This is a genomic window from Desulfovibrio sp. Fe33 (genome assembly GCF_028532725.1).
Lineage (GTDB): Bacteria > Desulfobacterota > Desulfovibrionia > Desulfovibrionales > Desulfovibrionaceae > Pseudodesulfovibrio.
Genome location: NZ_JAQKGU010000013.1, coordinates 1 through 55,911, shown reverse-complemented (window position 1 = coordinate 55,911; position 55,911 = coordinate 1). Strand labels below are relative to the sequence as shown.

Annotated in this window: 54 protein-coding genes (1 of these 54 only partly in view); 35 read left to right on the top strand and 19 right to left on the bottom strand. The window is 63.9% G+C overall.

The features are described 5' to 3' along the window. Positions 1-67, bottom strand: the 5' end (the start) of a protein-coding gene (locus PSN43_RS14865; RefSeq protein WP_272701521.1) for a hypothetical protein. The gene continues 386 nt to the left of window position 1, outside the view; 67 of the gene's 453 nt are visible here — the first part of the coding sequence; it begins with the start codon at positions 65-67; the stop codon falls past the left edge of the window. Positions 68-333: 266 nt separating this feature from the next. Between PSN43_RS14865 and PSN43_RS14860 the strand changes: the two genes are divergently transcribed. From PSN43_RS14860 to PSN43_RS14840, 5 genes are all read left to right on the top strand, one after another. After that, complete coding sequence (locus tag PSN43_RS14860; protein ID WP_272701520.1) at positions 334-1,536, top strand: ammonium transporter; 1,203 nt, start codon at positions 334-336, stop codon at positions 1,534-1,536. Between the two features lie 16 nt (positions 1,537-1,552). After that, entirely contained in the window at positions 1,553-1,891 is a 339-nt protein-coding gene (locus PSN43_RS14855) for a P-II family nitrogen regulator (protein ID WP_272701519.1), read from the top strand. Between the two features lie 189 nt (positions 1,892-2,080). Then, entirely contained in the window at positions 2,081-4,681 is a 2,601-nt protein-coding gene (gene glnD, locus PSN43_RS14850; protein ID WP_272701518.1) for a [protein-PII] uridylyltransferase, read from the top strand. A gap of 115 nt (positions 4,682-4,796) precedes the next feature. Continuing rightward, complete coding sequence (locus PSN43_RS14845; protein ID WP_272701568.1) at positions 4,797-5,351, top strand: DsbA family oxidoreductase; 555 nt, start codon at positions 4,797-4,799, stop codon at positions 5,349-5,351. A 40-nt stretch (positions 5,352-5,391) separates the two neighbouring features. After that, positions 5,392-6,387, top strand: coding sequence for an asparaginase (locus tag PSN43_RS14840; RefSeq protein WP_272701517.1), 996 nt, complete (start codon positions 5,392-5,394; stop codon positions 6,385-6,387). Positions 6,388-6,393: 6 nt separating this feature from the next. On the opposite strand, the gene PSN43_RS14835 is transcribed toward PSN43_RS14840, so the two are convergent. Further along, entirely contained in the window at positions 6,394-7,647 is a 1,254-nt protein-coding gene (locus PSN43_RS14835; protein ID WP_272701516.1) for an HD domain-containing phosphohydrolase, read from the bottom strand. A gap of 308 nt (positions 7,648-7,955) precedes the next feature. Here PSN43_RS14835 and PSN43_RS14830 point away from each other — a divergent pair, with 308 nt between their 5' ends. Then, positions 7,956-8,537, top strand: coding sequence for a hypothetical protein (locus PSN43_RS14830; RefSeq protein ID WP_272701515.1), 582 nt, complete (start codon positions 7,956-7,958; stop codon positions 8,535-8,537). Positions 8,538-8,587: 50 nt separating this feature from the next. On the opposite strand, the gene PSN43_RS14825 is transcribed toward PSN43_RS14830, so the two are convergent. The 3 genes from PSN43_RS14825 to PSN43_RS14815 all read right to left on the bottom strand — a co-directional run bounded on the left by PSN43_RS14825 (position 8,588) and on the right by PSN43_RS14815 (position 12,063). Then, positions 8,588-9,862, bottom strand: a complete 1,275-nt coding sequence (locus PSN43_RS14825; RefSeq protein ID WP_272701514.1) for a transcription antitermination factor NusB — start codon at positions 9,860-9,862, stop codon at positions 8,588-8,590. Between the two features lie 102 nt (positions 9,863-9,964). Beyond that, positions 9,965-10,144 (bottom strand): transport-associated protein, encoded by a 180-nt coding sequence (locus PSN43_RS14820; protein ID WP_272701513.1) that lies wholly within the window; start codon positions 10,142-10,144, stop codon positions 9,965-9,967. 17 nt (positions 10,145-10,161) lie between these two features. Continuing rightward, on the bottom strand, positions 10,162-12,063 hold the full coding sequence (locus PSN43_RS14815; protein WP_272701512.1) for a molybdopterin-dependent oxidoreductase: 1,902 nt from the start codon (positions 12,061-12,063) through the stop codon (positions 10,162-10,164). A 182-nt stretch (positions 12,064-12,245) separates the two neighbouring features. Here PSN43_RS14815 and hisS point away from each other — a divergent pair, with 182 nt between their 5' ends. The 5 genes from hisS (at position 12,246) to PSN43_RS14790 (ending at position 18,126) form a co-directional block, all read left to right on the top strand. After that, complete coding sequence (gene hisS, locus PSN43_RS14810; protein WP_272701511.1) at positions 12,246-13,487, top strand: histidine--tRNA ligase; 1,242 nt, start codon at positions 12,246-12,248, stop codon at positions 13,485-13,487. A gap of 171 nt (positions 13,488-13,658) precedes the next feature. Next, entirely contained in the window at positions 13,659-15,479 is a 1,821-nt protein-coding gene (gene aspS / locus PSN43_RS14805; RefSeq protein WP_272701510.1) for an aspartate--tRNA ligase, read from the top strand. A 327-nt stretch (positions 15,480-15,806) separates the two neighbouring features. Further along, a complete protein-coding gene (gene def / locus PSN43_RS14800) occupies positions 15,807-16,304 on the top strand; it encodes a peptide deformylase (protein ID WP_272701509.1) in 498 nt (165 codons plus the stop codon). After that, positions 16,292-17,296: a methionyl-tRNA formyltransferase gene (fmt, locus tag PSN43_RS14795; RefSeq protein ID WP_272701508.1), complete on the top strand. Its 1,005-nt coding sequence runs from the start codon at positions 16,292-16,294 to the stop codon at positions 17,294-17,296. The genes def and fmt overlap by 13 nt, the downstream gene beginning before the upstream one ends. After that, positions 17,287-18,126 (top strand): DUF116 domain-containing protein, encoded by an 840-nt coding sequence (locus PSN43_RS14790; protein WP_272701507.1) that lies wholly within the window; start codon positions 17,287-17,289, stop codon positions 18,124-18,126. Before fmt ends, PSN43_RS14790 begins: the two co-directional genes overlap by 10 nt. 32 nt (positions 18,127-18,158) lie before the next feature. On the opposite strand, the gene mobB is transcribed toward PSN43_RS14790, so the two are convergent. Beyond that, a complete protein-coding gene (mobB, locus tag PSN43_RS14785) occupies positions 18,159-18,698 on the bottom strand; it encodes a molybdopterin-guanine dinucleotide biosynthesis protein B (RefSeq protein WP_272701506.1) in 540 nt (179 codons plus the stop codon). A gap of 375 nt (positions 18,699-19,073) precedes the next feature. Here mobB and PSN43_RS14780 point away from each other — a divergent pair, with 375 nt between their 5' ends. The 4 genes from PSN43_RS14780 (at position 19,074) to pstA (ending at position 23,385) form a co-directional block, all read left to right on the top strand. Continuing rightward, positions 19,074-20,285, top strand: a complete 1,212-nt coding sequence (locus PSN43_RS14780) for a molybdopterin molybdotransferase MoeA (protein WP_272701505.1) — start codon at positions 19,074-19,076, stop codon at positions 20,283-20,285. A 330-nt stretch (positions 20,286-20,615) separates the two neighbouring features. Beyond that, positions 20,616-21,425 carry a PstS family phosphate ABC transporter substrate-binding protein gene (locus PSN43_RS14775; protein WP_272701504.1) on the top strand — a complete coding sequence of 270 codons (810 nt, stop codon included), beginning with the start codon at positions 20,616-20,618 and terminating at the stop codon, positions 21,423-21,425. 94 nt (positions 21,426-21,519) lie between these two features. Beyond that, on the top strand, positions 21,520-22,443 hold the full coding sequence (gene pstC, locus PSN43_RS14770; protein ID WP_272701503.1) for a phosphate ABC transporter permease subunit PstC: 924 nt from the start codon (positions 21,520-21,522) through the stop codon (positions 22,441-22,443). A gap of 9 nt (positions 22,444-22,452) precedes the next feature. Next, entirely contained in the window at positions 22,453-23,385 is a 933-nt protein-coding gene (gene pstA, locus PSN43_RS14765; RefSeq protein WP_442874881.1) for a phosphate ABC transporter permease PstA, read from the top strand. 274 nt (positions 23,386-23,659) lie between these two features. Here the strand turns inward: pstA and PSN43_RS14760 are convergent, their stop codons facing one another. Beyond that, the gene (locus tag PSN43_RS14760; protein ID WP_272701502.1) at positions 23,660-24,742 is read right to left on the bottom strand and encodes a glycosyltransferase; all 1,083 of its coding nucleotides are present in this window, start codon (positions 24,740-24,742) and stop codon (positions 23,660-23,662) included. Between the two features lie 3 nt (positions 24,743-24,745). After that, complete coding sequence (locus PSN43_RS14755) at positions 24,746-27,451, bottom strand: bifunctional acetate--CoA ligase family protein/GNAT family N-acetyltransferase (RefSeq protein WP_272701501.1); 2,706 nt, start codon at positions 27,449-27,451, stop codon at positions 24,746-24,748. Between the two features lie 227 nt (positions 27,452-27,678). On the opposite strand from PSN43_RS14755, the gene PSN43_RS14750 reads away from it, so the two are divergent. Both PSN43_RS14750 and PSN43_RS14745 read left to right on the top strand, forming a co-directional pair. Next, a complete protein-coding gene (locus PSN43_RS14750; protein ID WP_272701500.1) occupies positions 27,679-28,134 on the top strand; it encodes a hypothetical protein in 456 nt (151 codons plus the stop codon). 199 nt (positions 28,135-28,333) lie between these two features. Then, positions 28,334-29,767 (top strand): hypothetical protein, encoded by a 1,434-nt coding sequence (locus PSN43_RS14745; RefSeq protein ID WP_272701499.1) that lies wholly within the window; start codon positions 28,334-28,336, stop codon positions 29,765-29,767. A gap of 163 nt (positions 29,768-29,930) precedes the next feature. Here the strand turns inward: PSN43_RS14745 and PSN43_RS14740 are convergent, their stop codons facing one another. Then, complete coding sequence (locus PSN43_RS14740) at positions 29,931-30,293, bottom strand: hypothetical protein (RefSeq protein WP_272701498.1); 363 nt, start codon at positions 30,291-30,293, stop codon at positions 29,931-29,933. Beyond that, positions 30,280-31,566, bottom strand: a complete 1,287-nt coding sequence (locus PSN43_RS14735) for a terminase large subunit domain-containing protein (protein ID WP_272701497.1) — start codon at positions 31,564-31,566, stop codon at positions 30,280-30,282. The genes PSN43_RS14740 and PSN43_RS14735 overlap by 14 nt, the downstream gene beginning before the upstream one ends. Positions 31,567-31,579: 13 nt before the next feature. Here PSN43_RS14735 and PSN43_RS14730 point away from each other — a divergent pair, with 13 nt between their 5' ends. Next, positions 31,580-32,536 carry a tetratricopeptide repeat protein gene (locus tag PSN43_RS14730; RefSeq protein WP_272701496.1) on the top strand — a complete coding sequence of 319 codons (957 nt, stop codon included), beginning with the start codon at positions 31,580-31,582 and terminating at the stop codon, positions 32,534-32,536. A gap of 2 nt (positions 32,537-32,538) precedes the next feature. Here the strand turns inward: PSN43_RS14730 and PSN43_RS14725 are convergent, their stop codons facing one another. Both PSN43_RS14725 and PSN43_RS14720 read right to left on the bottom strand, forming a co-directional pair. Continuing rightward, positions 32,539-32,751, bottom strand: coding sequence for a hypothetical protein (locus tag PSN43_RS14725; protein ID WP_272701495.1), 213 nt, complete (start codon positions 32,749-32,751; stop codon positions 32,539-32,541). Then, positions 32,748-33,155 (bottom strand): hypothetical protein, encoded by a 408-nt coding sequence (locus PSN43_RS14720; RefSeq protein ID WP_272701494.1) that lies wholly within the window; start codon positions 33,153-33,155, stop codon positions 32,748-32,750. Before PSN43_RS14720 ends, PSN43_RS14725 begins: the two co-directional genes overlap by 4 nt. Positions 33,156-33,445: 290 nt before the next feature. Here PSN43_RS14720 and PSN43_RS14715 point away from each other — a divergent pair, with 290 nt between their 5' ends. From PSN43_RS14715 to PSN43_RS14680, 8 genes are all read left to right on the top strand, one after another. Next, positions 33,446-34,120: a CBS and ACT domain-containing protein gene (locus PSN43_RS14715; protein ID WP_272701493.1), complete on the top strand. Its 675-nt coding sequence runs from the start codon at positions 33,446-33,448 to the stop codon at positions 34,118-34,120. 406 nt (positions 34,121-34,526) lie between these two features. Next, entirely contained in the window at positions 34,527-34,940 is a 414-nt protein-coding gene (locus tag PSN43_RS14710; RefSeq protein WP_272701492.1) for a hypothetical protein, read from the top strand. A gap of 261 nt (positions 34,941-35,201) precedes the next feature. Continuing rightward, complete coding sequence (locus PSN43_RS14705) at positions 35,202-36,017, top strand: sugar phosphate isomerase/epimerase family protein (protein ID WP_272701491.1); 816 nt, start codon at positions 35,202-35,204, stop codon at positions 36,015-36,017. Between the two features lie 5 nt (positions 36,018-36,022). Then, on the top strand, positions 36,023-36,433 hold the full coding sequence (locus PSN43_RS14700) for a PaaI family thioesterase (RefSeq protein WP_272701490.1): 411 nt from the start codon (positions 36,023-36,025) through the stop codon (positions 36,431-36,433). Between the two features lie 68 nt (positions 36,434-36,501). Beyond that, on the top strand, positions 36,502-36,936 hold the full coding sequence (locus PSN43_RS14695) for a thioredoxin family protein (protein WP_272701489.1): 435 nt from the start codon (positions 36,502-36,504) through the stop codon (positions 36,934-36,936). Positions 36,937-37,257: 321 nt separating this feature from the next. Beyond that, complete coding sequence (locus tag PSN43_RS14690) at positions 37,258-38,316, top strand: hypothetical protein (RefSeq protein ID WP_272701488.1); 1,059 nt, start codon at positions 37,258-37,260, stop codon at positions 38,314-38,316. Positions 38,317-38,381: 65 nt separating this feature from the next. Then, on the top strand, positions 38,382-38,960 hold the full coding sequence (locus PSN43_RS14685; protein ID WP_272701487.1) for a flavin reductase family protein: 579 nt from the start codon (positions 38,382-38,384) through the stop codon (positions 38,958-38,960). Positions 38,961-38,964: 4 nt separating this feature from the next. Beyond that, positions 38,965-40,305, top strand: a complete 1,341-nt coding sequence (locus PSN43_RS14680; protein ID WP_272701486.1) for an SH3 domain-containing protein — start codon at positions 38,965-38,967, stop codon at positions 40,303-40,305. Between the two features lie 57 nt (positions 40,306-40,362). On the opposite strand, the gene PSN43_RS14675 is transcribed toward PSN43_RS14680, so the two are convergent. Together PSN43_RS14675 and PSN43_RS14670 are read right to left on the bottom strand one after the other, a co-directional pair. Beyond that, positions 40,363-40,590: a helix-turn-helix domain-containing protein gene (locus tag PSN43_RS14675; protein ID WP_272701485.1), complete on the bottom strand. Its 228-nt coding sequence runs from the start codon at positions 40,588-40,590 to the stop codon at positions 40,363-40,365. 13 nt (positions 40,591-40,603) lie between these two features. Beyond that, entirely contained in the window at positions 40,604-40,999 is a 396-nt protein-coding gene (locus tag PSN43_RS14670) for a DUF5675 family protein (RefSeq protein WP_272701484.1), read from the bottom strand. 154 nt (positions 41,000-41,153) lie between these two features. Here PSN43_RS14670 and PSN43_RS14665 point away from each other — a divergent pair, with 154 nt between their 5' ends. From PSN43_RS14665 to PSN43_RS14650, 4 genes are all read left to right on the top strand, one after another. Continuing rightward, positions 41,154-41,900, top strand: coding sequence for a S24 family peptidase (locus tag PSN43_RS14665; RefSeq protein ID WP_272701483.1), 747 nt, complete (start codon positions 41,154-41,156; stop codon positions 41,898-41,900). Positions 41,901-41,925: 25 nt separating this feature from the next. After that, complete coding sequence (locus PSN43_RS14660) at positions 41,926-42,915, top strand: HEAT repeat domain-containing protein (protein WP_272701482.1); 990 nt, start codon at positions 41,926-41,928, stop codon at positions 42,913-42,915. Between the two features lie 12 nt (positions 42,916-42,927). Next, positions 42,928-43,329, top strand: coding sequence for a hypothetical protein (locus tag PSN43_RS14655; RefSeq protein WP_272701481.1), 402 nt, complete (start codon positions 42,928-42,930; stop codon positions 43,327-43,329). 330 nt (positions 43,330-43,659) lie between these two features. Beyond that, a complete protein-coding gene (locus PSN43_RS14650; protein ID WP_272701480.1) occupies positions 43,660-43,878 on the top strand; it encodes a hypothetical protein in 219 nt (72 codons plus the stop codon). Between the two features lie 47 nt (positions 43,879-43,925). Here the strand turns inward: PSN43_RS14650 and PSN43_RS14645 are convergent, their stop codons facing one another. Further along, complete coding sequence (locus PSN43_RS14645; RefSeq protein ID WP_272701479.1) at positions 43,926-44,729, bottom strand: 2-amino-3,7-dideoxy-D-threo-hept-6-ulosonate synthase; 804 nt, start codon at positions 44,727-44,729, stop codon at positions 43,926-43,928. A 224-nt stretch (positions 44,730-44,953) separates the two neighbouring features. On the opposite strand from PSN43_RS14645, the gene PSN43_RS14640 reads away from it, so the two are divergent. Both PSN43_RS14640 and PSN43_RS14635 read left to right on the top strand, forming a co-directional pair. After that, positions 44,954-46,204: an EAL and HDOD domain-containing protein gene (locus tag PSN43_RS14640; RefSeq protein ID WP_272701478.1), complete on the top strand. Its 1,251-nt coding sequence runs from the start codon at positions 44,954-44,956 to the stop codon at positions 46,202-46,204. Between the two features lie 9 nt (positions 46,205-46,213). Next, a complete protein-coding gene (locus PSN43_RS14635; RefSeq protein WP_272701477.1) occupies positions 46,214-47,404 on the top strand; it encodes an amidohydrolase family protein in 1,191 nt (396 codons plus the stop codon). A gap of 12 nt (positions 47,405-47,416) precedes the next feature. Here PSN43_RS14635 and PSN43_RS14630 read toward each other — a convergent pair whose 3' ends face one another. Continuing rightward, positions 47,417-48,286 carry a radical SAM protein gene (locus tag PSN43_RS14630; RefSeq protein ID WP_272701476.1) on the bottom strand — a complete coding sequence of 290 codons (870 nt, stop codon included), beginning with the start codon at positions 48,284-48,286 and terminating at the stop codon, positions 47,417-47,419. Between the two features lie 163 nt (positions 48,287-48,449). Here PSN43_RS14630 and PSN43_RS14625 point away from each other — a divergent pair, with 163 nt between their 5' ends. Together PSN43_RS14625 and PSN43_RS14620 are read left to right on the top strand one after the other, a co-directional pair. Beyond that, entirely contained in the window at positions 48,450-50,888 is a 2,439-nt protein-coding gene (locus PSN43_RS14625) for an ATP-binding protein (protein ID WP_272701475.1), read from the top strand. Positions 50,889-50,899: 11 nt separating this feature from the next. Then, entirely contained in the window at positions 50,900-51,268 is a 369-nt protein-coding gene (locus PSN43_RS14620) for a response regulator (protein ID WP_272701474.1), read from the top strand. Between the two features lie 322 nt (positions 51,269-51,590). Here the strand turns inward: PSN43_RS14620 and PSN43_RS14615 are convergent, their stop codons facing one another. The 3 genes from PSN43_RS14615 to PSN43_RS14605 form a co-directional block, all read right to left on the bottom strand. Further along, positions 51,591-52,268, bottom strand: a complete 678-nt coding sequence (locus tag PSN43_RS14615; protein WP_272701473.1) for a CBS domain-containing protein — start codon at positions 52,266-52,268, stop codon at positions 51,591-51,593. 79 nt (positions 52,269-52,347) lie between these two features. Next, the gene (locus tag PSN43_RS14610; RefSeq protein ID WP_272701472.1) at positions 52,348-54,507 is read right to left on the bottom strand and encodes an ATP-binding protein; all 2,160 of its coding nucleotides are present in this window, start codon (positions 54,505-54,507) and stop codon (positions 52,348-52,350) included. A 25-nt stretch (positions 54,508-54,532) separates the two neighbouring features. Beyond that, positions 54,533-55,210, bottom strand: a complete 678-nt coding sequence (locus PSN43_RS14605; RefSeq protein WP_272701471.1) for a PAS domain-containing protein — start codon at positions 55,208-55,210, stop codon at positions 54,533-54,535. A 251-nt stretch (positions 55,211-55,461) separates the two neighbouring features. On the opposite strand from PSN43_RS14605, the gene PSN43_RS14600 reads away from it, so the two are divergent. Further along, on the top strand, positions 55,462-55,911 hold a 450-nt coding region (locus PSN43_RS14600), incomplete at its 3' end, for a MotA/TolQ/ExbB proton channel family protein (RefSeq protein WP_272701360.1).

Here is a 55,911-nt window from a genome sequence, read left to right as displayed (position 1 = left end):
ACATCACGGCGAACAGCAGGAGCAGTCCGACAGTCACCACCAGCGCGCTCTTGGTCCTCATGTGCATGTCGCCGACCTCCGAGGCCGCGGGCCCGCTACAGGTCCCGGCGCATCAACCGTACGGTTTTGGCCGCTTCCGGTCAAACCGACCCGGCCGGGCGCGGCTTGGTTCATCGCGCGTCTGCCTACACTATTTTTAACAATTTTGACATTTTTTTGCCAAAATTGCCACTTTTGTAAAGGGCTAAAAATACTATTATGTAGATGTTGCCCAAATTACGGCATTTTTATTTGGCCCTTCTTTTGCATAGTCGGCGTCTGGAGGATTGAACAATGAATTTCACCGACAACGCCTTTATACTGGTCTGCGCTGCCCTGGTCATGTTCATGACCCCCGGGCTGGCGCTGTTTTACGGCGGGCTGGTCCGCTCGAAAAACGTTCTGGCAACCATAATGCAGTCTTTCATCATGCTCGGCCTCATGTCCGTGCTCTGGGCCGTCATAGGCTACACCCTGTCCTTCGGCTCCGACATAGGCGGGATCATCGGCGGGCTCGACTTCATATTCCTCAAGGGCGTGGGCATGACCAACGCCGGTTCTCCGGCCGAGAACCTGCCCCACCTGACCTTCATGATCTTCCAGTGCATGTTCGCGGTCATCACCCCCGCGCTCATCACCGGAGCCTTTGCCGAACGCATGAAGTTCGGCGGATTCATGATCTTCTCCGCCCTGTGGCTCATCCTCGTCTACGCCCCCATGTGCCACTGGGTCTGGGGCGGCGGCTGGATGGGTGCGATGGGCGCACTTGATTTCGCGGGCGGAGCGGTCGTCCACATGAGCTCCGGCGCGGCCGCCCTGTGCTGCGCCATCCTCATCGGGAAACGCAAGGGACACGGCTCCACGGCCTTCATCCCGCACAACCTGCCCATGACCATCCTGGGCGCGGCCATCCTCTGGTTCGGCTGGTTCGGCTTCAACGCCGGGTCCGCCCTGGCGGCCGACGGCGCGGCCGCCAACGCCTTCGTGACCACCCACATGGCCACGGCCGCAGCGGCCCTGTCCTGGATCATCGTTGAGTGGATGCACGGCGGAAAGGCTACCACCCTGGGCGCCGCCTCGGGCGCGGTCGCCGGACTGGTGGCCATCACCCCGGCCGCAGGCTTCGTCACCCCCATGTGGGCCATCGCGCTCGGCCTGGGCGCGGGCGTCATCTGCTACGGCGGCATCATGCTCAAGAACAAGTTCGGCTACGACGACGCGCTGGACGTGGTCGGCATCCACGGCCTGGGCGGCACCTACGGCGCGCTGGCCACCGGCCTGCTGGCCACGGTCAACGCCGAGGGGCTCATCGCGGGCAACGCGCACCAGTTGTGGGTCCAGTTCGTCTCCGTGGTTGCCACCTGGGTTTTCTGCTTCGGCATGACCTTCGTCATCTTCAAGGTGGTTGACGCCACCATCGGACTGAGGGCGAGCGACGAGGAGCAGGACAAGGGCATGGACATTGCCGAACATTCCGAGACCGGATATCAGTGGTAGTCAAGGAGACATCGACATGAAAAAGATCGAAATCATCACCCGAACCTTCAAGCTCGACGAGGTCAAGAGCGCCCTTTCCGGCATCGGCGTAAAGGGCATGACCGTCAGCGAAGTCAAGGGCTTCGGCCGCCAGGGCGGCCACAAGGAAGTGTACCGGGGAGCTGAATATCAGGTGGATTTTGTCCCCAAGATCAAGATTGAAGCCGTGGTCGAGGACGACTTCGCCCCCGAAGTCGTGGAAGCCGCCCGCAAGGCCGCCCACACCGGAGAGGTGGGCGACGGCAAGATCTTCGTCTCCACCGTGGACGAGGTGGTGCGCATCCGCACCGGCGAAACCGGAGAGGAAGCCATCTAGCCCTCGCGACCGAGATAACACCTCCGGCCCGGGTTCGCCCGGGCCGGGAGCTGCCGGGCCTGCGAGGAAAGAGAGTCCCGCTCCGCCCGAGCACACACCAGCCCGACCGGGCTGACGGCGGCCGGGAGAAGGAAAGGCTCCCGGCCGCCACCTTCCTTCCCTCATGCCACAGGCAACAGGAGCCGCCGAATGCAGCCGGACAGCCTACTTCCAGAATCCGCACGCAGGCTGAAACAGGCCAGGGCCGACCTGTGGAAACGGGCCGAAGCCGGAGCCGTAGGCGGATTCGCCTGGGAACACACCCATCTGGTGGACAGGTATTTCGAAGCCCGCGTGCGCGAGGCCGGGCCGCAACGCTTCGATTTCGCGCTGGCCGCCGTGGGCGGATACGGCCGCGGACGGCTGTGCCCCGGCTCCGACATCGACGTGCTCCTGCTCTTCAAGCGCCGCATCCCGTCCGGGGCCGACGCCTTCATCAAGACCCTGCTCTTCCCGCTATGGGACCTCGGCCTGGACCTGGGCCACGGCGTACGCACCGTGGCCGACTGCGTGTCCCTGTCGCGCAAGGATTTCCAGGTCCTTGCCTCGCTCATGGACGCCCGCCCCCTGGCCGGGGAAGCCGACGTCTTCGAGACGTTCAAAACGGCCTTCGACGCAAAAGTGCTGAAAAAAACCGGCGCGTCCTTTGCCGCCGCCCTGCGCGAGCACAACGAGACCCGCGCGGTCCAATACGGCGACGCCTCGGCCCTGCTCGAACCCGAGCTGAAAAACGGGCTCGGGGGACTGCGCGACGGCCAACAGGTGGCCTGGCTGACCAGGGCGCTCGGCGTCATGGGCCGCGACCCCATCTTTCTGCCCGAGGAGCTGGCCCGGCTGCGCGAGGATCGGGCGTTTCTCAACCGCGTGCGCACAGCCCTGCACCTGGCCGCCGGGCGCAAGACCGACCGTCTCTTCTTCGACCTTCAACCGCCCACGGCGCGGCTCATGGGTTTCGCTCCGAGAACCGCCTCCCCCGGCGACACGGGCCTGGCCGTCGAATTTTTCCTCTCCAGGCTGCACCAGGCCATGACCCGCATAAAGGCCATGCGCGAGGCCCTGTTCCGCGAGGCGTTCCCCCCGCGGGCCGCCCGACTGCCCGAGCTGTCCATCCGCAACCTGGAGGCCGAGCCGGAAGGCATCCGCTTCAAGCGGCAGTCCGAGGCCGCTCCGGACAACGTGCTCGGCGCGTTCCTGGAGTCCGCGCGCACCGGCCTGCCCCTGACCTGGGGAGCGCGGCGCATCATCCGGCGCGACCCGGAACGAATCGCGGCCGGGTTGGCTGGACGCCCCGAGACATTGTCCATCCTGGTCGAAATATTTCTGGCCCCGCACTGCCGGACCGCCTGCGAAGGGCTTATCGAAACGCGGCTCCTGCCCGCCCTGTTCCCCGCGTTCGCCGAAGTGGAGCACCTCATACAGTTCAACGACTACCACGTTCACCCGGTGGGCAGGCACACCCTGGCCACCGTGGCCCTGATTTCGGACTTCCTGGCCGGAGACGGCCAGTGGACCGGCGAACTGGCCGCCCGCGTGGCGGACCCGGCGCGCCTGGTGCTGGCCGGATTCTTCCACGATCTGGGCAAAGGCTCGGCAGACCACTCCGAGGCAGGGGCGGTCCTCGCCCGCGACGTCCTGGCCCGGTACGGCCGCTCCCGCGAGACCGTCGAGGACGTGGCTTTCCTGGTGGAGCGGCACCTGCTCCTGCCCAAGACCGCCACACGGCGCGACCTGTCCGACGAACGGGTGGTCGCGGACGTGGCCGCGCTGGTCGGGGACACGGCCCGGCTCGACATGCTGTACCTTCTGTCCGTCGCCGACTCCATGGCCACCGGGCCGCGCGCCTGGAACGCCTGGACCCGCTCCCTGCTCGGCGAGCTGTATTTCAAGGTGCGCAACCTGCTCCGCCATGGCCCCCTGGCCGAACCCGACGCGACCCGAAGGCTGGCCGAAGCCCGTCGGGAGGTCGTCGCCGCCGCTTCGGACCAGGACCCGGAATATGTGGAGGCGGCCATTCGGGCCATGCCTCCGCGCGCCTTCCTGGCCCTCTCCCCGGAGGCCATTGCCGGACACCTGCGCCTGGTCAGGCGGCTGTGGGCCCAAGTGGCGGAAGACCGAAAGCGCAAACCGTCAGCCGTCGGCGGCAAGGGCGTCAACCTGATCGAAGGCGCTCCCGGCCGGGCCGAAGGCACCTACCAGTTGACCATAGCGGCCGTTGACCAGCCCCGCCTTTTCGCGACCATCGCCGGGGCTCTCTCCCTGCACGGGCTGAACATCCTGGCCGCCGACATCTTCACCTGGAAGGACGGCACCGCCGTGGACGTGTTCACGGTGGCCGAACCGCCCGAGAATCTGTTCATCGAGGAAGTCTGGGCCAGGGTCGGCCGGTCCGTCGGGTACGCCATGACCGGCAAACTCGACCTGGCCGCGCGGCTCAGGGAACGCGGCAGCTCCCCCCTGTCCAGAGGCCGGGGCCGCCCGCGCCTCAAGCCGCTCGTGACCATCGACAACGCGGCCAGCGATTTCTACACGGTGGTGGAAGTGGCCGCCACGGACCGCACGGGATTCCTCTTCGACATGGCCCGCACCCTTGCCGCCCACTCCCTGTCCATCCACCTGGCCATGATTACCACCATCAAGGGCCGGGCGGCGGACGTCTTCCATGTGCGCACCCAGGACGGACAGCGGCTCCTGGACGAAGACCGCATCGACGCCCTGCGCCGGGACCTTCTGGACGCGGCCGGGACCGGGTAAAACCGCTTTACTTTTCACGGCCGGACCGTAGAGTGAGGGGCAAACCCGAGCCCGAGGATCAGCCATGCCCGTCCACATGACCATTTTTTCCGATTTCGTCTGACCGTTCTGTTTCATCGGCACGGGCATTGTCGACCGACTGAAGCGGGACTACGATATTCTGGATACCTGGGTTCCCCATGAAATCCACCCGGACACCCCGCCCGAAGGACGGCCCCTTGACGAGCTGTTCGACCGCTTCGACATCGACCAGGTGACCATGACCTGCAATCGCCGGGGCGAGCCCTACGGCATCCGCTTCGCCGAGATGACCCTGCTGTCCAACTCGCGCCTGGCCCTGGAGGCTGCCGAATTCGCCAGGGACGCGGGACGCTATCCCGCATTCCACGGACGCATGTTCCGGGCCTGCTTCACCGAGGCGCGGAATATCGGGGACATGGACGTAATCCTGGACGTGGGCGCACGCGCCGGACTGGATGTCCCGGCACTGACCGAAGCGCTCGCCGACCGCCGCTACGGCCCGCGGGTCGAGGACGGCTCCAGGCGGGCGAGGGAGACGGGCGTGACCGCCATCCCGACTTTCATCATTGAAGGACAGCCGCCCGTGACCGGAGCCGTAAACGAACCGATTCTTCGGGAGAAGATCGAAGCGGCCATGGAGCGGCATTGAACCGCCACGGCCTGAAACAAACCGCAACGAGCCGAACGAAATGACGCAACAAACTGAAATAGTTGTTTTCTTTACTGGTGGAACCATCGGAATGTCCCCGGTGGAAGGCAAGGAAGGCGTGGCCCCAGGGGGCAACTTCGACGGACTGCTCAATCAGCTCTCCCCCCAGGAGACGGACGTGACCCTGCGGCCCGTGCTCTGGTCGGACAAGCCGAGCCCGCACATGACCCCTGAAGACATGTTCCGGCTGGCCCGCGACGTGGAAGCCGCCCTGGAGGAGGATTCCGTGCTCGGAGCCGTGGTTCTGCACGGTACGGACACCCTGGTGGAGACCGCCTACATGTGCGACCTGGTCGTGCATTCGGACAAGCCGGTCATCCTGACCGGGTCCATGCGCTACTACTCCGAGGCGGGCTACGACGGCATCCGCAACCTGGCCAACACCGTGCGCGCCTGCCTGCTCCCCCTGCCCCCCGGCGTCGGGGCGTGCATTCTCATGACCGACCGCATCTTCGCGGCCCGCGAGGCGGTCAAGGTCAATTCGCTCAATGTGGACGCCTTCGAATCGCGCGAGGCCGGAGTCGTCGGCTACGTGGCCGGAGAATCAGTGCTCCTGGCGCGGCCGCGCTCCACCCCCAGACCGAGACGCAGGTTCGCCCTCAATTCCATCGAGACAAACGTGCCGCTCATCACCGCATATACGGGAATTGACCGGAAACCTCTCGATCATGCCATAAGCGAGGGGGCAAAGGGTGTTGTCATCGAAGGATTCGGAGCCGGAAACGTGCCTCCGGCCATGGTCGAAGGGATCGAGGCGTGTCTGGAACGGCGCATTCCAGTGGTGCTGTCCACCCGGTGCATCGAAGGCGGCGTGTGGCCTATTTACGGCTATCCCGGCGGCGGGGCCGACCTGCACGCCAAGGGTGTCATCCTGTCCGGGCGGCTGGGCGGACCCAAGGCCCGCATCCGGCTCATGTGCGCCCTGGGGCTGACATCCGACCCCGATGAAATCAGCGAAATCTTCGCCGAGGCCTGACCACGGCTATCTGTAGGCTTCGGCGAAACGCCGGAACTCCGAAAGGGCGCGGCTCTGGACGATGGTCCTGACCGCGTCGAAACGGTCGTGGTTCTCGATGATGAGGTTGACGATGTCCGGGTCGAGGAACCCGTTGTCCGCCATGGAACGAAGCACGGCCACGGCCCGCTCGCGGGTCATTCCCTTGCGGTAGGGACGGTCCTCGGTGATGGCCGTGTGCACGTCCGCCACCTGCATGATCCGCGACCCCAGTGAAAGTTGATCTCCCGTCAACCCGAGGGGATACCCTTTGCCGTTGAGCCGTTCATGGTGCTGGCAGGCCCAGTCGGCCACCTCGCCCAGCCCGGGGATGGAACGCAGGACCTCTGCGCAGACCGTGGCGTGGTCCTGAACCTTGACGTATTCGTCGCTGTCCAGGGCACCCGGCTTGTCCAGCAGGGCCGTGGGCACGGCCAGCTTGCCGATGTCGTGAAGGTTCCCGGCCAACCGCATGGCCTTCTGTTCCTGCTCGCTCATGCCGGCCAGCTTGGACAGCAGGACCGCGCTCTCGGCCACGCCCGCAGTATGGGTAGCCGTGTGGCGGCTTCGAAAATCGATGATCCGGGTGAAGAAGCTTGAGAATTCGATAAGTTCATCCGGGGAGATATGCACGTCGAGCAGATTCGGGGAAAGCATCTCCCGCACCGGCCTGTCCATATCTTCCACCAGGGGCCAGAAAAGCCCTCCATCGGCCAGCTCCCTGAACGCTTCCAGCAACTTCGGCGCATACAGGTCCGAGGTGAACCCGGCCACGGCCCGTTCCACTTCCCGGCGTTCGCGGGTGGAAGTCCCCACCCGGCGCAGGATGTCTATCCGGTCCGCCAGGTTGACGATGTTGGCCAACAGCAGCGTTTCCCTGTCCCCTTCCTGCCGGATGACCCGCAAATCCTTCCAGCTCGTATGGTGATACAGGACCATGCGCGAGGCGCGCTCCAGAAACGGATGTTCCTTGAGCAGCCTGTACCCGACGACGGCGTGCTCCTTCAGGTCGGAATCGAACGTCAGTCCGTCCAGGGCCAAATCCATGGAGAAAGCCCCGATGTCGTGCATCAATCCGGCCAGCAGGAGGTCCACCAGGGAAGACTCGGGGATGCCCGCCTGGCTGGCCAGGGCGACCGCCCCCAGGCCCACCCGCCGGTGATGTCCGGTAACGGCCGGGGAAATATAATCAAGGGCGGAGGAGATGCCGCCCGCCAGATCGATGAGAGATACGTCTTTCATAATGCGCAACGACGATTTTGCGGTTTTATCGGGAAAACTCCGAGGAAACATCGGCGACAACCCCGTTTTCCCGACATTACCGACGCCGTCTCCTCGTAAAAGGGCAAAACACATCCCGTAAAGCGTGTCAACAGCGGACAGGGGAGGCAACGCGGAGCCGACAGTTTCCGTTTCCTGTCAAGATGATTTTCCTTGCCGATCAAACGCTTTTCCATGCCATTCGCCCCCAATCGGCACTCTCGGCGGAAACCCGTGATACGCTTTCCGCGCCGGGATGCCCGCAACCCTAGAAAGCGAGGAACACGCATATGGCAACGAGTGTGATCGAAATCTGCAACAACGCCCTGCTGGACCTGGGAGAGGACGCCATCATGTCCCTGGGGGACGACTCCAAGGCCGCCGGGCTGTGCAACCACCGCTGGCCCGCAGTGCGCGACGCGGTGCTGCGCGCCCACCCCTGGAACTGCGCCATGGGCCAGGCCGAATTGGCGGCCGGAGCCTCCGCCCCGCTGTGGAAATGGGCGTACAGATATGTCCTGCCCACGGATTTTCTACGGATCATCGCCCTCACCGGCGCGGACGGGGAGGACATCGGAAATTGGGAAATCCAGTCCGGGGTCATCCTTTGCGACGAGGAGGCCCCGGTCTACATCGCTTACGTCCGCCGCGAAACCGACCCCAAGAAATACGACGCCCTGCTCGCGGAAGCCTTGTCCGCGCGGCTGGCGGCGACCCTGGCCTATCCCCTGTCGGGCTCAACGGCCCTGGCCCAAACCTGCTGGAAAACATACCAGGACAAGCTGTCGGAAGCGCGCGGCGTGGATGCCCGCGAAGGCGTGCCGGAATCCATGAGCCCCGCCACATGGCTGGGGGCCAAGCTCGGAGGCTGAAGACAAAGGAGCTGCGGCCCCGGCATGAGCCGGGGCCGCAGGCCGAAACGTTATTTCACGGACAGGGAAGCCGCGTAGAAGAACTCGTTGAGAGGCGAATCGGACGGCGTGGTCCATTCGCGCTCGATCCGGACACGGTCCGAGCCTGCGGCCAACCGGGCAACGAGGCCCTGGTTTTCCTCGGGATTGAGGGTGCAGGTGATGACCGCGATCCGCCCGCCCGGCCGGACCTGCTCCAGGGCGTTGTCCAGTATTTCCCGTTGCAGGAGGGTCAGGTCGCCCAGATCGGCGGGCTTGCGCTTCCACTTGGTGTCCGGGCGGCGGGAGAGCACGCCCAGGCCGGAGCACGGCATATCCAGAAGAATGGTTCCGGGCACGCGCGGCGGCGTCGCCGTGGCCGCGTTGGCCTCAAAGGTTTCCACTCCGGGCAGTTCGCGGTTGAGCGCGGCCAGCCGCCCCCGGTGCGGGTCCGAGGCGAACACGTCGAGTCCCTTTTCCAGCAGAATCCGGGTCTTGCCCCCGCGACCGGCGCAGGCGTCCCAGACCGGGCCTTCCCAGATCTCCGGGCCCAGCGCCTCAACGGCCTGACGCGCGGCAAAGGACTGGCGGCACAGTGGGGGATCAGGTTCACCGTCGAAGACGGTGCCCGCGGGCAGGGCGAAACTCATGCCTTCGAGGTCCAGAAGCTCCGGCCAACCCGCGATCTCGGAGTACAGTTCGTCCGCTTCCGGATGACCGAAGAGGTTGAAGCCGAGCGCCGGAGGATTGAGTTGCGCCTCAAGATAATTGGTGGCCGCCTTCTCGCCGTATTCCCGCCACCACATGTCCACCAGCCATTGAGGGCATGAGTACCAGCGGGACAGGAATTCGGGCAGGGACGCATCCTTGCGGAAGAAATCAGGATCGTGGGCATCGCCGCCCAGTTCGGACAACCGGCGCAACACGGCGTTGAACAGCCCGGCCAGCCGCGCGCCCGGCTTGGACTTGGAAAATTCCACGGCCCAATCCACCGAGGCGTAGGCCGGGATCTTGTCCAGGAAAAGGATTTCGTAGGCCGCCACGCCCATGGCCAGCCGCATCTTGGGATTGAGCTTCCCCGGGTCCTTGAGGAATCGGGAGAGGACGTACTCGATGCGCCCCTTGAGCCGCAGATATCCGTAACTCAACTCCGTGGCCAGCCCGACATCGCGCGGATCGTCGATACCGGAGGAAAGGGCCTCGTCCAGAGCGGCCTGGATGTCCTGCCGGTTCATTAGGCAGCGAAACAGGGCTTCTAGGGCCGCCCGCCTCGCCGGAGGCAGGGGCTTTGTGGAACGTGCTTGCATACCAGCCTCATTACGCGCCGAAAACCCCCTTTGGCAAGGGGCCGGACCCGACAAGAAAGTGACAAGGATTACACGGGCCGCCCGCCGGACGGCCCGCATGGACTACTCGAAAAGCTTCTTGGCGGCGTCGCCCGCATCCTTGGCGGCATCGCCCGCGTCCTCGGCGGCCTGATCGATCTTCTTGCCTGCCTTCTCCATGGGGCCTTCCTCGCTGCAACCGAAGGCCGCGAAGGCGAACAGAACCAGACAAGCCGCAACCACGAATTTTTTCCACGTTTTCATTTTGCAATCCTCTTTGGTTAACGATTTTCCAGGCGGCACGCCTGGCTGTAATAGGCCGTCCCGGCACCCATATCCGTGACCGAGGGCCGAATCAGGGCGTTGGCCCCGTGGCCGTATTTCATCCATCCTCCACGGCGCATGAGCACGGCGCGGGGATGCAGATCTTCGACGGTCTCCACCCGAACCTGCATGGCTCCGAGGTCGGTGACCAGGAAAATGTCCCCGGCCGGGTCCAGGACGTTCAGGGCCGGGTTGGACCGGGAAATCCACACGGGCGGCACCCCGCACTGGTCCGCCTCGGCTATCTGCGAATGCAGGGAATCCCCGCGCACCAGAGTCAGCAGTTGCAGCGGGTAGTCGGGGTCCCGCTCCGGTTCGGGATGCAGCGCTTCGGGGAAGCGGTACAGTCCGTCGGGGTGGCCGAAGACCATGTCCTCGAAGGCCACGGAAGGATGGTTCACCTTCGCGAACCCGTTTTCGACGAGTTCGTCATAGGATACGGCGGAAGGCTTGAGCCCCTCGCGCAGGCAGGTCTCCTCGTCAGGAAAAACGATACGCTCGCGCAGCCGCTTCCCCAGATCGGACAGGATGTCGAAATCCGGGCGGGCATGGCCGCGCGGCGCAAGGGCGGGAGCGCAGAGATTGACGTAGTTGTGGACATAGGAGCCGAGCACGTCGCGCCGTTCGAACATGAACGCGGGAGGCAGGATGACGTCGGCCCGCATGGCCGTATCATTCATGAACCCGTCCACGACGACCGTGAACGGCGCGGCCAGGGCGTCGGCCACGGACAGGCCGTCCGGCACCTGGTTGACCACGTTGTGCCCGTCGATCCAGACGAAGTCCACGGGAGGATCGGCCCGCCGGAGTTCCGTTCCCAGGTCCTGCAACAGGAATTGCCGCCGCCTGGACGGTTTCACGCCGCCCTCGACCAGATGCGCCCATGAACCGAAGTTCCGGCTGGAGGAGATGTTGAAATACGCCCCGCCGCCGCGCACCCCGATGTTGCCCGAAATCATGGCCACGGCGTTGATGAAGCGGACGTTCTCTCCGCCGTAGCGATGGCGCTGCAACCCCCAGCCGAGCATTGTGGCCGCATTGCCCTTGTCCGAGTACCATTCGTAGACCAGCTCCGCGTCCTCGGCCGAGACCTCGCAGGCGGCGCACAGGTCGCGAAACTTCAGGCCGTCCACAAGCCCGCGCAGGGCGGGCCAGTTCCCGGTCCGGGTCAGGACCCAGGGGTTGAGGTCGCCCGCCTCGAGAAAGAGCTTGAGCACGGCGGCCGCCAGGAAGCGGTCCGTCCCCGGCCGGATCATCACGTTGACGTCGGAGAACTCGGGCGTGCCGTCGCCGCCCGGGGAGATGGACAACACCTCGACGCCTTTTTCGCGGGCCTTCCGCAACATGGCGAGCTGGTGCACGGAGCACCGGGTCAGGTCGCGGCCCCAGTTGACCACCCGGTCCGCGTTCAGCATGTCCTCGGGCGCGTTGTGGGCCAACGCGCCGAAATCCTTCAGGCACGCCTCGATACCCGTGTCGTCGCACACGCAACCGTACACGGTGGAGGAGCCGAGCCGTTCGAAAAATATGGAGCTGGCCGAGGCGAGCACGCCCCGATAACCGTTGCCATGGACATGCAGGATGGACTCGGGCGCGGTCCGCGCCGCGTCGAGTTTCTCGGCCACGAGGTCCAGGGCCTCGTCCCAGCCGACGGGCGTGAACTTCCCGCCGCGACGGACAAGCGGCTCGGTGATGCGTTCCGCAGCGTCCAGACGCTCGAAATACCGGCTTCCCTTACGGCAGCAAAACCCCTTGGTGAATGGATGCCTCGGGTTGCCCCGGACGGTCCGGTCCTCCGTGTCGACGACCAATGAACAGGCGTCCCCGCAATCCATGGTGCAGGCAGTGACGATCTTCATACGCTATCCCCCTGGCTCCAAGCTTGGAGGATTTGCCGGGCCGGGTCAAATCAAAAGGACGCATCGCCCGCCCCCGGCCGCAGGCGGTCCGCCGCCCACTCTCTTTTTGACAATCCGGTCCGTATGGTCTAACCAGATTCGGTTCCACAGACCCGATCATTTATAAGGATATTGAACGCGAAATGGCGAAAGTACAAAAAATAAAAGGGTTCGCAGACCTTTTCCCGACAGAGGCCGCCAAGTACACTTTCATGGAAGCCTGCGCCCGGGAAATCTTCTCGCGATACGGCTTCGGCGAGCTGCGCACGCCCATCCTGGAAAAGACCGAGTTGTTCCAGAAATCCATCGGCGAAGACACCGACGTGGTCGGCAAGGAGATGTTCACCTTCCCGGACCGCAAGGACCGCTCCCTGACCATGCGGCCCGAAGCCACCGCCGGAGTGGTCCGCGCGTTCATCGAATCCAAGACCCATCAGCCGGGCAATGTTTCGAAATTCTTCACTTTCGGCCCCATGTTCCGCTATGAGCGCCCGCAGAAGGGCCGCCAGCGCCAGTTCCACCAGATCAACGCCGAGGTATTCGGGGCGGACGAGCCCCAGGCCGACGCCGAACTGATCCTCATGCTGACCACGTTCCTGCACCGCATCGGCCTCAAGGACCTGACCGTGGAGCTGAACTCCCTGGGCTGCCATGAATGCCGCCCGGCCTACAAGCAGGCCCTGGTCGACTACTACAAGTCCAAGGACAAGGCGAATTTCTGCGAGGACTGCCAACGCCGCATGGAGACCAACCCCCTGCGCGTGCTCGACTGCAAGGTGCCCGCCTGCAAGGAGCTGGTCCAGGACGCCCCGGTCATAACCGACCACCTCTGCCCGGACTGCGAGGCCCACTTCGCCGATGTCCGCGCCGTGCTGGACGGAGCGGGCGTGACCTACGCCCTGAACCCCCGCCTGGTGCGCGGCCTGGACTATTACGTGCGCACCTGCTTCGAAGTGACCAGCAACGACATCGGCTCCCAGACCTCCGTGGCGGGCGGCGGCCGGTACGACGGCCTGATAAAGAGCCTGGACGGCCCGGACTGCCCCGGCTCGGGCTTCGCCTGCGGCATGGAGCGCCTCGCCCTGCTGCTCGGCGACATCGAACCCGAAGCGCCGGACTTCTATCTGGCCGTGGTGGACGGCGAAGCGGCCAACGAGGCCATGCTCTTCGCCCAGACCCTGCGCGCCAAGGGGCTGCGCGGCGAGGTCAGCTTCGCCGGCGGTTCCATGAAATCCCGGATGCGCGCGGCCAACAAGTCCGGAGCGCGGACCTGCCTGATCCTGGGCGGCAGCGAGCTGGCGGACAACACCATCACCATCAAGGACATGGCTGGAAACCGGGAACAGGAAACCCTGGACCGGGCGCTGTACCTGGCGAGTTTGTAGAGAAAAGCGGAGGGGCAAAGACCGTCACGACGCGGTCGACGATCCCCGCCGCAGGCGCGATAAAAAGTTTGAGAGATTCCTGAGAAAACTTCTTCAAAAGGGTTCTTGGGCAGCCGGAGGCACCCTGCGCAGGGCCGCCAAGGGCACTAAATACGAGATACCGGAGAGACAATGTCCGAGCAAGAGAGAGATTACGACGAGTACCGCGTCATTGAAGACCTCGCGGGCTGGCGGCGTACGCACCACAACAACGAGCTGACCTCCGCCAACATGGACGAAGAGGTCTGCCTCATGGGCTGGGTCCAGTTCCGCCGCGATCACGGCGGGCTGATTTTCCTGGACCTGCGCGACCGCGAGGGCCTGACCCAGGTGGTCTTCAACCCCGAGGACAACGCCGAAGTGCACGAGCGCGCCCACGCCATCCGCCCCGAATACGTGGTGGCGGTCAAGGGCAGGGTCCGCCCGCGCCCCGAAGGCATGGCCAACCCGAACATGATCACCGGCGAAATCGAGATCGAGGTCTCCGAGTACAAGCTGCTCAACACCTCGGAAACTCCGCCCTTCCCCATTGAGGACCGCGTAGAGGTTTCCGAGAACCTGCGGCTCAAGTACCGCTTCCTGGACCTCCGCCGCCCCTCCTTGGCCCGGAATTTCATCATCCGCAACAAGGCCGCGCAGTCCGTGCGCCGCTACCTGGACGGCCTCGGCTTCCTCGAAGTGGAAACCCCGGTGCTGACCAAGTCCACCCCCGAGGGCGCGCGCGACTTCCTGGTGCCTTCCCGGGTCAACCAGGGCGAGTTCTACGCCCTGCCCCAGTCCCCGCAGCTGTTCAAGCAGATGCTCATGGTCTCGGGCATGGACCGCTATTTCCAGATCGTCAAATGCTTCCGCGACGAGGACCTGCGCGCAGACCGCCAGCCCGAATTCACCCAGATCGACATCGAAATGTCCTTCGTGGACGAGGCGCTGATCCAGGACATGGCCGAAGGCATGGTCCGGACGCTGTTCAAGGAAACCATCGGCGTGGCCCTGCCCGACAGGTTCCCCCGCATGACCTTCGCCGACGCCATGCGCGACTACGGCGTGGACAAGCCGGACCTCCGCTTCGAGCTCAAGCACATCGACATCACCGACGTTTTCAAGGGCTCCGGCTTCAAGGTCTTCGCCTCCTCCGAACTGGTCAAGGTAATGGTCGTGCCCGGCGGGGCCGAGCTGTCCCGCAAGGAGATCGACGAATACACCAAGTTCGTCGAGATTTACGGCTCCAAGGGCCTCGCCTGGATCAAGGTCAAGGAGGACGGCGAGTGGCAGTCCCCCATCGTCAAGTTCTTCTCCGAGGAAGAGATCAACGAGCTGCGTGAGCGCACCGGCTGCAAGCCCGGCGACATTCTCTTCTTCCAGGCCGGTCCGGCAGATATCGCCAACGCCGCGCTCGGCAACCTGCGCTGCGAACTGGGCAAGCGGTTCGGCCTCATCAAGGAGGGCGAATTCAAGCCCGTCTGGATCACCGACTTCCCGCTGCTCGAATGGGACCCCGACGAGAAGCGTTTCATCGCCCGGCACCATCCCTTCACCTCGGCCCGTCCCGAGCAGATGCAGATTCTCAAGGAAGACCCGGCTCAGGCCATCGCGCGAGCCTACGACCTGGTCATGAACGGCTTCGAGGTCGGCGGCGGCTCCATCCGCATCCACACCGAGGAGCAGCAGCAGGCCATGTTCTCCGCCCTGGGCATCAACGAGGAGGAGGCCCGCGACAAGTTCGGCTTCCTCATGGACGCCCTCAAGTTCGGCGCGCCGCCGCACGGCGGCATCGCCTTCGGTCTGGACAGGCTGGTCATGATCCTGACCGGGTCCAAGTCCATTCGTGACGTCATCGCCTTCCCCAAGACCCAGAAGGCCACCTGCCTCATGACCGAAGCTCCGTCCGCCGTGCCCAGCAAGCAGCTCCGCGAACTCGGCATCCGCCTGCGCGAGAAGAAAAAAGAAGAATAATGGAAGAGGCGGGAGGGAACCTGTCGAAAGGTTTCCCTCCCGCGCTCCCTTCTTCAACGCATATCACCGGTTCGCGGGCCTACGCCCGCGGAGCGGTCCGGAATCCGGCCTGTTTTCCCAGAGGACTGGCCTTTTGAATTTCCGTACTTATTAAGTTAAGAGTCAGTACCCATACGCCGCAACACGAAGCGAACGCCCCGCGTCCGTTCCCGCGGCGTAAAGGATAACAATAAGGGCACACGGGGACGGATATTCCCAAAGATGGCGCGACAACGCCACTTACCGACGGATTTCTCTTCCTTATCCCGGCCGCCGGAGGCAAGAATAATGAAATTGGAAATATGTACCTGGCCTGACGACGTCCTGGCCGCCAAGGCCGAACCCGTCGGCGAAATCACCCCCGAGCTCCAGGAACTCATCGAAAACATGGTGGAAACCATGTACGAATCCGACGGAGTGGGGCTGGCCGCGCCGCAGGTGGACAAGTCCATCCGGCTCATCTGCGTGGACCAGACCGGTCCCAAGGAAAGGGGCGATCTGCGCGTCCTCATCAACCCCGAAATCATCGATTCCGACGGTGAAGTGGAGTCCGAGGAAGGCTGCCTGAGCTGCCCCGAGTTCAACATCACGGTCAAACGCCGCCAACGGGTCAAGGTCAAGGCCCTGGGCCGCGAAGGCGAGGAAATCAGCCTGGACGCGGACGGCCTCCTGGCCATCATCCTCCAGCATGAGATCGATCATCTGGACGGCGTGACCCTGGCCGACCGCGCGGGCCGCCTGAAAAAAGCCATGTACCGCAAGAAGGCCGCGAGATGGAAGAGATAGCCGGTTCCAACCAGGGCACGCCCGAATCCTGGGGCGCGGTAAACCTGAAGCCCCTTCGCGTGGTTTTCATGGGCACCCCGGACTTCGCCGCCGAAGCCCTGGAAATTCTGCTCAAATTCGACGCGGCCGACATTGTCGCCGTGTACACCCAGCCGGACAGGCCATGCGGACGCGGACGCCAGTGCAAGCCCTCGCCGGTCAAGCAGGTGGCCTTGGAGCACGATATCCCCGTGCTCCAGCCGGTGAATTTCAAGGACCAGGCCGATATCGACGAACTGGCCGCCCTGAAGCCGGACCTGCTGGTGGTGGCGGCCTACGGGCTGATCCTGCCCCAGGCGGTGCTCGACATCCCGGCCGTGCTGCCCCTGAACATCCACGCATCGCTGCTGCCCCGCTGGCGCGGCGCGGCCCCGATCCAGCGGGCCGTCGAAAACGGCGACGTGGTCACCGGCATCTCGATCATGAAGATGGAGGCCGGGCTGGACACCGGGCCGGTCATGGTCCAACGCGCCCTGCGCATCGGCCACAACGACCACGCCGGAACCATTCACGACGAACTGGCGAAGTTGGGCGGCATCTGCATTTGCGAGGCTCTCGCCCGACTCCAGACCGGAGCTTACGACCTGAAGCCCCAGGATGATTCGCTGGCCACCTATGCGAAGAAGCTGGAGAAAAAGGAAGGCGAAATAGACTGGAACCGTCCCGCCGAGGATATCCACAACCGCATCCGCGCCATGTATCCGTGGCCCGGCGCGTTCTTCGACTGGACCAACCCGGAAGGCAAAGCCCTGCGCCTCAACGTGACGCCCGGCGAGATTTCCGACGAGTCCGCTCCCAAGGTCGCCCCGGGCACCATCCTGGGCGAAATGGAAGGAAAGCTGGCCATCGTCACCGCCGACAAGGTATACCTGACACCCGAGGTCAAGCCGCAAGGCAAGAAGGGCATGGACGCCACGGCCTTCACCTGCGGATACATGAAGGAATGCAAATAGGTACACCCCTGGACCAGCCCCGGTCCGTCCGACGGGCGCGCAAACGCCTTTTCATCGGCCTGATCAGCATCGCCTGCCTGGTCATTTGCCTTTTTCTGGGCCTGCTCTGGCTGGTGCCCTACATCGGCCTGGACAACATCCACCCATCCGCCAAATGGGTGCTCGGCGCGGCGGTCGTGGGCCTCATCGGGCTGGTCTGCGTGGCCTATTGGGGATTGTTCCTGAACATCATCACCAAGAAGCCGCTGCCCGGCGCGCGCCGGTTCCGAGGACTGACCATCAAGCTGTTCCTGCCGCTCATGGTCCTGCTGGGCCGGGTGTTCGGCATCGAAAAGGAACTCATCAGGCTCTCGTTCATCTCGGTGAACAACGACCTGGTTCTGGCCGAGGCCAGGCGGTACGCGCCGAACGAGATCCTCCTGCTCATGCCGCACTGCCTACAGAACTCCAAATGCGACCGGCGGCTGACCTACGACATCAACAACTGCGTGCGCTGCGGCAAATGCTCCATGGCCGGGCTGCTCGATCTGCACGACAAGTACGGGGTGAACCTGGCCATCGCCACAGGCGGAACCATCGCCCGCCGCATCGTCGTCCAGCTCCGCCCGAAATTGATAATCGCCGTGGCCTGCCACCGCGACCTCTCCTCGGGCATCCAGGACACCTACCCGTTGCCCGTATACGGCGTGCTCAACGAACGGCCGCACGGCCCCTGCCTCGACACCACCGTATCCCTGCCCATCGTCGAGAAAATGCTCGCCCGCTTCATCGATCCGGACAAGGCCAAGGACGGCCGGACCATATCAACGGGCGAGGCCGCCCGGTCGTAACCGGGCAGCCGCCTCACGCGTAACGCCGCCCCCTAGTCGTGGGTGGCCCACATGCCGCTGTAGACCCAGCCGTAATACTTGCGGGCGATATGCACCGCCACCTCGGAAGCGTCGTCCAGGCCGAACTTGGGTACATCCACGGCCACGCTCTGATTCGAGACCATGGCGATGAGCTTCTTCGACTGCTGGTTGTTCCGGCCGCAAAGGGGATGGTCGTGCGCCTCCTGGCGGAAGACCTCGATCTTGGGCTGATCGGAATTGAAATATCCTTCAGCCAGGACCACATCCTTGTCGGCAAGCAAAGTCTCGGCGAGTTCCTCCAGGGAGCGTTCCCGATCCACGGACTGGATCATGGCCACACGCTCGGGCGAGGAGACAACCACGGTCTCGGCTCCGGCCTGCTTGAGCCGCCAGGAGTCCTTGCCCTTCACGTCCATCTCGAAGGTATGGGCGTCGTGCTTGACGGCTCCCACGGTCAGGCCGAGCTTCTGCAACTCGGGCACAAGTTTTTCCAGGAACGTGGTTTTGCCGGCTTTTTTCTTGCCGATGATGCAGAATATATGCTGAGTCATTTTAAGCCCCTATGTTTTGAAATACAGGAACGCGCCCGGACTCCCGCCATTGGGGTCGGACGCGGCACAGCCATACTTTTCAGTTTATATAAAGGGAACCAGGGGCGCAATCCTTTACAACCCATGGGCCGGGTGCCAATATGAATGGGATATATTTACCTCCCCGCTTTCGCGGCAGGCCGCCGCGGAGCGGGAAAAAGGCCGCGCCGAAGGCGCATACAGGGGATGCAAGGGTGTGAGCCCTTGCCCGCCGGAGGCGAAATCACCCGACCATTGCCGCAAAGCGGCTTTCAATGCCTGATTTCGTCTTCAGGGAGTTAAAGGAACAGTTCCCATATGAATGGGATAAAAGCTGCAAACACCCCAAGGGAGCCCATGCAAACACCCATTTCCCGCAAGGACGCCATCCGAAAGCTGCTCGGCCTCACTCGCCCGGCCGGGAAAGCGGCCGTTTCCCCCATGGACGGGATCGGACTGGCTTCGGTCCTGGACGTGGCCGCCCTGTGCGATGTGCCCGAGCAGGCCTGCTCGGTGCGCGACGGGTACGCCGTGCGCAGCCGGGACGTGGCCGAGGCCGGGGACATGACCCCGGTGCGGCTGGAGGTGAACGGGTGCATCCGGGCCGAATCCAGGGCCCCTGCCCCCATCGAGGCCGGGAAGGCCGTACGGGTCTTGACCGGAGGTCCTGTCCCGCCCGGCGCGGACGCTGTGCTGGCCGAGGAGGATGTGGAGGAGCTGGCTGGCGCCATACTGGTCCGCGAGCCCGTGCGCGAAGGATGGTACGTCCGCCCTGCGGGCGGTGAAATTTCTGCGGGCACGATGATCGCCCCGGCCGGGACGTTGGTCACGCCCCAGGGTGCAGCGGTCATGACCCGGACCCGGGTCGAGTCCATCCAGGTCCGCCTCCGGCCGCGCGTCCGGCTCACGGCTCTCGGCAGCGAGCTGGCCAAACCGGGCGAGAGCCTGAGCGGCACGGCCCGATTCCCCGCGGACAACCTGGTTCTGCTCCGGGGCCTCTTCGAGGCGGCGGGGGCGCAGGTGGAGCGAACGTCGGTGGTCCCTGACGATCGCGACCGGCTGGTGGACGCCCTGTCCCGGGACGACCTGCCCGAGATCGTGGCCACCACGGGCGGCACCGGCAACAGCGAACGGGATTTCGCCTTCGAGGCGGCGAAGGAGAGCGGCTTCACGCCGGTCTTCAAACGCATCGACATCCGACCCGGCAGGAACATGTTCGCGGCCGTGCGCGGCAACACCCTGCTCTTCGGCCTGCCCGGGCCTCCCGCCGCCGGGCACGCCTGTTTCCACGCGGTCATCCTTCCGGTTATCCACCGATTGCTCGGCCTGCCCGAACCCGAACCCCGCATGGCCCGCTTCACGCAATCCATCAACGCGCGGGCCGGTTCCGAGTGGCTCGTGCAATGCGAACTCGCGGTCCGAGGCTCCACCCTGACCGCCACCCCGCTGGCCGGCAAAACCCTGCCCCCCATGCACGGGCTCGCCCTGGCCCATGGCCTCGCCGTCCTGCAAAGCGGCCAGACCGTCAGCCCCGGCGACGAAACCGAAATACTGACAACCCTATTCTGACAGCCCGATGTTCCGGGTGAAGAGGAGCCCCTTCGGGGAGTGTTCGAATCCCGCGGATTATAACATCCCTGTCCGGAGACATGCGTTACGCTTGCGCCGGAGTCATGGACGCGCGAGCCTCCCCACGATCCCCCGGCCTCCGGCCTGGACGAAGACGGCATTCCAAGCCGGAGCACATGCCTCGGTGCCCGCACCGGGCCAACTCGGCGAAATGCTTTGTCACGGACCTTTCGATAGGCCGTCACGAAGATGTAACATCACAGGTCTATCACTACGTCACACGTTGACGAGGAATAGTTTTATCATAATTTTTTAAGGAAGGTACTTCTGATGAAAAAATTGCTCATTGCTTTCGTGACACTGGCTGTTCTGAGCGTTTCCGCTCTGTCCTTCGCCGCGGAAATCCGCGTCAAGGGTTCCACCACCGTCGACCCGGCCATGAAGAAGCTGGTGGCCGCCTACCAGACCGCCAATCCGGGCGTGAATTTCTCCATCTCCGCCACCGGCTCCGGTGACGGCGCCAAGGCCATCATCAACAAGACCGCCGACATCGGCATGATGTCCCGCGACATGAAGACCGCCGAAATCGAAAAGTGCAAGGCCAACGGCATCGAGCCCGTCAAGTTCGTCATCGCCCTGGACTGCCTGGTGCCCATCGTCCACCCCTCCAACCCGGTTTCCATGATCACCACCGCCCAGCTCAAGGACATGTACCAGGACAAGATCCGCAACTGGAAGGATGTCGGCGGTAACGACGGCATGATCGCCCTGTTCTCCCGCGAGACCAACTCCGGCACCTACGAGGTGTGGCACGAGAAGGTCATGGAGAAGAAGGATGAATTCGACATGGTCTCCCGTATGCCTTCCAACGCCGCCATGTCCGCCAAGATCGCCGGCAACAAGAAGGGCATCGGCTACGTCGGCCTGGGCTTCCTGAACCCCAAGGTCAAGGCTCTGACCGTCAACGGCGTGGTTCCCTCCGTCGAGACCGGCAAGGACGGCTCCTACCCCCTGTCCCGCACCCTGAACCTGTACACCGGCGGACAGCCCTCCGGCGAAGCCGCCAAGTTCATCGACTTCATCATGTCCCCCGCCGGTCAGAAGATCGTCGCCGAAGTCGGTTTCGTCCCGGTCAAGTAACTGAAACGAAACGACTGATTCAGACCTGAAAACACCCCGTCGGGGCGCCTGACGCGCCCCGACGGGATCACGCTTGAGAAAGAGGCGAGAATAAATGCTCTCACGCTCCAATAAGGAAAAGCTCATCAAGGGACTCTTTCTGATGGCCGCCAGCGCGTCCATCATCGCCCTGGGCCTTATCATGTATTTTCTGGTGTCCGAGGCGCTGCCCACCTTCATGGGCTTCAACGCCATGGGTGAAAAATTCCAGGGCGTCGGCGTCCTCGACTTCATCTTCGGCACCCAATGGAAACCGGTTTCCGAGACTCCCCAGTGGGGCATCCTGCCCCTTATCATGGGCTCCGTCTGGGTGACGCTGTTTTCCTCGATCATCGCCATCCCCCTGGGCATCATGACGGCCGTGTACCTGGCCGAAATCGCGCCGCGCAGGGTCCGCGAAATCGTCAAGCCCATGGTCGAGCTGCTGGCCTCCCTCCCCTCGGTCGTCATCGGCTTCTTCGGCATGGTCGTCGTCGCTCCGATCCTGCTCAACCTTTTCGACATCCGGTTCGGCGTGAACATGCTCAACGCCTCGATCATGCTCGCGTTCATGGCGGTGCCCACCATCACCTCCATCGCCGAAGACGCCATCCACTCGGTGCCCGACGAAGTGCGCGAAGGGTCCCTGGCCCTGGGCGCGACCCGTTTCGAAACCATCTGGCGAGTGGTGTTGCCCTCATCCCTGTCCGGTCTTTCCACCGCGGTCATCCTGGGCATGTCACGCTCCATCGGCGAAACCATGGTCGTGCTCATGGTCGCGGGCGGCGCCGCGCGCATCCCGACCTCCATCTTCGACCCGGTCCGGCCCATGCCCGCCTCCATCGCCGCGGAAATGGGCGAGACCAGCTTCGGCCTGGAAATGCACTACTTCGCCCTGTTCGCCATCGCCATGGTCCTGTTCGTCATCACTTTTCTCTTCAACCTCCTGGCCGACCACATCGCCCACAAATATAAGCAGGTCGGCTCGGCCAGCCTCTAGGAAAAGGACATGTCAGAAATGGTAAGCACCGATATGACCATGAACGGCTCCAACATACCGGACACCCCGGGCCTGCGCTTCAAGCGCAAGGCCACCCAGGAAATCTGGTTCACCCTGTTCCGCATCGCCGTGGGCATCAACGGGTTGGCCCTGTTCATCATCGTCGGCTACATGATTTACTACGGACTGCCGGCCATCACCTGGGACTTCCTGACCACCCAGCCCACCGAGGGCGGACTGGCGGGCGGCATCTTCCCCTGCATCGTGGGCACCTTCTACCTGTCCATCGGCTCCATGGCCCTGGCCCTGCCCCTTGGCGTGGCGGCCGCCATCTACCTGCATGAATACGCCATGCCCGGCCCGTTCATGCGCGTGGTCAGGCTGTGCATCAACAACCTGGCGGGCGTCCCGTCCGTGGTCTTCGGGCTGTTCGGCATGGCCTTCTTCGTGGCCGCCCGCGATCTCGGCGGCCTCGGCATGGGCGTGTCCATCGCCGCGGGCTGCATGACCCTGGCCGTGCTCATCCTGCCGGTCATCATCGGCACCTCCGAGGAGGCGCTCAGGAGCGTTCCCGACACCTACCGCGAGGCCTCCCTGGGCCTGGGCGCGACCAAGTGGCAGACCATCTTCAAGGTCGTCCTGCCCTCGGCCATGCCCGGCATCCTGACCGGCTCCATCCTGTCCATCTCCCGCGCGGCGGGTGAGACAGCGGCCATCATGTTCACTGCGGCGGCCAGCTACAACCCGACCCTGCCGACCTCCATCTTCAACGAGGTCATGGCCCTGCCCTACCAGATTTACTCCCTTTCCGTTTCCTCCACCGACCCCGAGGCCACCTTACCTCTCCAGTACGGCACTTCGCTCGTGCTGGTGGCCCTGGTGTTGGGCATGAACCTGATCGCCATCATGTTGCGCTCCCGCCTTCGCAAGAAGCTGGGTTAGCCTGACGGCGGACGGCGAAGCCCCCCGCGCCTAACCGGCTCGGGGGGCTTTCTCTTGGGGAACTATTCCGTTGACTCTCTGAAGACAAAAATCAGGTGTTGAAAGCCGCTTTGCGGCAATGGTCGGATGATTTCGCCTCCGGCGGGCAAGGGTTCGCACCCTTGCATCCCCTGTATGCGCCTTCGGCGCGGGCTATTCCCCGCTCTGCGGCGTCCTGGCCGGAAAGCGGGAGATAGGTCCCTTTTACATGAATCAGAAGCGATAAGAGTAGCGGCTAGAGGCTCCCGTAAAGACGCAGATAATCGCCTACCATGCGCTCGACGGCAAACTTTCTGCCCCCGGACAGGAAAGCCTCCTGGCCCATCTGGCGGACCATGGACCGGCTGGACAGGACCGATCTGGAGGTCTCGACGAATTGGCCGATGTCGCCGGGCGGCACGAGCATCCCGGTCATGCGGTCCACGATCTGCTCGGGTATCCCGCCCACGGCGTAGGCCACGACGGGCAGCCCGGCGGCCATGGCCTCCAGGACGACCAGGGAATGGTTGTCCGCGCGCGTGGGATAGAGCAGCGCGTCGGACGCGGCCATGAGCATGAACAGTTTCCCACGGTCCACATAGGGCCACAGGATGAAATCGTCCCGCCGCTCCTCCCGGTCGCCGCCCACCGCGAAACAAACCAGGTCGGGCATGTCCGCCTTCAGACGCTCCCATATTTCCTTCCAGGCGTCCCCGGATTTGTAAGCCGCGTTCATGCCGCCGTGGGCCGCGAACAGGGCCACCCGCGCCCCGGGATGTATGCCGAACATCTTACGGGCCTCGGCCTTGCCTATCCTTTCCATAGGCCACGGAATGCCGTTGGGGATGATCTTCACCGGCCGCAGCAGATGGGTCTTGGCGAGCCGCGCCAGCCATCGGGACGGGGCGGCGAGAACGGGTTCCAGCCGCGCGATCTCGGCCAGCTTGCGCTTGCGCACCGCGTTCGCGTCCGGGAAATTGCGCGGGCAGGGGTCGGCGCAGCCGCTCTCGGACATGGGACAGCCCAGCGGATAGGGACAGCCGCCGGTGAACAACTCGCAATCGTGCAGAGTGATGACCGTCTTCACCCCCGTGGGAATGGAACCGAGCAGGGTGGGCCAGTCCCCCGTGCAATGCACATGGACGATGCCCCCCCTGGGGATGTGCGCTCCGAGATCCTCGGGCGATATCGCCTCGCCCTCGGACTGCTCGGCAAGCTCGAAGGTCAAATGCGCGTCCACGCCCCCCAATTCGAGGCCGTCGATGAGAAGCTGCGCAACCCGCGTGGCCCCTCCGCTCGACTCCAGGCCGGTATGATGAACAATCGGTGGCAGGCGCATGGCCTAGCGGTCCACCTTTTCCATATCCAGAACCATGTTCACCAGGTCCGGGTCGTTGGGGTCAGGCGAAATCTCGAAACCGAACTTCCGGGACAGCCCCTGCATGGCCTTGTTCTCGATCATGGTCTGGCCGGTGAGCAGCCTGGTGCCCCGGTCCTTGGTATACCGGATGCCCTTGTGGAAGAGCATGGACCCGAGCCCCGAGCCCTTGAGATCGGAACGGACCACGATGGCGAACTCCGCTTCGGAGTTGTCCGGCCTGGTGTTGGTGCGCATGACGCCCAGGGTCTCGGGGTCGCCGCGCTCGTCCAAGGCAGTCGCGATGAAGGCCATCTCCCGGTCGTAATCGATCTGGGTGAAGCGGGCGATATCCTTGTGGTCGAACTCGCGCTGGACCACGCCGAAGAAACGCAGCCGCAGGTCCTCGTCCGAAAGGCTTCCGAGAAAGGCGCGATGGGTGGCCTCGTCCTCGGGCCGGATGGGGCGCAACGTGACCTGCCGCCCGCTCTTGATGGTGACGCACTCCTCAAGCTCGCGCGGATACGGCCGGATGGCCAGCCTGGATTCGCCCACGCCCTCGAAAGGCGCTATCTCCACCTTCGCGTCCAGGGCAAGAACGCCCTCGGAGTCGGCATATAGCGGGTTGATGTCGATGCTCGTGATCTGCGGCACGTCCACGATGAGCTGCGATATCTGGATGATCGTCAGGCAGATGTCGTCGATGTCCGCCGGTAGATGGGACGGCGTGCCCTTGAGCAGGGTCGCTATGCGGGTCCGCCCCACCAGCTCGCGCGCCAGGGACATGGACAGCGGCGGCAGGGTGAGGGCCTGGTCCTGGATCATTTCGCGGGCCATGCCCCCGTGCCCGAATTGGAGCACCGGGCCGAACGTGTTGTCCAGATGGGCCGAAACGGAAAGCTCGTGCGCGCCGGGCCTGCGCCCCATCTTCTGGACCGTGAACCCCTCGATGTAGGCGTCGGGCCGCTCCCGGCTGCAACGGGCCAAAATGGAGGCCGCGCCTTCCCATACGCGTTCCGGAGTCTCCAGGTCGAGCAGCACGCCGCCCACGTCGAAGGGCTGGGGAATCTGCGGACTCCTGAGCTTCAAGGCCACGGGATAGCCGAGCGCGTCGGCCGCGATGACCGCCTCCTTGGCGGACACGGCGATGCGGGTTTCGACCACGGGGATGCCGTAGGCGGCCAAAATGTCTTTCGCCTCGGGCTCCGTCAGAGCCTCCCGCCCGGTCTTGAGCGCGGCCCGCACGATCTCCCGCGCCCGCGCCGTGTCCGGAAAGAAATCCGAAGGCAGGGAGTCCGGGGTCTCGATGAGCATTTCCTGGTTGTGCAGGTACTCGGCCATGTACAGGAACGCCTGAACCGCCTGGGTGGGGGTCTCGTAGGTGGGGATGCCCGCGTTGCGGAAGACCTCCCGGGCCTGCCCCGCCTTGCCGGAGCCGAGCCAGGCCGTCAGGACCATGCGCCGCACCCGCTTCAGGGAATCGCGGATGGCCTCGGCCACCTCCACGTCGGGCTGGGCGGTCCAGGGCACATGCATGGCCAGGATGCCATTGGAATTCTTGTCCTTGATGAGCAGCTTGAGGACCTCGGAATAGGCCTTGCCGTCGGCGTTGAACGGGATGTCCACGGGGTTCGCGCGGGACCAGTTCTCCTCGCCGAGCACGGTGTCGATGGCCTTGATGGTTTCCTCGGACAGGGGAGCCAGCTCCCCGCCGCCCACCAGCAGCCGGTCGGCGGCCAGGATGCCCGCGCTGGTCCCGTTGGTCAGGATGGCCAGCTTGCGGCCATGGACCTGCCGGGGCGCGGACAGGGTCTGAGCCGCGTCGAACAGCCCGTCGATGTCCTCCACCCGAAGCATACCGGCCCGGCGGAAGGCCACATCGTAAATTTCGTCGGAATTCCGGCGGCCGCCCGTGCCGCGCAGCTTGAGGTCGCCGAGCACGGTGTCCAGCGCCTGGCCCGGCCGAATGACCAGCACAGGCTTGTTGCGCGAGGCGGCCCTGGCGGCGGACATGAACTCGCGGGCGTCCTTGACCGACTCCACATACAGCATGATGGACCGGGTCAGCGGGTCCGATCCCAGATAGTCGAGAATATCGGCGAAGGTCACGTCCACGCGGCTGCCGAGGGCGACCATGTGCGAAAAGCCCACGCCCTTGTCGATGGCCCAGTCCAGAACCGTGGCGAAAAGCGAATCCGATTGGGAGATGAAGGCCACCTTGCCCGGCTCAACCCGCGCATGGGCCAATGAAGCGTTCAGGTTCAGGGACGGAACCATGAACCCCAGGGATTTGGGGCCGAGGATGCGGATTTCCGGAGGACGGGCGATGGACAGGATGGTGGATTTGATGTCGAGGCTCTCCTCCCGGGACATGGAGGCGAACCCCGCGCCCATGAGCACCGCGCCGCGCGTACCCCGCTCCTTGAGGGAGTGGATGACCTCCGGGACCTCATCCAGGGGCGAACAGACCACGGCCAGATCGGGAGTCTTGGGCAGATGCTTGACCGAAGGATAGGTCAGCACCCCGGCGATGGCCTCGGCCTGCGACGAAACCGGCATGACCGGTCCCATAAACCCTCCGGCCATGATGTTGCGCATGACGATGTTGCCCGCATTCCTGGGATCGTTGGTGGCGCCGATGACCGCGACGGATGTGGGTTTGAAGAGATATTCGAGGTTGGTGACGCTCATGTGGCTCCTTGGCGTGTCGTGACGTAAGCGGTTTAGACAAAGGATAGCGTGTTTTACCGTAACGAGGCAACAGCAGAATGGACGCGGAGAGCTCCCGGCCATTTCCCCGACGGCCGCGCCTTTCCGACTTTCGCATCAAGATTTCCATACAACTCTAAAGTTTTCTAATGGACACGCGATAAGTCTTTTGAGGGGATGTCCACGCAGACAACAAAGGAGTGCGGACCATGGCTATCGAACCCTTGATGCAACAGACTGGGACCTTCGTTGACGCGCTGGCCGTCAAGACCGCGGCGACGAGCAAGACCGAGGCCGAAGCCGCCATGGACGCGCGTGTGCCCGACCAGGGAGACACGGTGACCATCTCCGAGGAGGGCCGCGCCCTCATCGCTCTCGAAATGCCCGGTGAAACCGAGGAGTCCGACCAGGAAAAGGACATGGACCAGACCATCCAGACCCTCAAGGACCGCATCCAGAAGCTTGAGGAGGAGATCGAGGCCCTTGAGGACGGCGACCTCCCCGAAAACCGCAAGATGACGCAAATGCAGGAAAAGCAGACCATGCTCATGGACCTGCGCGACCAGTTGCTCAAGGCCCAGCAGACCAAGCTCAAGGTCGACGGCATGGCCGACGGCGGCGGCACCCGCGCCAACGGCTTCGGCAACTCGGCTGAGACCTTCTAGCGGCGATCCCGCGCGGTCCTCCCCGCCGCGGTTTCCCCCTGGCCGGTCTTTCCGGCCTCATTTCGCCCCCCGCTCCCGGTGCGGCGAATATCCCCCTTGACGCCCTTTTTCCCACTCGTATATTGTGAATATACGCCGAAAGGCCCGTTGCGGGCGATCGCGGACCAGGGACGGTCGGCTCGGCGGGGAGAACGATCCCATGTCCATGGGAGTAACTGACTTCATAGTGGCCGGACCTCCCGGCCAGGTCACGGCGGGCCCTGCGGGAACCTTCCAGGCAGTCCAGGCCGGACAGGTCTCCATCGGCGAGCCAGGCCACGTGCCCATCGACACCACGCCCGCGCGCGTGCCCATCGACACGTCCATGGCGCGCATTCCCTATGCCGCGCCCACCGGCGCGCCCGTGAACATTTCCGGCGGCCCCGGCGGGGGAGGCGGTAGCGCGTCTTCGGGCATATCCATCCTGAATGTCGGAGGAGGGGGCTCTGTCGCAGGCCCCGTCTCCGGCTCGGGCGGAAGTTCGACCTCGGGCGGAAGTTCGACCTCGGGCGTCGTCTCCACCTCAGGCGGCATCGTCCAGTCCTCCGGCGGAGGCGCAACCAGCCAAAACACATCCGGCGGCGGCCCAGTCTCGGGCGGGGCCAACGTGCCCATTTCCACCGAATCCGGCCGAAGCGGCATGGCCCAGTCCATGGGCGGCGGTTCCGTCCAGATCGGCGGCGCGCCCGGTGCGAGCGGTTCCGGCGGCGGCCCAGTCTCGGGCGGAGCCAATGTGCCCATCTCCACGGAAAGCGGACGCCCGCCCATCGCGCAGGCGACGGGCGGCGGCACGGTCGGTTCCTCGGGCGGCGGCTCCGTAGAACGGCCCGGCTCCTCCCCGGCCTCGGCCACAGGCAACGTGGCCATCGCGCCTGCTATGGGCGTCCAGCCGGTGTCGCCCGGAGGCCATGTGGAGATCGCCCCGCACATCGGATTTTCCATGCCTTCCCTGACGGGCTTCGTGCCGGTCTCTCCAGCCGGGACCATCATGGCCCACCGCATGACCAACCCGCACGGCATGTACTTCGGCCACACCCAGAACTGGCCGAGCGATGTTATCCACCACTCGCGCCAAACCGCGCCCTACATTCCTGCGGATGTGCCGATGGCCCCGTGGATACCCACCGCCGACGGCTACGAAGAGCCCTTCACCACGCCCAAGGTAGACTTCGACCAGGACTCGGGAACGGGAACAACCATCGACATGCGGTTCGAATATTCCCTGAACATCGACCAGACCCAGGACATCGAACAGAACAGGGAAGTGATCTACAACCAGACCGTGGACCAGAACCTGGACCTGTCCATGAACTCGGTCATCGAACGCAGCGACCGCAACACCGTGCAGTACGAATTCGACAACTCCACCACCCGGACACTTGACCTGTCCTCCGAACGGACCACCGAAAACACCCACAACGTCACGCAGAATTTCAACAGGAACAACGACTTCTCCTCCGAGACCACCGTTGTCAACGCGCTCGGTCCGGCCAGCCAGGACACTTCCTATGCCTTCGACAACTCGTCGCGCACCATCCTCAACTTCGACGCGCCGGAACGCACCGGCGGCGACATCGTGGTCGGCAACGCATAGTCGGAAAAACCGAAACACGAATCAAACAACCTTCGCCGAAGGCGACATAAAAAGTTTCGGAGAGTCCAGAGAACCCTTTTCAAAGGGTTCTCTGGCGGGGTCCGGGGCGGCGCCCCGGCGGGTGCAGGGCCGCGCCCTGCCCTCCCCGAAGGGGCCAATCTCCCTAATCGACCATCAAACTCGTGGTCTGGAATACGCAGGGGTCGGTGAAGCCGTACAGCCGGGCGAAGCGGAAGAGGCGTTTGTCGAACCGCCCCCGGTCGTCGGCGCGGACGCCCATGATTTTGGGCAGGCCGAGCCGACGGGCCTCTGATTTGAGCCATTCCACGTCCCCCGACAGATTCCGGCGCACGTCCGGTCCCCAACGGGTCATGGTCAGGTGCAGTTCGAGATAACCGCCCCGGTCGGCTATGGCGCTGACGCCATAGACAACGCGGCCGTCGGTCAATTCAAGCCAGCGGTACGCCCCGTCATCCGGGAAGTGGGCCAGGAGCTCGGGACGATCGAATGTTTCATGCACGGCCATGGCTTCCTCCGAACGGATTGAAGTCGTTGTCGGCCCGAGCCGGGCGGGGTCCTGCTTCGGGCTGACGGAATCCCACGGCGAAGTAGCGGAATCCGTCCGCCGCGTGACTGGTCCAGTCATGCACGGGCCGGGACGAGAAGTCGGAGGTCCGGTCGTTGAAGGAGCGCCTGTAGTGCCGCAACGCTTCAAGGCCGGGACCGCAGCGGGTCTCGTCGAACCAACAGCGCGGCAGGATCGTGCGCACGGCGTTGATGCCGTCCTGGATGGGAATATTGGCCGCGATGTTGAAACGGATTCCCAGGGACCGGGCCGTTTCCAGGCGCGACCGGCCGGTGCCGAGCTCGCGCACGCGGATGTCGTGGGGCGCGATGTGCGTGCCGTACTTGTACCCTTTGGCGTCGAGAACACGGGCGTAATGATCCAGCCCCTCGCCGCAGGCCTCGTAGTAGTCGATGACCGCGAAGGTGCCGCCGGGCTTGGCCTGAACGAACCAGATGGAGGTGGAATCGGACATGCCCAGATCCCAGGCGGTGTGCACGGGCATGGACGGATCATGTGGCACGGCGGTGACGCGGCCGTCGCGGTCGGCGTCGGCCAGGAGCTGACCGAAGTAGGCCCCGCGAATGGCGGCGGTGAAGGAACATTCGAACTCCTGCTCGTATTCCTCGGGCGACATTTCCCGTGCGCTGGCCGCAAGCTCGTCGGAGGGGATGATTCCGGTTTCGGAGGCGCGATACATGGCGGCGAGCCAATCCTGTTCGGCCCGGGCCTTCTCCCATATTTCGTAGAGGGCGTTCTTGCCCCGGGGCGTGCCTATGAACATGGCCCACCCCTTGCGGTCGGACAGGGCGGGACGAATGACTTCGGTCCAGACGCGCAGGGGCATCTGAGCCACCTCGTCGAAGACCACGCCGTCCAGATACATGCCGCGCAGAGAATCCGGGTTGTTGGCCCCGAAAAGCCGGATACGCGAGCCGTTCTCGAAGTCGGCGCGCAGTTCGGTCTCATTGAATTTCACGGTGCATTCGTCACGCCCCTGGCCGCAGTACCGCTTGAGTTCGTCCCAGACCACGGTCTTCGCCTGCCGGTAGAGCGGGGCGATGTAGGCCCCGCGCCAATCCGGGCGGGCGGTGGACTTCGCGGCCTTGATGAGCCGGTTGACGGACAACACGGTCTTGCCGAACCGGCGGTGGCAGACCAGGACGGAAAAACGGCCGAGCTTCGCCTCGATCCGGGCCTGGTGCTCCCTGGGCACATACAGATCAGTAAACATTGTTTCCTCGCTTATGTTGACGGGCGGCGCGGGCCAAGGCTATTCCTCGGCCATGCGGACTTACGCCCTGATTGTCTTGTTCTGCCTGCTTCTGGCCTCGACGGGCTGCGCCCCAAAGGCCGACCAGCCTGTCGCGCCCACCCGGGCGGAGCTCGCGGCGCAACAACGCGAGGCCCGGGCCGCCGAAGCCCTGGCCGAGGCCATGCAGCTCATGCACGACGGCGGGTTCCTCGACGAGGACACGGCGCTTCGCTACCTGGACCAGGCTTTGGAGCTTGACCCGGAGCTGGCCAACGCCCGCTATTACCGGGCGACGATCCTGTTTTCCAAAGGGAGGACGGACGAAGCCCTGGCGGACGTGAACCGGACCATCGAGCTGAAGCCGGACCATGTGAACGCGTTGTACACGCGGGGCTCCATCCTCTTGAATATGGGCCAATACCGGAAAGCGGCCCGGGACTTCTCGCAGGTCATCCGGCACGACCCCACCGTGGCCGAGGCGTTTGTCCGGCGCGGCCTGTGCTACCTCCGGCTGAACCGCGCGGACGAGGCCATCGACGACTTCGGCAGCGCCCTGGCCATCAACCCGGCCAACCTGGAAGCCAACTACAATCGGGGCATGGCCCACCTGGCCCGCAAGGACTACGAAGCCGCCCTGAGCGACCTGTCCCAGGCGTACATCCTGGATTCCGACAACGTCCTGCTGCTTTCCGCGCGCGCCCAGGCCCAGCTCAAGCTCGGGCGGTACAGGGAAGCCGCCAGGGACTACCGCCGCGCCACCCAGCTCGAACCGGGACAGAGCGCCCTTTTCGGACTGCTGGGCGAGGCCCTTGCCGGAGCCGGCGACATGGACGAAGCCATTGAAGCCGTTGAAACGGCCCTGACGCTGGCGCGCGCCCGGGGCGACGACTTCCTGGCCTCCCAATACATGGACCAGCTCCGGCAATACCGGGACAAAATCTATCCCTAGGCTCATCGCAGGGCCTCGAACAGAATGCGCCCGCCCAGCGCCGCCGTGCCCGCGAGGCTGCCCCATACCAGCCGCTCCAGGACGCGGATTTTCTCGCGATGGCTATGGCATTGGCGAGCCTCGTTGATTTCCCTGATGGCTTCCTGAATCGCCTTGACCCGTTCGTCTATGCGAACCAGAAGATCCTGCACGTCCTCCTTGTTCATGGCCGTCATTTGCCGCCTCCCAAGGCGTCCCTGAGGCCGCGCACCGCGCCGGGCAGGTAATCGCCGATCTTCTTGACCCCGAGCACGGCGGCCACGATCCAGAACGTGATCTGAAGGAACCAGTCGGGCAGCGCCTCCCAGGCACGGATGACCTCGCCCGCGCCTTCGGGGTCCGCCCCGAACCAGATGAAAAAGCCGATCCAGGCGAAAAAGAGCACGTCATCCTTCCAGCCCGAGTTTTCCAGTTGCTTCATTTCCCAGTCATGGTTGAATTCCTGGTCCGAGCGGGCCAGCCGCACACGGTTTTCCATGACCGCCTTCTTCAATTCCCGTTTCCCCCTGAAGTGGTCCGCCACTCCGTCCACCACCGTGGTCAGCAGTCCCGCCACGGCCGCGATAATCGGTATCGCCATGTCGTTCTCCAAATACTTGAGGTTGCCGATGGCCGCCCCGGTCCGGGAGAATCATAGCCCCGGTTTCAGTGAAAACCCGGTCGTGAAAGAGAATGGCAGGGAAAAGCGGCCGAATGGCATAAAAAAACAACTTGACGGGGTATCCGCCGGCGAGGCCGCCGGGAACGCTCCGCCCGCCCGGGAAAAAGCCGTCGCAGGGCTAGCCAAATGGCTCGGGAAACGTTAAGAATAGCTCAAAATATCGACCGTATCCGGCCGGAAACGGCCGTTCAAACAAGGAGGACCCCCCTATGCTGGTAGCCAACTGGATGACCAAGGACGTTTATACCATCACCCCGGACCGCTCCATGATGAAGGCCTCCAAGTTCATGAAGGACAAGGGAATAAGCCGCCTGCCCGTGGTGGATGAGAACGGCAGGATCGTGGGCATCATCTCGGACCGCGACGTCAAGGACGCCTCCCCGTCCAAGGCCACCACCCTCGATGTGCACGAGCTGTACTACCTCCTCTCCGAGGTCAAGGTGCAGGACATCATGACCAAGAAGGTCGTCACCATCCGCGACACCGAGACCGTGGAAAAGGCCGCGGTGCTCATGCTTGAAGGCAACTTCGGCGGCCTGCCCGTGGTGGACGAGAACGACAAGGTCGTGGGCATCATCACCGACACCGACATTTTCAAGGTCCTGGTCGAAATTTCCGGCATCTACGAAGGCGGCGCCCAATTCTGCCTGCGGCTGTCCACCGCTCCCGGCAGCCTCCGCCCGGTCCTCGCCTTCCTCAAGGACAACGGCGCGCGCATCATGTCCATCATGACCCACAACGTGCCCGAATCCGAAGGGTTCAAGAACGTCTACATCCGCATCCGCGATATGGAGAAGCCCGAATTCAAGCGCCTCAAGCAGGGCCTGGCCGAACAGTTCGAGGTCCTCTACTGGGTCGTGGACTCGGTTCACAACGTCATCTAGCCGGGAGACGAACCCCGGATAAGCGCTAAAAAACGCATTTTACGCAATAAAAAGACGATAAGTTACTTGATCTATATACGCTTGTAATATAGCATGATCTTACCGACGATCTCTGCCTTTTTAATAAGGCTGTGAGGCCGCCCCGCTTCCGGGCGGCCTCTCTCCTTTCCGAACGGCAACCAGACCATTCGCAACTCGGCCCCGACCACGCCACGTCAAAGCGCAACACCCCATTTCTTCTCGCCGAGCGCGGCTTTCCGCCGACTTAATTTCCGCCGGTCCCATGAAGAACTGAAAGCCCCCGCGCTCATCGATCGGATCAACGTCCGCAAAATATTAAGAGACATCTTAAGAAACGGGTCGCCCATCCGATTAGACCAAATGAAGATTGCGAAAAGGAGCGGTTATGGGAAACGTGGTTGCCCTTGAGGAATTCCGGCGTGCCCTGGACCAGCGCGAGGAGCGCGGTCCGACATTGCCGCGCCCGGAAATCCGGGGCGCGGACATCTGGGGCCGGGACTACACCAAATTGGAAGCGGTGGTCTTCGGACTGCTGAAGGTCCGGGAGATAGCGGCCTACCATGCGGCCCTGCGCGCCGCCCGGCATACGGACCGGTCCGACAGGCAGGAGTTCGACTCATTGTGCCTGAACGCCCTTGAAGCCGCCTACCGGGTGGAGGACATCGGCCCGGCCCGTCTCAAGGCGGCGATCAAACCGCTCAAGGAACGGCTCCTGGACGCCATGACCGAGGACAACAAGCGCGATATGGCCTGGGCGTTGGTCTTGGTAGACCTCATAGAAAAGTCTCCAACAAAATAGTTATCGATAAGCGACGATAATTCATTTATCCTGTAAAATCTGATTAATGTAAGCCGACAATCTGGTCGGCTTTATTTTTCCCACCGCCCGTGGCGGCCATGCGCGCCCGAACGGCCCGCTTTCCCCGAATCCACTTCCCGACCTCGGAACCGCTCCGGGTTCGCCGAAACGCCGAACGCGGCCACTTGCCGTTTACCCGGTATTTTTCGCCCTTCCCCGATATTTTATTGCCGTGACGAAACAGTGCCGTATGGTGCAGGCATGGGAGAAGAAGCAATCGGCCGAAGCGGCCCCCATATACTGCTGTCGGCGGGCTGTCTGTTCCACCTGCCGCTCAAGCTTGTGGCGCGCATCGGCCGCGAAGCCGGATTCGCGGGCATGGAGCTGATAATGAACTCCCCGAAGCTCAACCCCGACGCCGGACTGGAGGCCATCAGCGACATCCTGCCCATCCGCAGCCTGCACGCCCCGTTCCGCGACTGGGCGGCCTGGGGCGGGCATCTCAACTCATGGCGGGCGACCACGGCCCTGGCCAACGCGCTGCCCGATGCCGACCACATCACCATGCACCCTCCGGGCACCCGGCTGGCCAATATGATCCAGAACCGCTGGTTCGAGAAAGCCGTAGACCTGCCGTTGCTCCTGGACGCCAAGGGCCGCATCCGCTTTTCGCTGGAGAACATGCCGTGGGCCGAGGGTTCACCCTTCGGCAAGGACCCGCTGGACAAGCTCATGGCCCAGTGCCGGGACAAGAACGTGGGCCTGACCTTCGACGTCTGCCACATGGGCGTGTCGGGACGCGACGTGCTGGAGGCCATCGACAAGGTCCCGCACGGCCTGCTTTACAACGTCCACTTCTCCGACGCCGTGGGCTACACCGAACACCTCGCGCCCGGCAGGGGCGCGCTGCCGCTGGACGCCTTCCTCGAACGCCTTGGCAAACGGGGATACGCCGGATACATTACTCTCGAACTGGAGCCAGGCGCCTTCCCCACAGACATGGAGGGCACCGTGGAAATGCTCACCAGGCTGCGCAGGGACATGGAAGCGCGGCTCGAAACCGGCCGGGGGGAATAACCGACATGCCTGAAGCCTACCTCGAAGCGGTCCGCAAGGAAGGCCAGACCGTGAACAACCTTTTCACCTTCCTCGGCGTGGAGGTGGTGTCCATCGAACCCGACCGCGCCGTGCTCAAACTGCCCTTCAAGCCGGAGCTGACCCAGGGGGCGGGCATGGTCGCGGGCGGCGTGCTGACCTCTCTGCTCGATGAAGCCATGGCTCACGCCGTGCTCGGCGGCAACGCGCCCGGCGAGCGGACCACCACCATCGATCTGTCCGTCAGTTTTCTCCGCGCGGTCAGGCCCGGCTCGGACCTGATCTGCGAAGCAAACGTGGTCAAACGCGGCAGCCGCGTGCTGTTCGTCGAAGCTTCGGCCTCGTCCGGCGACCGAGAAGTCGCCAGGGCCACGGCCTCGTTCCTGCTCCTTGCCTGATCCGCAGCCCTTGCCCAACGCCCCACGGTGATTATTCTTCTTCCGTAAGACAACAACGGAGGAATCTCATGACCACCGATAATCGACTCATCGTCTGCCCCCAATGCGGGGCGGTAAACCGCGTAAATCCCGGCCGCGAGGCCGAAGCCGCCTGCGGCAAATGCGGCGGCAGGGTCTTCGAAGCCCAGCCCCTTGAGCTGGTCGGCTCCACCTTTGACCGCCATATAGGCAAGAGCGAAGTCCCCGTTCTCGTGGATTTCTACTCTCCCACCTGCGGCCCCTGCCTCATGATGGGCCCGCAGTTCGCCGACGCCGCCAAGACCCTGTTCCCCAAGGTCAGGCTGGCAAAAATCGACACCTCGGCCGAACAGACCGTTGCCGCGCGCTACGGCATCCGCGCCGTGCCCACCCTCATCCTGTTCAGGAATGGCCGCGAGATCGCCAGGCAATCCGGTGCAATGGACGCCCGAGGCATTGCCGGGTGGGTCGGACAGCACATCTAACATGCAAGAGGGGTCTCATCCCCTTTTAGGGAGAGCCGGATATGTGCGTCCGGCTCTCCTTTTTTTTGGGGAGCTATCCCTTTAGTTCCCTGGAGAGGAAAATCAGGAGTTGAAAGCCGCTTCGCGGCAATAGTCGGGTGATTTCGCCTCCGGCGGGCAAGGGTTCGCACCCTTGCATCCCTTTTATGCGCCTTTGGCGCGGGTGTTTCCGCTTCGCCAGTGCGGGGAGTTAAATGTATTGGTCCTTGTTTTGCGCCCGCCACAAAGGCGCTTTCCCGAGCCAACGCTTGACGGGAACGCGGACAAGGGCGAAAACGGCATATGCTCCTGGACGTCCCATTTCTGCCCGACGACGACTACGTCGATTTCCTGCGCGAACGGTCCGACAGACTGGCCTCGGTCCACTTTTCCCTATGCGACACGCGCGTATCCGACGCGCGGCAGCGGACGGCCCCGGCCGACCTCGACGCCGTCATCAGCGGCCTGAAGCGGCTGCCGGGAATGGACAGGCTCCTGCTCATGAACGCCCGATTCCTTCATCCGGAGCGTTATTTCGACACCAAGGGGCTGCACGGGACCGCCGACCTGCTGGACAGGCTGACGGACGAGGCCGGACTGACCGGAATCGTCTTCGCCGACGCCTACTTCCTTCAGGCGTTGTCCGACGCCCGGCCCGCCACATGCGAACGGCTTGCCGCCGTGCCCAGCATCAACGCCATGCCGGATTCGCCCTCGCGCGTCTTCGCCCTGCTGGACCTGATCGGCGAGACCGCGTTCCGCCCGCCGAAACGGGTGGTGGCGGACAGGTCGCTCAACCGCGATCCGGACGGCCTGAACGCGCTGGTCCACGGACTGCGCGCCAGACACACGGACATCCAACTCTTCCTCATGGCCAACGAGGGGTGCCTGTACCAATGCCCGTACAAGCCTGCCCACGACGCCCACGTCGGACTGGTGGTGGAGGGGCTGTGCGGCGACCGGACCTTTGCGTTGAACCGGGATTTCGGCTGCGTGCGACGCATGATCCGGGAGCCGGGACTGATGCTCGCTTCGCCCTTCATCCGTCCCGAGGATGCCGGGCGATACGCTGGTGTAGCCCATGGCCTCAAGCTGTGCGGCCGAAATCGTGGTACGGCCTTTCTCATGCGTACGGTGGCCGCCTATGCGGAAGGACGTTACGACGGCAACCTCCTGGACCTCATGGACGCCATGGGCGATCTCGCAGACCGGGTGCGCATACCCAACGGCAGCCTGCCCGCCGACTTCTTCGACCGGGTCACGTCATGCGACAAGGCGTGCCGGACCTGCGGCCTGTGCGCCGCCCTGGCCGATCGCATCGCCGAACGCGTCGATCCCGGCCTGCCGACGTACCGGCCCTGATTGTTTTCATTCAGCCGGGTTTGCCGTAGACTGCAAACCTGAATCGAATACAAGGAGCTTTGACGATGAAGAAATCCCTCGGTCCCAATACCCTAGCCCAGCCCACTCCGGTCTGGGCGGTGGGTTCCTACGACGAGGCGGACAAGCCCAACGCCATGATCGCCGCCTGGGGCGGCATCTGCGGCTCGGACCCCGCCTGCCTGACCGTATCCGTGCGCCCCTCGCGCCATACCTATGCGGGAATCATGAAACACAAGGCGTTCACCGTGTCGGTGAGCCCGGCCTATCTGGCCGCCGAGGCGGACTACCTCGGCATGGTCTCGGGCGAAAAGGTGGACAAATTCGCGGCCACGGGACTCACCCCGGTGAAGAGCGATTGCGTCGACGCCCCGTACATCGGTGAATTCCCGCTGGTCATCGAGTGCGAGCTCAAGGAGACGGTTGACCTCAAGGCGCACGTCATGCTCGTGGGCGAGATCAAGGACGTGAAATGCGACGACGACAAGCTGGTCGACGGCAAATTTCCCGACCCGGAAAAAATCCTTCCGCTCATTTTCTCCCCGGGAACCCGCGCCTACCACACCGTGGGCGAAAAAATCGGCAAGGGCTTCGACATCGGCAAGAAGTACCTGAAAAAGGACTAGAACCATGCGCCGCGCCGCCTTCCGAACGATTCTCCTCACGGCCCTGCTTGTTCTCGGGACCGGGTGCGCGGTGCGCCATTCCCCTGCGCCGCAGCTCCCCCTTGTCCAGGACGCCGGGGCGTATCACGGATTGCCGGGAGACGCGCGGCTCATGAGCCCCGACATCCAGGCCGCGGCCTGGTCGGATTTCCTCACGCGGCACTTCGACCCATGGGAGCGGACTCGTCCTGAATTCCCGGCGGAAAAGGTCTTCTGGGGACTGACCGCCTTTTCGAAAAGGCCCCTCTTCGGTGAAAACATCCTCCCGCGCGACCCAGACTGGCTTTCGGCCATGGCCGACGCCTCGCGCGTGGGCGAATATCCGAGCCTGAACCGCCGCGCCGTAAGCGTGGTCAACACCTCCATGCGGGTCCTGCCCACGGACAAGCCCGTCTTCCTCGATCCCCGGCAGGCGGGCGAAGGGTTCCCCTTCGACTACATGCAAAACTCCCTGGTCCTGGCCGGAACCCCGCTCTACGCCACCCACGAAAGCGCCGACCGGGCCTGGGTCCTGGTGGAATCGCGCTTCGCCTACGGTTGGGTCAGGGCCACGGACATCGCCTGGGTGGACGACGGGTTCGCCAAACGGTTCCGAGCCGAAGCCTATGCGGCGGTTGTCCGGGACGGGGTGTCCCTGGTGGACGAGGACGGAATTTTCCGCTGCACGGGAACTATCGGCACTCTGCTGCCCCTGGCCGGGGACACCTCCGACAACGGAGAAGCGGCCGACAAGGGCCTCACGGTCATGGTTCCGGCCCGTGACGACCGGGGCAGGGCCGTGGCCAAGCTCGCCCGCATCGCGCCCGGCGGCGCCGAACCGGCCCCGCTGCCGCCCACGCCCGACAACTTCGCGCGCCTGGCCGGCCTCATGATCGGCGAGCCCTACGGCTGGGGCGGACTGTATGGTGATCGGGACTGCTCGGCCACGACCATGGACCTCATGGCCGCCTTCGGCATCTTCCTGCCGCGCAATTCAAGCCAGCAGGCCAAACTCGGCTGGGTTACGCCCCTGGAGCACGGCGACGGACAGGCCAAGAAGAACCTCCTGCTCGAAGAGGGAGTTCCGTTCCTGACCCTGGTACGCAAGCCGGGACACATCATGATCTACATAGGCTCCGAAAACGGCCAGCCCGTGGTCCTGCACACCGTTTGGGGGCTCAAGACCCGGCGCAACGGAGTCGAGGGGCGGGCGGTCATAGGCCGCACCGTCATCACCACCCTGGAGCCGGGGACCGATCTGAAGGACCTGGCCCGGCCCGACGGGGTGCTCCTGAACTCGGTCAATTCCTTCAACACCCTGCCCTGACCGCCGCGCGCCCCGCCAACACGCGCGGCCGATTTTCCCGTTCCCGTCTGGGTGTCCCTACAGACCGGCGTCCGGCCGTTCCCTGAACACGTAATTGCTGATATGGCGGTCCCGCTGTTCGCGAATCCACCGCTGCAAATCCTCGGGCAGAGCCCGCCACGACCCCTTGTCGTCCCGCTTCCAGGCGGGCAGCCCCTTGTCCCGAACCAGTTCCGTGATGTTGCGAGGATTTTCTCCCACGGCCTCGCAAATTTCCTTCGCCCCTTTCAAGCAGATATCCGACATGCCTTCCCCCGGCCTATTCCGTTATCTCGAACCTGAAAGCCCGCTCTCCCGCGCAACGGGCGAGAAATTCCCCAAACGCGGCGCGGGAATCGAGAATCCCCCGCTCGCCCCCGATCTCGCCGAACCGGCTGCCCAGCAGAATGCACCCCCGCGTGTCTCCGACCACATTGCCGGGATGAAACAGAATGTGGGTGCGCCCCGGCACGTCCGCGACCTCGAAAGTGTTGCCGAAAGCGGGCGAATCCACCCGGTTGCAAGTATAGATTCCGGCCGGAATGCAGGACATGCCCACCCGGTTGCCGCGCTCCTGCGGCTCAAGGGTGACGCCGAAAACCCGGCCATCCAGGCGGAGCACGCCGAAAGTGCCTTCCTCGCCCTTTTCCAATCGCACTATGTCCACGTTTCTCATCAGGATAACTCCTTGTTTGTATTTTGACCAAGTGTTCTTTTGTGGCATAGTCAATTGTCTATTTGCTAGTCAACCATTTTTTAATTTTCTGTTTAGACATTTGCCAATTTTCATGTATAAATGTGCACAACCATTACAGAGAAAAGGGGAAGACATGGGATTCACCGACAACGTGCGCCAGGCGCTCCTCGACAGGATCGGACCGGGCAAACGCTACCCCAACAACAAGCGGATGGCGGACGAACTCGGGGTCGACCCGTCGCAGCTCAACCGCTTTCTCAAACGCGAACGCGGCCTGAACAGCGACTCACTCGGGCACATTCTTGACCGCGTGGGTGTGACTCTGACATTTTGCGACGACCCCTCCGACGCCACCCGCGAGGTCTGCTTCAGGCCGCCCGACACAGGGAAGGCAGGACCGGGCGCGCCCGGACCCAAGGCGGACGACTTCCTGGCCGTGCCCCTGACGCCGCCCGCGGTTGCGGCCACGGCGGGTCTCGTGCCGGAGGAGAGCGTGGAAGGGTGGGTCCTGGTCTGGCGGCACCAGGACTCCCTCCGTTTCCGATCCAATCTGGTGGCCGTGGAAATCCTGCCCGGGGAGCTGTCCATGGCCCCGACCCTGCACCCCGGCGACGTGGCCCTGGTGGACCGCGACGACCGCGACCCCCGCCCGGCAGGCAGGATCATGCTCGTCCGGGAACCTCACGAGCGGGGGAAGGCGACCATCCGCCGCGTCAGCACCAGAAGGCTGGACGACGACGTAGAGCTCATTTACTACTCGGACGACAGCCGCGAACACCCGCCCGCCACCTACAGGCTGGGACGCGACTTCGGCGGGGACATCTCCCGCGCCATCGGCGGCAGCGTCGTCTGGGCGTGGAGCGACATGACCCGAAAATAGTCATTTACCGACACAAGGAGGCCAGATGTTGGACCATCGACACATGGCGGTAGCCTGCGGGCTTGTCCCTCTCCTGCTTATCGCCGTGGCCCTGACCGGAACGGCGGCGGCATGGGCTGCGGACGGCCCGGACGCAGCCTCGAAAGGCTGGGAGCTGGCCGAAATGCTCGGCAGCCGGGACGCGTCGGAACGGTCCACGGGGCTGGCGGTCCTGCGCGAGCGGGGCCAGGAGTCCCTGCCCGGCCTGCTCGCGGCCATGAAAGCCCCCTCCGCCGACGTGCGGCGCGGAGCGATGATGGGGCTGGCGCTTCAGCCTGCGCCCGGGCTGGCCCTGGATACTCTTCTCAAGGCCCTGGGCGACCCGGACCCCACAGTGCGTTCCCTGGCCGCCCATGCCCTTTCCCGCCTAGGGTCCCTGGCCGCGCAGGACGTGGCCGGACTGTTGTCCGACCCGGCCCATGACGTCCGCGTGGCCGCAGCCCTGTGCCTGACCCGCATGGGGCCTGACGCCGTCCCGGCCCTGGCCGCGATGATGCGTCGTGACGATCCTCCGGTTCAGGCCAGAGCGGCCTGGCTCCTCGGCGGCATGGGCAGCGACGCCCTGCCCGCGGCCCCGGCCCTGATCCACGCGCTCGACACCGGCGACCCGCGCCTCATGCATGTCATCGCCGAAACCCTGGACCTCATCGGCCCGGACGCGGGCACGGTCCTCCGGGAGATGGCCTTGATCTCCGCCAGGGGAAACAGGCCGTTCTCCCGCATCGGCGCGGCGGCGGCCCCGACCCTGGTCAAACTTCTTGCCAGGCCGGGCACGCCCATGGGGCAAATGGCTCTGTTCTCCCTGGCCCGCATGGGGAAACAGGCCGAACCGGCCCTGCGAGCCACACTGTCCACCGGCACCGAAGGGCAGCGCGCCGCTGCGGCCCTGCTCCTGACCGGCATCGACCCGAACCTGGCAAGCACCCTGCCCGAGGACCTCCGCAGGACCCTGGGCGGCGTCATTCACCTGAACTGATACGGAGGCACCATGCCTGAACTTATCTACGCGCTCATCTGCTCGGACCTGATTATCGACAAGGATTCGAGCTCCACATCGTTCATCCGCACCATTGAACACGCTGTTGTGCCGGAATTCCCGGCCACACTGCCGCCCATCTTCTTCGCCAGCCTGTGGGATTTGGAAGAAGCGGGGGACACCCCGTTCACCGTCTCCCTGGCCCTGGTCTCGCCCGGCGGCAAGGAACTGACGCTGGGAATGCAGGAAGTCACTCCCACCGGGACCATGTTGCACAAGATGAACTTCCATCTGCCCGGACTCAAGGTGGAAGGCGAGGGCAAGCACCTCCTGACGGTGTCCGTCAAGGACGGCGAAGGATGGCAGACCCGGGCTAAGCTTCCCCTTTTCGTCTTCAAGAGCACCGACCAGTAATAGAGCGGCAAACAATGTAAAAGGCCGCAACATGCATAAATTTTCTATGCATGTTGCGGCCTTTTTGCATTAACTTATACAGTATTTTTATTTTAACATGCACACAACAACTGCAATACTTATTGAAAAGCAAGCAACGACTTTTCAAAAGCAAAATCTTAAATTTTATTTAACTAATTTTTCAAAGTAAAATAGGACATTACATAGTAAATTTGTTAGATTTTACTGGACATTTGAGACCCACACCCATACTGTTGCATCGTTCTTCCTATAAATATCGATTAACAACTCAGGCCCTATATACAGGGTCGGATGCTTCAGGGGGGCAACATGAGTCTGGCAATGTTCATACGGGCCGAGCGGCGTGACGCGCTGCCCACGGCCGACGAATTCCGGGCGGCCGGGTTCGCCGTATCCACCGCACTGTGTACGGGCAAAAAAACGGACGGAGCGAAAAGGGCCGACGACGCGGGGCCGCTTCGGGTCGCGAGCCCACCGGACCGGGCCGGGCCGCCGCGCCTTCCCGTTCCCGAACGACAAAGACCCTGACGCCGTCGGCGCCAGGGTCTTTGCTTGCTCCCCCAGTCGGCAGGAGCCTACAGGATGTCAGAATATCCCTGAATGGCCTCGTCCACCGAGGCGTTCTCGTGAACGATTCGGTTGAGGACCTCGACCAGGCGGGTGGGATCGCGGTGCTGAAAGACGTTTCTGCCCACGGAAAGGCCGGAACCGCCCGCGTCCAGGGAGGTGCGGACCATGTCCAGAAAATCGCGGGTGGAATCCAACTTGGCCCCTCCCGCGATGACCACGGGCACGCCGGCGCACTCGACGACGCGGGCGAAGCTTTCGGCGTCCCCGGTGTAGTTGACCTTGACCACGTCCGCGCCCAGCTCCGAGCCCACGCGGGCGCAGTGGGCCACCACGTCGGCATCGAACTCATTCCGAACTTTCGGGCCGCGCGCGTAAATCATGGCCAGCAGCGGCATTCCCCATTCCTCGGCCGAGGCCGACACGCGGCCCAGGTCAGTGAGCATCTGCCCCTCGGTCTCGTCGCCCAGGTTGACATGCACGCTGACGCCGTCAGCACCCAGGCGGATAGCCTCCTCCACCGTGGTCACCAGCCGCTTCACATTGGGGTACGGCGACAGGCAGGTGCCGCCGGAGAGATGAACGATGCAGCCGAAATCATGGCCCTGCATCCGGTGTCCGAGCTTTACCTGGCCCTTGTGCACCAGCCCGGCGTTGGCGCCCCCGGCCACCAGATTGGTGACGGTATCACGCATTTTCTCCAACCCGGCGATGGGCCCCACAGTCACGCCGTGGTCCATGGGCACGATGATGGTCCGCATGGTGTTGCGGTTGAAAATTCTCTCCAGACGAATGGCCTTTCCAATCTGCATGAATTACCTCGCTCCTGGCGTTTTTTGTCGGTTCGGTATCTGGCTCACATAATACAGTACGGATGAAGAGGAAAGCGGAATTCCTGTAACGGGGGAGCCTTGGGCCCGGCCGCTTTTTATGCGGAGTTGTTGACGAATGCCCCGCCAGAAACTATCCTAATATACCGTGCCGTTTCCCTGTGAACCGTCATGAAAGATCCGATTTCCTTCCAAAGGGGACGCAGATGACCGACGAGAAGACATACGAATCCGTCTTCGTGGCCCGACAGCCCATATTCGACGCCCAGAACGAAACCTGGGGCTACATGATGCTCTTCCGCGACAGCGCGGACGCCGACCACGCCGAATTTACCGACAATTCCGAAGCGACCATGCGCCTGGTGGCCAATCTGCCCCTGTGCGACACGCCCGAGAACTGCCAGACGCGCTTCCTGGTCCACTTCACCCCCGAAGCCGTCATGCGGGGCATCCCCCACGCCATCCCCTGGAACAACACCGTCATCATCCTCGAAGAGTCCGAGACCCCGGACGAGGCCCTGATCGTCGCGCTCGGGGACCTGATGCTCGACGGCTACGGCCTGGCGGTCAACAATTTCGAAGGCAAGCCCGGCTGCGAACGGCTGGCCGAGCTGGCCGACACCCTGATAATCGATGTGGAAGGCAAAAGCCTGGCGGAGCTTGAGGCCATCGTTGCCCGGGGCAAGAAATCCGGCGCCACCCGCATGATCGCCAAAAAGGTGGAGAATTCCCTGGAGCTCGAAAAGGTCAAGAACGCGGGCTTCCATTTCTTCCACGGATTTTTCTTCAAGCGGCCCGAAATAGAGTCCGGCCGCAAGATCAGCTCGGCCGAAGCCACCCGGCTCAAGCTGTTCGAGATCATCGAGAAGGACGAGCCGAACTTCGACGCCCTGGCCCCGGCCATCGAGGCGGACGTGGCCATCAGCTACCGGCTGCTCAACTTCCTCAATTCCGCCAACTTCAGCTTCGCCACCAAGGTCACGTCCATCAAGCAGGCCGTTGTCCTGACGGGCTGGAAGCCCATACGCAACTGGCTCAGGCTGATAATCCTGACCGACCTGACCCCTTCGGAGAAGACCCTGGAGCTGGCCTACATCTCCGCCCACCGGGCCAAGCTCTTCGAGACAGCCGCCCTGGGCAGCGGATACGAAGAGGACTCGGACACCCTGTTCATCGTCGGCCTGTTCTCCCTGCTCGACGCCATGCTCGACACGGCCATGAAGGAGATCACCAGCCACCTGCCGGTGGACGACGAGGTCAAGGCCACCCTGTGCGGCCGAAAGACCCGCTATACCCCATGGCTCGACCTGGCCAAGGCCATCGAGGCCTCGGACTGGGACGAGGTGGGCACGCGCGCATCGGCCCTGAACCTCCTGCCCGGCACCGTGGCGGTCAGCTACCAGCACGCCTTCACCTGGGCCGACGCCTTCTTCTCCTCCAAGCCCGGCGCGAACTAGCCCCGGACCATGACCCTTTCCCGGCGCGAGTTCCTTGCCTTCCTGGGCGGAACCGCGCTGCTCGCGTCCGGTGTCCAGGCGGCGTCTCCGCCGCGCGGGCCCTTCGCCCTCGCCGGAACCGTTTATCCGGGCAGAGGCAAGCCCCTGCCCGGCCATGCCGTGCTCGTCCGGGACGGGCGCATTGAAGGCGTCGTCCCCGCCGGAACCGTAACCGACCGCCCGTTTTTTGCGCCGGAAAACGGCTCCATCCTGCCGGGCGTCATCAACGCCCACTGCCACACCCTGCATTCCGCCCGGGAACGAAAGGAACGCTGGCTCCTCAACGGCGTGACCTCCATCGGCGACGCCGCCTCGCCGCTCCCGGCCCTGGACGCGCTGCTCCATTCGCCGCCCGGCGTCACGGCCACGGCCTCGGCCTGCGGCCCCATGCTTTGCCCACCCGGCGGCTACCCCCTGCCCGTGCACAGCCCGGAGCACGGTTTGACCGCAGCCTCTCGGAAACAGGGCGCGGACGCCGTAAAGCGGCTGGCGGATCAGGGCGTCTCCTGCATCAAGATCGCCTTTGAACCCGGCGTCCTTCCCAAGCCGTGGCCCCTGTTCGACCCGGCCACCGCCGCAGCCATCTGCGGGGCGGCACGCAGGCTCGGCCTGGGCGTTCGCTGCCATGTGGAGGATTTTTCCGGCCTGGGTCCGGCCTTGGACGCGGGCGTATCGGTTGTCGAGCATGTGCCGCACCGCTGGAACGACCGTGGACGCATCCGGCCCGTGCTCGCTCCAGACGGCGCGCCCGTTCCGTGCTACCTGAGCCTGCTCGAACGCATGGTTCGGGATGGCGTGGCGCTGACCCCGACCCTGGACGTGTTCACCCGCACCCCATGGAACGGCCCGGTCCTGTTCGCGCCCGTCCGCGCCTTCCACTCCATGGGCGGACGAATCGCGCTGGGCAATGACTTTCCCTACCGGCGGACCGAGGCGGGAATGCCCGTGCGCGAAATGCGCCTGCTCGCCCGGGCGGGGCTCGACGACGCGGCCGTGTTGGAGGCGGCCACGACCACGGCGGCCGAGGTGTGCGGCTTCACGGATCGCGGTCTCATTGCCCCCGGCATGGCCGCCGACCTGCTCGTGGTGCGTGGCGAGCCCGGTCCGGACACGCTCGAAGCCCCCCTGCACATCATCAAGGACGGGGTGTTCATTCGCTGACGTATACGGAAATCAGAGGCGGCGGGTCGATTCGGCCCGCAGAGGAGTCCGGCCCGCCAAGGCCTGGTCGATGCGCGCCAGGGCCTCGGCCTTGCCGGAGGGCAGCCGAACCTTGAGGGGCAGGTAATTGGAGGCGTGGTTGGCCAGGAACAGCCCGCGCGTCAAATCGGTCCCGGCAAGCATCGCACGCAATTCCAACAGGATGCCGCGCGCGTCCGGGAGTTCGAATTCGCCATGCTCGGCGCGCTCATAGAGCGGAGTGCCGGGCACGAGCATGAGGCTGAGAGCACCCACCTGGTCCGGGTCCATGCGCGTCAGGGCGCGGGCCGTCTCCTCGGCGTGGATTTCGGAACGTTCCGTCCCGCCCAGCCCGTTGATGACCGTGACGTTGAGCTTGAATCCGGCCGCCCCGGCCCGCCGTCCCTGCTCCACGATAAAGGCCGCGTCGCCGTTCTTGCCCATGGCCCGGAGGGTCTCGTCGTCGCCGGACTCCAGCCCCATATAGACGATGCCCAGGCCAAGGCCCCGCAATTCCTCAAGCTCCGCGTCGCTCTTGCGCTTCAGACTCTTGGCGTTGGCATAGGTGCCCACCCGCGTGACCCACGGCAGATGCTCGCGAATAAGCGAAAGGATCTCGGTCAGGCGCGCCTGGGGCAGAATCATGGCGTCCCCGTCGCAGAGAAACACCCTTCGCTGGTCGACACAGCGCCGGGCGGCGTAGAGGATATCGCCGAGCACGGTCTCACGCGGTTTGATGGCGAACCGCTTGCCCTGATACGCTCCGCAAAAGGCGCAACGGCCATGCGAACATCCCAGGGTGACCTGAAGCAGGATGGACCCGGCCTCGCTCGGCGGTCGAATTATCATACCCTGGTGATCCATGCGCGCCCTCCTTCAGGCCGATCAACGATACGGAAACCCCGGGAAATGGCAAGCGCGGGGAGAACAGGGAATTAATAACGGCCTGAGGAGGTTTCCCGTTGACCAGTCAGGCACGGTTTCTTACTACTTATAAAAGAGAAAATTTATTCACGCCCGAAACAATATGCCATTCAAGAAGAACCCCGCACGCCCCACCTCCTACGTCGCTCTGGACGAAACATCCAAGGCCCTGATGGATTCCTCGGTGGAGTCCGCCTTCGTCATGGATGTAAGCGGATACGTGCTGGCGGCCAACGACGCCGCGGCCCGGCTCTTCGACCTCAAGCCCGGCCAGACGCTGCAACGCTCCAACATATATGATCTCCTGCCTGCCGATGCCGCGGACTCGCGCCGGGCAAAGATCGAGGAGGCCATCCGCAACGCGCGGTCCGTGCGCTTCGAAGAGGAGATCGGCGGACGTTCCCTGGTCCACTCCATCGTGCCCGTGGCCAATCCCTGGGGCGAGGTCAACCGGCTGGCCGTGCACACTCTCGACCTGACCAAGCTGCGCCGCTCGGATGAAGACCTCCGACGCGAACAACAGCGGCAGATTTTCTTCATGGAATCCCTGCCCGGCATCGTCTATCACCTCTATCCAGACCAGACCATCCGCTACGCCAACCGCTACTTCCGAAGGTATTTCGGCAGCCCGAAAAACCGGCAGTGCCGCGAAGCCCTGAACTGCTCCGGCGAAGACTGCGGCATGTGTCCGCCCATGCAGGCCATGAACACCGACCGGGCCATGGAGTGGGACTGGACCGACGACAAGGGGCGGACCTTCCACCTGCAATGCAGCCCCATGACCGATTCCGCAGGCGAACGGATGATAATGGTGCTCGGCATCGACATCACCGCGAGGCAGCACGCGGAAGACGCGCTCAAAAGGGCCAGGGACAAACTGGAGGACCGCGTCCGGCAACGCACCCTGGAACTGGAAAAGGCCAACATGGAGTTGACCAGCAAATCCCAACGGCTCGTCGCGGCCATGGAAAAGGCGGACGCGGCCACACGCGCCAAGTCCTCGTTCTTGGCCAATATGAGTCACGAAATCCGCACCCCGCTCAACGCCGTCCTGGGCATGTCCGAACTGGCCCTGTCCATTGACGACAAGGAGCGCAAGGACCGCTACCTCCACCGGGTCATGGAGGCGGGCAGCTCGCTCCTGTCCGTCATCAACGATATCCTCGACTTCTCCAAGATCGAGGCGTCCAAGCTCAGCCTGGAGAGCATCGAATTCGCCCTGCGTCCTACCTTGGAAGCCGCCCTGGACCTGCACCTCATCGCGGCCGAGGAAAAGGGCCTCGAACTCGTGGCCAACGTCGCCGACGACGTGCCCGAGGCCCTGGTCGGGGACCCGTCCCGCCTGCGCCAGGTGCTCAACAACCTGGTGGCCAACGCCATCAAATTCACCGAAACCGGAAGCGTGACCGTGAACGTCCGGCCCATCTCTCCCGCCGGAATCCTCACCCCGGGCGATCCCATCACCCTTGAATTTTCCGTGGCCGACACCGGGGTCGGCATTCCTGAAGACAAGCGGAAGGATATCTTCCAGTCCTTCCTCCAGGCCGACGACTCCATCACCCGCAAATACGGCGGCACGGGCCTGGGCCTGGCCATCTGCCAACTGCTGGTGGAGCTGATGGGCGGCGAGCTTTCCCTGCAAAGCGAAGAGGGGCGGGGCAGCACCTTCTCCTTCACCTCGGACCTCAAGGTGGGCGATCCCGCCGCCGTGGAACGGGAACGCCTGGAAGCCGAAGTCCCGGCCCCGAGCATTCCGCCCATGGCCGTCCTGCTGGCCGACGACAACCCGCTCAACCGGGAACTGGCCGGAACACTCCTCACCGAGCAGGGGCACCGCGTCCTGGCCGTGAACAACGGCATCGAAGCCCTCAACGCCCTGCGGGAGTCCCCTTTCGACCTGGTGCTCATGGATATCCAAATGCCCATCATGGACGGTATTTCGGCCACCCGGGCCATCCGCGACCCGAACTCCGGGGCTCTCGACCCGAACATCCCCATCGTGGCCCTGACAGCCCATGCCCTCAAGGGCGACCGTGAACGGTTCCTCGAAGCGGGCATGAACGACTACATCGGCAAGCCCATCAAAATGCGGGATTTCTACAACACCATAGCCAGAGCCATAAACGGCCGGCCCGCGGCTATCCCCACCCTGAATGAGGAGCGCGGACAAAACGCTCCGGCCAAGCCCTTCGACCGGGCCAGCGCCCTGGAAATGCTCGGCGGCAAACGGGACCTCCTCGCCCGCATGGACGAGATATTCCTGCGCGACGTTCCCGGAGATCTCGACGAACTCGTTGAGCGGTTCCATACCGGTGACTGGACAAACGCCAAGCGGCTGGCTCACTCCATCAAGGGCGCGGCCCGCACGGTGGGCGCGCGCAGGCTCGGGGCCATTGCCGAACAAATGGAATACCTCTGCCGCCAGAAGGATTCGTCCTCCGCTGAAAAGGAATTGAAAATTCTTGAATCCGACGTCCGGTCCGCGCTAAACTACATCGCAAGTGTTCAGGAGCAGGCAGCGAATCCTCTCCCTGAAAGATAAAGGAGCAAACCATGAAAACCATTCTCGTCGTCGACGATGCGCCCATGATTCGGGAACTGCTCAAATCCGTTCTCGAAGCCGAAGGCTTTAACGTGATCGAAGCAGCGGACGGCGAAGAGGCCATCCATATCTGTCGCGAAAACCCCATAGACCTTTCCATCATCGACATCTTCCTGCCGAAAAAAGGCGGCCTCCAGGTCATGGGCGAACTCATCAAGGCCGACAGCTCGCACAAGTTCATCGCCATCTCCGGCGGCGAAGCCTTCAACCCCGAAGCCATCGTCGAACTCGCCAAGGTCTATGACGTGCTCGACACCTTCACCAAACCCATCGACACCCGCCGCCTCGTCGAAGTCGTCCGCAACGCCCTGGACGGTTAACACCGAGGGAACCGACCGACTTTCCAACCGACCGAAGACTGAAAGAAGGGGAGAGGGAAGACCTTGTTCAAGGCGTCCCTCTCCCCTTCTTACTGTCCGTCACATCCTTTCCTCCCTGCCCGTCCGCTTCGCGCCAGGGCTTCGCGGAACGAAAAACGCCTGCGCGAGGCGCACACAGGGCACGCGAGGACGCCCGCCGACAACGCCGCAGGGCGGCGGATCGGATAGCCTGTTCTTCTTCAGGGAACAAAAGGGATGATTCCCCCCCAAAAAAGCATTCCCGGGGGGATAAGTCCTCCCCGCAGGAGGAGGGCGAAGACGGTTACACCAAATCGACGGTCACGCCTTCGGCGACGTAGAAAAGCAGCGCGTACTTGCGCTGGATGAGCTCAACGACCTCTTCCACGGATTTGTCGCCGAGGTCGGCTATGGAGACGTAGGCGTTGCGGGAGCCGGTCCGGCCGGGGTCCACGGCGGTGAACACGCTGGTAAAGACGATGCCCTCGGAACGCAGGTCGCAGAGCAGGTCGGCCAGGGAGCCTTCGGAGCCCTCCATGCGGATGCCGAACTGCACGCCGCCCCGGGCCGATCCGGCCGAGGCGCAGAGGAACCGAAGCACGTCGAGCTGGGTGATGATGCCCATGAGGCGTCCGTCGTCAACAACGGGCAGGCCGCCGACCTTGTGCTTGACCAGGATGCCGGCCACCTCGTTCATGGCCGCATCCGACGGCACGGAGACCGGGTCCAGGGTCATGATGTCCCCGGCGGTAAGGGTGTACAAGCCGCCGCCGCTTTCAACCACGGCGTCGCCGGGGATGAACTTGGACGGCATGGCGTCACGGATATCCCGGTCGGAAACAATGCCCACCAGGCTGCCCGCGCTGTCGATGACCGGAAACTGTCGAATGTTCTTTTCCCGCAGTATCTCGGCCGCGTCCAGCACCGAGGAATTCACTCCCAGGGCGATGACGTTGACCGTCATCCAGTCTCTGACCAGCATCGGCTACCTCCTGTACAGCGATTTCCAGAATGGAAACAGTGAACTATACCTACCTCGCAAGTCCGTAAATTGCAACGAATTACAGCCGGGCGGCCTCGGCCGCCACGGCCCGGACCAGGGCGTCGAAAAGGGGCAGAAGCTCCTTGGCCCCTTCCCTGACCGCGCCCATCTCGCCTGAATAGCAATATCTTTCCAACAAACGAGATAGGTTGACCACCTCCATGGCCAGCACATGGCTGGCTATGTTGGTGATGGAATGCAGGGCCTCGGCCGAAACCTGAGCGTCCATGGCTTCGATCCCCCGCTCAAACTCCGCGCGTTTGGTCTCGGCCTCGATAAGAAAGAGGTCCAGGATATCCTTGAACAGCTTCATGTCGCCGTGAAACCGTTTTCTCAGGCCGTCCACGTCGAGAGCGACCCCGCCCGTCTCAAGCTCCGGGAGCGTCGACGGCGCAGCGCGGCGGGCTTCCCCGTCCGCGGGTGCCCTGTCGGCCAGGCACCGGGCAATGGTATCGGAAAGCTCGTGCATATCCACGGGTTTGCTGACATAGCCGTTCATGCCCGCTTCGAGCATCCGTTCCCGGTCGCCCTTCATGGCGTAGGCGGTCAGGGCGATAATGGGGATATCGCGGTCGAACAACATGCCATCGGACTCCCGAATGGCCCGGGTGGCCTCCAGCCCGCTCATCTCGGGCATCTGGACGTCCATAAGGACCACATCGAAAGTCCGGCCCCCGCTCCGAAGATGATTCAGGACCTCGGCTCCGTTTTCCGCCGTGCTCACGGAATGGCCGAACAGGGTCAGGAAATGACGCAGATACTTCCGGTTGATGATGTTGTCGTCGGCGAGCAGGACATTCAAATGCAGGCTTTTCGAAGGGAGAGGGGCCGCCGGTTCCGCCACGGCTTCCGGTCCTCCGGCCAGGCCGAACCAGGCCGTGAAGGTGAAGACGCTGCCCTGTCCCTCGACGGACGAAACGCCGATCTCGCCGCCCATCATCTCCACCAGTTGGCGGGATATGGTCAGGCCGAGGCCGGTGCCCTGATGCCTCTTGCGCCGGGAACCGTCCGCCTGGGTAAAGCTGTCGAAGATCGCGTCGAGCTTGTCTTCGGGGATGCCGATCCCGGTATCGCGGACCGTAAACCGCAGGCAGACGCGCCCGGCCTCGCGGCGCAGGACGTCCACGGTCAGCTCCACCAGCCCGCGCGGAGTGAACTTGAGGGCGTTGCCTATGAGGTTCCACAGGACCTGGCCCAGCCGGTCGGGGTCGCCGTTGAGCCGGGCGGGCACGTCCTCGGCCACGGAATGGCGGAAGGCCAGCCCATTGCGCTCGGCCTGGGGACCGAAAGAACGCACGCAGGTTTCCAGGGTAGTGCGGAGGGTGAAGTCCTCTGGCTTGAGCTCCATCCTGCCCGCCTCGATCTTGGAGATGTCCAGGATGTCGTTGATGATGTTCAGCAGGGAATTGCCCGCGTCGCGGATCATGTCCATATGCTCCCGCTGCTCCCCGGTCAGGCCGGTGGTGAGCATCATCTCGGTCATGCCGAGGACGCCGCTGATGGGGGTGCGGATCTCGTGGCTCATGTTGGCAAGGAACATGGACTTGGCCATGCTCGCCTCGCGAGCGACCCGGGACGCCTCTTCGGCGGCCCTGTTCGCCTCCATGATCTCGCGGCTCATTTCCCCATGGTGAATGGCCGAGCCGAACAGGTTGGCCGCCAGCATCATGGACTCGATCTCCACGGGCAGCCAATCCCGCTCGCTGCGGTGTTCGCTCAGCCCCATGACGCCCCACAGGGAGTCCCCGGCGAAGACCGGCACGATCATGACCGACTTGGCTCCGGTGGCCCCGAAGGCCTCACGGTCCTGCCTGCGGAAATGCCTGACATGTCCGGCGATTACCTTTCGTTTGAGCATGGCCCCCCGCCAGGCGCAGTAGTCGGGCATGATGGGCAGGTCCAGTTTGCCGGATTCGCCGTGAAGGGGCTTAAGCCAGTCCGCGCCCCACTCGCTGTGCAGGATCGGATCGTCCCCGCCGTCCCTTTCGCACTTTTCCAGCAGATAGATGCGGGTCACATCCGCGACCTTGCCGAGCTTGGCCAGGGCCTCGGCCACCCCTTCGTTCCACTCCGCGTCGCGCAGGAAACGGCTGGCGAAATTGGCCAGGACCTGGAGAACGGCGTCCCGCTTGAAGAGAAATTCCTCGAAATCCTTTTGCAGGGACACGTCGCGGGCCATGCCCCATATCCGGGCCACATCCCCGTCAGGCCCCAACTCCACCTCGCGATTGACGCCGCAGATGGCGGGTCTTGCCCTCGGGGTCCACCACCCGGTACTCGAAGTCCAGGGGCCACCCCTGATCGAAGGTGGCTTCCACCGCCCGGTCGAAGACCTCCAAATCCTCGGGGTGAACATGCTCTCGCAGACCGGAAAGACGACGCCCCGGCTCCGTGTCCCGGCCGAAGATGCGGCGCAGTCCATCGGAACAGCGGATATCGCCGCCCGCTTCCATGGTCCATCTGCCGAAAACGCCGGTTCGCTCCATCCAGTCGGACTGCGACCGCTCGGACGCCAGCTCCGCCTCAAGGGCCACCAAATCCTTCAGGTGGCGAAGGCTGCGGGCCAGACAGCCGCGGGTATCCGGCCCTTGCACGAAGCAATCGAAGGCACCCTTGGCCAGGGCCTCTTGCTCGCCACCCGGGCCAGAAAGCAGAACGACGGCCTGCCGCCCGTACTCCCTGCGGACGCGCTCGACGGCGCGAGGCCAGGACTCGTCGTCCGGGCCGGGCACGAGCATGACGAGGTCCGCGTCGTCCTTCTCCAGGCGGACCACCCCTCGCGACACCGATTCCAGACGCGCCACGGTGCATTCATGGCCATCGTGGAGCAGGCCAAGGTCCCGCAGGTCCGCGTCCTTGCCCGCCAATATCAGAATTTTCAAGCAACGCCTCCGCTATACGTCACGAATCCCGGACAGTTTCCGCCGCCTACCACTGTCCTTACGCCAAAAAGCGGACGCGGGACAAGTCCATACCGCACTCAATGCCGAACAGTCTCAATGTTGAGTGCAACCGTCTGAAAAGACAGTCCTTCCATTTTGACTCCCCCTTGCTTTCTGACCAAACGGGGTTTACACATTGTAAAAGCCCCCCCTCAACGGGATGTTCCCGAACGAAAAGAGAAGGTGAAATCATGAATTTTCTGCCCGACAACGACATCCTGACCCTGCTTTCCGGGGCGACCCTGGCGGTCAAGCTGGTCATGCTCTTCCTGGGCTGCATGTCCCTGTGGAGCTGGACCATCATCTTCTTCAAGTTCTTCAGCATCGGCACTGCCCGCAAGCGGGTCATCAGCGGCTACGACGCGTTCATGGCCGCAGGCGACCTGTCCAAGGGCATCAAGCAGTTGGGCGACAAGAGCGATTCCCCCCTGGCCCGGGTTTCCTCGCTGGCCGTGAAGGAATTCCGCCAGCTCGAAAAGGCGGACGTCAACCGGGAGCGCAGACGCCTTCTGGTCAAGGACACCCTCCGGCGCGTGCTCAAGCAGGGCATTTCCAAGGAAATGCGCGTGCTGACCCGCAACCTGCCGTTCCTGGCCACCTGCGCCAACGCGGCCCCGTTCATCGGCCTGTTCGGCACGGTC

Bases quoted from the DNA above. Each gene is read 5' to 3' on its own strand.
- PSN43_RS14825 (WP_272701514.1), bottom strand. From the start codon at position 9,862: ATGCAAGCACGTTCCACAAAGCCCCTGCCTCCGGCGAGGCGGGCGGCC.
- PSN43_RS14720 (WP_272701494.1), bottom strand. From the start codon at position 33,155: ATGGCGATACCGATTATCGCGGCCGTGGCGGGACTGCTGACCACGGTG.
- PSN43_RS14665 (WP_272701483.1), top strand. From the start codon at position 41,154: ATGGGATTCACCGACAACGTGCGCCAGGCGCTCCTCGACAGGATCGGA.
- PSN43_RS14620 (WP_272701474.1), top strand. From the start codon at position 50,900: ATGAAAACCATTCTCGTCGTCGACGATGCGCCCATGATTCGGGAACTG.
- PSN43_RS14675 (WP_272701485.1), bottom strand. From the start codon at position 40,590: ATGTCGGATATCTGCTTGAAAGGGGCGAAGGAAATTTGCGAGGCCGTG.
- PSN43_RS14655 (WP_272701481.1), top strand. From the start codon at position 42,928: ATGCCTGAACTTATCTACGCGCTCATCTGCTCGGACCTGATTATCGAC.
- glnD (WP_272701518.1), top strand. From the start codon at position 2,081: ATGCAGCCGGACAGCCTACTTCCAGAATCCGCACGCAGGCTGAAACAG.
- PSN43_RS14775 (WP_272701504.1), top strand. From the start codon at position 20,616: ATGAAAAAATTGCTCATTGCTTTCGTGACACTGGCTGTTCTGAGCGTT.
- PSN43_RS14685 (WP_272701487.1), top strand. From the start codon at position 38,382: ATGAAGAAATCCCTCGGTCCCAATACCCTAGCCCAGCCCACTCCGGTC.
- PSN43_RS14635 (WP_272701477.1), top strand. From the start codon at position 46,214: ATGACCCTTTCCCGGCGCGAGTTCCTTGCCTTCCTGGGCGGAACCGCG.
- PSN43_RS14740 (WP_272701498.1), bottom strand. From the start codon at position 30,293: ATGGCCGTGCATGAAACATTCGATCGTCCCGAGCTCCTGGCCCACTTC.
- PSN43_RS14755 (WP_272701501.1), bottom strand. From the start codon at position 27,451: ATGAGCGTCACCAACCTCGAATATCTCTTCAAACCCACATCCGTCGCG.
- PSN43_RS14835 (WP_272701516.1), bottom strand. From the start codon at position 7,647: ATGAAAGACGTATCTCTCATCGATCTGGCGGGCGGCATCTCCTCCGCC.
- PSN43_RS14705 (WP_272701491.1), top strand. From the start codon at position 35,202: ATGGGAGAAGAAGCAATCGGCCGAAGCGGCCCCCATATACTGCTGTCG.
- PSN43_RS14735 (WP_272701497.1), bottom strand. From the start codon at position 31,566: ATGTTTACTGATCTGTATGTGCCCAGGGAGCACCAGGCCCGGATCGAG.
- PSN43_RS14680 (WP_272701486.1), top strand. From the start codon at position 38,965: ATGCGCCGCGCCGCCTTCCGAACGATTCTCCTCACGGCCCTGCTTGTT.
- PSN43_RS14715 (WP_272701493.1), top strand. From the start codon at position 33,446: ATGCTGGTAGCCAACTGGATGACCAAGGACGTTTATACCATCACCCCG.
- PSN43_RS14840 (WP_272701517.1), top strand. From the start codon at position 5,392: ATGACGCAACAAACTGAAATAGTTGTTTTCTTTACTGGTGGAACCATC.
- PSN43_RS14625 (WP_272701475.1), top strand. From the start codon at position 48,450: ATGCCATTCAAGAAGAACCCCGCACGCCCCACCTCCTACGTCGCTCTG.
- PSN43_RS14695 (WP_272701489.1), top strand. From the start codon at position 36,502: ATGACCACCGATAATCGACTCATCGTCTGCCCCCAATGCGGGGCGGTA.
- PSN43_RS14690 (WP_272701488.1), top strand. From the start codon at position 37,258: ATGCTCCTGGACGTCCCATTTCTGCCCGACGACGACTACGTCGATTTC.
- PSN43_RS14640 (WP_272701478.1), top strand. From the start codon at position 44,954: ATGACCGACGAGAAGACATACGAATCCGTCTTCGTGGCCCGACAGCCC.
- pstA (WP_442874881.1), top strand. From the start codon at position 22,453: ATGTCAGAAATGGTAAGCACCGATATGACCATGAACGGCTCCAACATA.
- PSN43_RS14745 (WP_272701499.1), top strand. From the start codon at position 28,334: ATGTCCATGGGAGTAACTGACTTCATAGTGGCCGGACCTCCCGGCCAG.
- PSN43_RS14780 (WP_272701505.1), top strand. From the start codon at position 19,074: ATGCAAACACCCATTTCCCGCAAGGACGCCATCCGAAAGCTGCTCGGC.
- PSN43_RS14790 (WP_272701507.1), top strand. From the start codon at position 17,287: ATGCAAATAGGTACACCCCTGGACCAGCCCCGGTCCGTCCGACGGGCG.
- PSN43_RS14610 (WP_272701472.1), bottom strand. From the start codon at position 54,507: ATGGCCCGCGACGTGTCCCTGCAAAAGGATTTCGAGGAATTTCTCTTC.
- PSN43_RS14855 (WP_272701519.1), top strand. From the start codon at position 1,553: ATGAAAAAGATCGAAATCATCACCCGAACCTTCAAGCTCGACGAGGTC.
- PSN43_RS14645 (WP_272701479.1), bottom strand. From the start codon at position 44,729: ATGCAGATTGGAAAGGCCATTCGTCTGGAGAGAATTTTCAACCGCAAC.
- PSN43_RS14820 (WP_272701513.1), bottom strand. From the start codon at position 10,144: ATGAAAACGTGGAAAAAATTCGTGGTTGCGGCTTGTCTGGTTCTGTTC.
- PSN43_RS14650 (WP_272701480.1), top strand. From the start codon at position 43,660: ATGAGTCTGGCAATGTTCATACGGGCCGAGCGGCGTGACGCGCTGCCC.
- PSN43_RS14630 (WP_272701476.1), bottom strand. From the start codon at position 48,286: ATGGATCACCAGGGTATGATAATTCGACCGCCGAGCGAGGCCGGGTCC.
- fmt (WP_272701508.1), top strand. From the start codon at position 16,292: ATGGAAGAGATAGCCGGTTCCAACCAGGGCACGCCCGAATCCTGGGGC.
- aspS (WP_272701510.1), top strand. From the start codon at position 13,659: ATGTCCGAGCAAGAGAGAGATTACGACGAGTACCGCGTCATTGAAGAC.
- PSN43_RS14670 (WP_272701484.1), bottom strand. From the start codon at position 40,999: ATGAGAAACGTGGACATAGTGCGATTGGAAAAGGGCGAGGAAGGCACT.
- PSN43_RS14760 (WP_272701502.1), bottom strand. From the start codon at position 24,742: ATGCGCCTGCCACCGATTGTTCATCATACCGGCCTGGAGTCGAGCGGA.
- PSN43_RS14815 (WP_272701512.1), bottom strand. From the start codon at position 12,063: ATGAAGATCGTCACTGCCTGCACCATGGATTGCGGGGACGCCTGTTCA.
- PSN43_RS14830 (WP_272701515.1), top strand. From the start codon at position 7,956: ATGGCAACGAGTGTGATCGAAATCTGCAACAACGCCCTGCTGGACCTG.
- PSN43_RS14615 (WP_272701473.1), bottom strand. From the start codon at position 52,268: ATGCTGGTCAGAGACTGGATGACGGTCAACGTCATCGCCCTGGGAGTG.
- PSN43_RS14750 (WP_272701500.1), top strand. From the start codon at position 27,679: ATGGCTATCGAACCCTTGATGCAACAGACTGGGACCTTCGTTGACGCG.
- PSN43_RS14860 (WP_272701520.1), top strand. From the start codon at position 334: ATGAATTTCACCGACAACGCCTTTATACTGGTCTGCGCTGCCCTGGTC.
- hisS (WP_272701511.1), top strand. From the start codon at position 12,246: ATGGCGAAAGTACAAAAAATAAAAGGGTTCGCAGACCTTTTCCCGACA.
- PSN43_RS14660 (WP_272701482.1), top strand. From the start codon at position 41,926: ATGTTGGACCATCGACACATGGCGGTAGCCTGCGGGCTTGTCCCTCTC.
- PSN43_RS14725 (WP_272701495.1), bottom strand. From the start codon at position 32,751: ATGACGGCCATGAACAAGGAGGACGTGCAGGATCTTCTGGTTCGCATA.
- pstC (WP_272701503.1), top strand. From the start codon at position 21,520: ATGCTCTCACGCTCCAATAAGGAAAAGCTCATCAAGGGACTCTTTCTG.
- def (WP_272701509.1), top strand. From the start codon at position 15,807: ATGAAATTGGAAATATGTACCTGGCCTGACGACGTCCTGGCCGCCAAG.
- PSN43_RS14710 (WP_272701492.1), top strand. From the start codon at position 34,527: ATGGGAAACGTGGTTGCCCTTGAGGAATTCCGGCGTGCCCTGGACCAG.
- mobB (WP_272701506.1), bottom strand. From the start codon at position 18,698: ATGACTCAGCATATATTCTGCATCATCGGCAAGAAAAAAGCCGGCAAA.
- PSN43_RS14700 (WP_272701490.1), top strand. From the start codon at position 36,023: ATGCCTGAAGCCTACCTCGAAGCGGTCCGCAAGGAAGGCCAGACCGTG.
- PSN43_RS14730 (WP_272701496.1), top strand. From the start codon at position 31,580: ATGTTGACGGGCGGCGCGGGCCAAGGCTATTCCTCGGCCATGCGGACT.